General features: G+C 67.3%; 48 protein-coding genes, 2 pseudogenes and 1 riboswitch (1 of these 51 running past the window's edge). Of the genes and pseudogenes, 24 read left to right on the top strand and 26 right to left on the bottom strand.

Annotated features, from left to right (window positions below):
• From TFC3_RS03425 to TFC3_RS40310, 7 genes and pseudogenes are all read left to right on the top strand, one after another.
• Positions 1-1263 (top strand): RHS repeat-associated core domain-containing protein (locus TFC3_RS03425; protein ID WP_161952526.1); only part of this gene is annotated, 1263 nt, incomplete at its 5' end.
• A gap of 355 nt (positions 1264-1618) precedes the next feature.
• A pseudogene (locus tag TFC3_RS03420) lies at positions 1619-2361 on the top strand (IS3 family transposase); the annotation flags it as partial.
• A gap of 315 nt (positions 2362-2676) precedes the next feature.
• The gene (locus tag TFC3_RS36700) at positions 2677-2919 is read left to right on the top strand and encodes a hypothetical protein (protein ID WP_153040083.1); all 243 of its coding nucleotides are present in this window, start codon (positions 2677-2679) and stop codon (positions 2917-2919) included.
• Positions 2920-3473: 554 nt separating this feature from the next.
• Positions 3474-3731: pseudogene (locus tag TFC3_RS40315) on the top strand (transposase); the annotation flags it as partial.
• A 59-nt stretch (positions 3732-3790) separates the two neighbouring features.
• The gene (locus tag TFC3_RS39005) at positions 3791-4225 is read left to right on the top strand and encodes an IS3 family transposase (protein ID WP_236717965.1); all 435 of its coding nucleotides are present in this window, start codon (positions 3791-3793) and stop codon (positions 4223-4225) included.
• Between the two features lie 5 nt (positions 4226-4230).
• The gene (locus TFC3_RS36695; protein ID WP_067495455.1) at positions 4231-4470 is read left to right on the top strand and encodes a hypothetical protein; all 240 of its coding nucleotides are present in this window, start codon (positions 4231-4233) and stop codon (positions 4468-4470) included.
• Positions 4471-4482: 12 nt separating this feature from the next.
• Positions 4483-4812 (top strand): IS3 family transposase, encoded by a 330-nt coding sequence (locus TFC3_RS40310; protein WP_082772355.1) that lies wholly within the window; start codon positions 4483-4485, stop codon positions 4810-4812.
• A gap of 26 nt (positions 4813-4838) precedes the next feature.
• Here TFC3_RS40310 and TFC3_RS39000 read toward each other — a convergent pair whose 3' ends face one another.
• The 5 genes from TFC3_RS39000 to fucP form a co-directional block, all read right to left on the bottom strand.
• Positions 4839-6095, bottom strand: a complete 1257-nt coding sequence (locus TFC3_RS39000) for a ricin-type beta-trefoil lectin domain protein (protein WP_067495452.1) — start codon at positions 6093-6095, stop codon at positions 4839-4841.
• 1279 nt (positions 6096-7374) lie between these two features.
• Positions 7375-7836 (bottom strand): phage tail protein, encoded by a 462-nt coding sequence (locus tag TFC3_RS03395; RefSeq protein ID WP_067495450.1) that lies wholly within the window; start codon positions 7834-7836, stop codon positions 7375-7377.
• Positions 7837-7911: 75 nt separating this feature from the next.
• Positions 7912-8274 carry a nucleotide pyrophosphohydrolase gene (locus tag TFC3_RS03390; protein WP_153040081.1) on the bottom strand — a complete coding sequence of 121 codons (363 nt, stop codon included), beginning with the start codon at positions 8272-8274 and terminating at the stop codon, positions 7912-7914.
• 213 nt (positions 8275-8487) lie between these two features.
• Positions 8488-9744, bottom strand: a complete 1257-nt coding sequence (locus TFC3_RS03385; protein ID WP_067495444.1) for an ABC transporter substrate-binding protein — start codon at positions 9742-9744, stop codon at positions 8488-8490.
• On the bottom strand, positions 9741-11066 hold the full coding sequence (gene fucP / locus TFC3_RS03380; RefSeq protein WP_067495442.1) for an L-fucose:H+ symporter permease: 1326 nt from the start codon (positions 11064-11066) through the stop codon (positions 9741-9743). The genes TFC3_RS03385 and fucP overlap by 4 nt, the downstream gene beginning before the upstream one ends.
• 146 nt (positions 11067-11212) lie before the next feature.
• Here fucP and TFC3_RS03375 point away from each other — a divergent pair, with 146 nt between their 5' ends.
• On the top strand, positions 11213-12061 hold the full coding sequence (locus tag TFC3_RS03375) for an NAD(P)-dependent oxidoreductase (protein ID WP_067495437.1): 849 nt from the start codon (positions 11213-11215) through the stop codon (positions 12059-12061).
• A gap of 2 nt (positions 12062-12063) precedes the next feature.
• Positions 12064-12699: an SGNH/GDSL hydrolase family protein gene (locus tag TFC3_RS03370; protein ID WP_067495434.1), complete on the top strand. Its 636-nt coding sequence runs from the start codon at positions 12064-12066 to the stop codon at positions 12697-12699.
• Positions 12700-12862: 163 nt separating this feature from the next.
• On the opposite strand, the gene TFC3_RS03365 is transcribed toward TFC3_RS03370, so the two are convergent.
• The 3 genes from TFC3_RS03365 to TFC3_RS03355 all read right to left on the bottom strand — a co-directional run bounded on the left by TFC3_RS03365 (position 12863) and on the right by TFC3_RS03355 (position 16775).
• Complete coding sequence (locus TFC3_RS03365) at positions 12863-13564, bottom strand: hypothetical protein (protein WP_067495432.1); 702 nt, start codon at positions 13562-13564, stop codon at positions 12863-12865.
• Positions 13565-13664: 100 nt separating this feature from the next.
• On the bottom strand, positions 13665-14813 hold the full coding sequence (locus TFC3_RS03360) for a Gfo/Idh/MocA family protein (RefSeq protein ID WP_067495429.1): 1149 nt from the start codon (positions 14811-14813) through the stop codon (positions 13665-13667).
• Positions 14814-14822: 9 nt separating this feature from the next.
• Positions 14823-16775 (bottom strand): glycosyl hydrolase family 28-related protein, encoded by a 1953-nt coding sequence (locus TFC3_RS03355; protein ID WP_067495427.1) that lies wholly within the window; start codon positions 16773-16775, stop codon positions 14823-14825.
• Between the two features lie 212 nt (positions 16776-16987).
• Between TFC3_RS03355 and TFC3_RS03350 the strand changes: the two genes are divergently transcribed.
• A complete protein-coding gene (locus tag TFC3_RS03350; protein WP_067505893.1) occupies positions 16988-17557 on the top strand; it encodes an NADPH-dependent FMN reductase in 570 nt (189 codons plus the stop codon).
• Here the strand turns inward: TFC3_RS03350 and TFC3_RS03345 are convergent.
• Positions 17554-18018: a hypothetical protein gene (locus TFC3_RS03345; protein WP_153040080.1), complete on the bottom strand. Its 465-nt coding sequence runs from the start codon at positions 18016-18018 to the stop codon at positions 17554-17556. The two genes, TFC3_RS03350 and TFC3_RS03345, sit on opposite strands and share 4 nt — an antisense overlap.
• A 42-nt stretch (positions 18019-18060) precedes the next feature.
• On the opposite strand from TFC3_RS03345, the gene TFC3_RS03340 reads away from it, so the two are divergent.
• Entirely contained in the window at positions 18061-19332 is a 1272-nt protein-coding gene (locus TFC3_RS03340) for a BTAD domain-containing putative transcriptional regulator (protein ID WP_067495424.1), read from the top strand.
• 1 nt (position 19333) lies between these two features.
• Here the strand turns inward: TFC3_RS03340 and TFC3_RS03335 are convergent, their stop codons facing one another.
• Both TFC3_RS03335 and TFC3_RS03330 read right to left on the bottom strand, forming a co-directional pair.
• Positions 19334-20299 carry a hypothetical protein gene (locus TFC3_RS03335; RefSeq protein ID WP_153040079.1) on the bottom strand — a complete coding sequence of 322 codons (966 nt, stop codon included), beginning with the start codon at positions 20297-20299 and terminating at the stop codon, positions 19334-19336.
• Complete coding sequence (locus tag TFC3_RS03330) at positions 20277-20897, bottom strand: L-threonylcarbamoyladenylate synthase (RefSeq protein WP_067495417.1); 621 nt, start codon at positions 20895-20897, stop codon at positions 20277-20279. Before TFC3_RS03330 ends, TFC3_RS03335 begins: the two co-directional genes overlap by 23 nt.
• A 50-nt stretch (positions 20898-20947) precedes the next feature.
• Between TFC3_RS03330 and TFC3_RS03325 the strand changes: the two genes are divergently transcribed.
• Both TFC3_RS03325 and TFC3_RS03320 read left to right on the top strand, forming a co-directional pair.
• Positions 20948-21445 carry a hypothetical protein gene (locus TFC3_RS03325; RefSeq protein ID WP_236717964.1) on the top strand — a complete coding sequence of 166 codons (498 nt, stop codon included), beginning with the start codon at positions 20948-20950 and terminating at the stop codon, positions 21443-21445.
• Complete coding sequence (locus TFC3_RS03320) at positions 21442-22524, top strand: MAB_1171c family putative transporter (protein WP_067495415.1); 1083 nt, start codon at positions 21442-21444, stop codon at positions 22522-22524. Before TFC3_RS03325 ends, TFC3_RS03320 begins: the two co-directional genes overlap by 4 nt.
• Here the strand turns inward: TFC3_RS03320 and TFC3_RS03315 are convergent.
• Complete coding sequence (locus TFC3_RS03315) at positions 22506-22919, bottom strand: helix-turn-helix domain-containing protein (protein ID WP_067495411.1); 414 nt, start codon at positions 22917-22919, stop codon at positions 22506-22508. The two genes, TFC3_RS03320 and TFC3_RS03315, sit on opposite strands and share 19 nt — an antisense overlap.
• Positions 22920-23114: 195 nt before the next feature.
• Here TFC3_RS03315 and TFC3_RS03310 point away from each other — a divergent pair, with 195 nt between their 5' ends.
• Both TFC3_RS03310 and TFC3_RS03305 read left to right on the top strand, forming a co-directional pair.
• On the top strand, positions 23115-24323 hold the full coding sequence (locus tag TFC3_RS03310; RefSeq protein WP_082771837.1) for a cytochrome P450: 1209 nt from the start codon (positions 23115-23117) through the stop codon (positions 24321-24323).
• A 43-nt stretch (positions 24324-24366) separates the two neighbouring features.
• Positions 24367-26730 carry an excinuclease ABC subunit UvrA gene (locus TFC3_RS03305; protein ID WP_067505882.1) on the top strand — a complete coding sequence of 788 codons (2364 nt, stop codon included), beginning with the start codon at positions 24367-24369 and terminating at the stop codon, positions 26728-26730.
• A gap of 102 nt (positions 26731-26832) precedes the next feature.
• On the opposite strand, the gene def is transcribed toward TFC3_RS03305, so the two are convergent.
• Positions 26833-27405 (bottom strand): peptide deformylase, encoded by a 573-nt coding sequence (def, locus tag TFC3_RS03300; protein WP_153040078.1) that lies wholly within the window; start codon positions 27403-27405, stop codon positions 26833-26835.
• Between the two features lie 10 nt (positions 27406-27415).
• Positions 27416-28441, bottom strand: a complete 1026-nt coding sequence (locus tag TFC3_RS03295; RefSeq protein WP_067495408.1) for a M48 family metallopeptidase — start codon at positions 28439-28441, stop codon at positions 27416-27418.
• Between the two features lie 214 nt (positions 28442-28655).
• Here TFC3_RS03295 and TFC3_RS03290 point away from each other — a divergent pair, with 214 nt between their 5' ends.
• Complete coding sequence (locus tag TFC3_RS03290; protein WP_067495403.1) at positions 28656-29486, top strand: TIM barrel protein; 831 nt, start codon at positions 28656-28658, stop codon at positions 29484-29486.
• Here the strand turns inward: TFC3_RS03290 and TFC3_RS03285 are convergent.
• From TFC3_RS03285 to TFC3_RS03275, 3 genes are all read right to left on the bottom strand, one after another.
• Complete coding sequence (locus tag TFC3_RS03285; protein WP_067495400.1) at positions 29483-30661, bottom strand: RNA polymerase sigma factor; 1179 nt, start codon at positions 30659-30661, stop codon at positions 29483-29485. The genes TFC3_RS03290 and TFC3_RS03285 overlap by 4 nt on opposite strands.
• Positions 30658-30987 carry a YciI family protein gene (locus TFC3_RS03280; protein ID WP_067495396.1) on the bottom strand — a complete coding sequence of 110 codons (330 nt, stop codon included), beginning with the start codon at positions 30985-30987 and terminating at the stop codon, positions 30658-30660. Before TFC3_RS03280 ends, TFC3_RS03285 begins: the two co-directional genes overlap by 4 nt.
• Before the next feature lie 62 nt (positions 30988-31049).
• Complete coding sequence (locus TFC3_RS03275; protein WP_236717963.1) at positions 31050-32129, bottom strand: LacI family DNA-binding transcriptional regulator; 1080 nt, start codon at positions 32127-32129, stop codon at positions 31050-31052.
• A gap of 139 nt (positions 32130-32268) precedes the next feature.
• Positions 32269-32349, top strand: a riboswitch (S-adenosyl-L-homocysteine riboswitch).
• 18 nt (positions 32350-32367) lie between these two features.
• On the opposite strand from TFC3_RS03275, the gene ahcY reads away from it, so the two are divergent.
• Complete coding sequence (gene ahcY, locus TFC3_RS03270; protein ID WP_067495393.1) at positions 32368-33828, top strand: adenosylhomocysteinase; 1461 nt, start codon at positions 32368-32370, stop codon at positions 33826-33828.
• Here ahcY and TFC3_RS03265 read toward each other — a convergent pair.
• Together TFC3_RS03265 and TFC3_RS36690 are read right to left on the bottom strand one after the other, a co-directional pair.
• Positions 33822-34592 (bottom strand): alpha/beta hydrolase, encoded by a 771-nt coding sequence (locus TFC3_RS03265; protein WP_161952523.1) that lies wholly within the window; start codon positions 34590-34592, stop codon positions 33822-33824. The two genes, ahcY and TFC3_RS03265, sit on opposite strands and share 7 nt — an antisense overlap.
• Positions 34593-34710: 118 nt before the next feature.
• Positions 34711-34944, bottom strand: a complete 234-nt coding sequence (locus TFC3_RS36690; RefSeq protein WP_153040077.1) for a hypothetical protein — start codon at positions 34942-34944, stop codon at positions 34711-34713.
• Positions 34945-35005: 61 nt separating this feature from the next.
• Here TFC3_RS36690 and TFC3_RS03260 point away from each other — a divergent pair, with 61 nt between their 5' ends.
• The gene (locus TFC3_RS03260; protein ID WP_067495390.1) at positions 35006-35284 is read left to right on the top strand and encodes a hypothetical protein; all 279 of its coding nucleotides are present in this window, start codon (positions 35006-35008) and stop codon (positions 35282-35284) included.
• Here the strand turns inward: TFC3_RS03260 and TFC3_RS03255 are convergent.
• The gene (locus tag TFC3_RS03255; protein ID WP_067495387.1) at positions 35261-37663 is read right to left on the bottom strand and encodes a glycoside hydrolase family 3 C-terminal domain-containing protein; all 2403 of its coding nucleotides are present in this window, start codon (positions 37661-37663) and stop codon (positions 35261-35263) included. The genes TFC3_RS03260 and TFC3_RS03255 overlap by 24 nt on opposite strands.
• A 71-nt stretch (positions 37664-37734) precedes the next feature.
• Here TFC3_RS03255 and TFC3_RS03250 point away from each other — a divergent pair, with 71 nt between their 5' ends.
• The 6 genes from TFC3_RS03250 (at position 37735) to TFC3_RS03225 (ending at position 47740) form a co-directional block, all read left to right on the top strand.
• A complete protein-coding gene (locus TFC3_RS03250) occupies positions 37735-39375 on the top strand; it encodes a Na+/H+ antiporter (RefSeq protein ID WP_201787116.1) in 1641 nt (546 codons plus the stop codon).
• Positions 39375-41783, top strand: coding sequence for a DUF4118 domain-containing protein (locus TFC3_RS03245; protein WP_067495382.1), 2409 nt, complete (start codon positions 39375-39377; stop codon positions 41781-41783). The genes TFC3_RS03250 and TFC3_RS03245 overlap by 1 nt, the downstream gene beginning before the upstream one ends.
• Positions 41784-41905: 122 nt before the next feature.
• Positions 41906-44557 (top strand): NACHT domain-containing NTPase, encoded by a 2652-nt coding sequence (locus TFC3_RS03240; RefSeq protein WP_067495379.1) that lies wholly within the window; start codon positions 41906-41908, stop codon positions 44555-44557.
• A 43-nt stretch (positions 44558-44600) separates the two neighbouring features.
• The gene (locus TFC3_RS03235) at positions 44601-45236 is read left to right on the top strand and encodes a TetR/AcrR family transcriptional regulator (RefSeq protein WP_067495376.1); all 636 of its coding nucleotides are present in this window, start codon (positions 44601-44603) and stop codon (positions 45234-45236) included.
• A gap of 12 nt (positions 45237-45248) precedes the next feature.
• Positions 45249-46145, top strand: coding sequence for an ABC transporter ATP-binding protein (locus TFC3_RS03230; protein WP_067495374.1), 897 nt, complete (start codon positions 45249-45251; stop codon positions 46143-46145).
• Positions 46142-47740, top strand: coding sequence for an ABC transporter permease (locus TFC3_RS03225; RefSeq protein WP_067495372.1), 1599 nt, complete (start codon positions 46142-46144; stop codon positions 47738-47740). Before TFC3_RS03230 ends, TFC3_RS03225 begins: the two co-directional genes overlap by 4 nt.
• 81 nt (positions 47741-47821) lie before the next feature.
• On the opposite strand, the gene TFC3_RS03220 is transcribed toward TFC3_RS03225, so the two are convergent.
• The 6 genes from TFC3_RS03220 to TFC3_RS03195 all read right to left on the bottom strand — a co-directional run.
• Entirely contained in the window at positions 47822-48682 is an 861-nt protein-coding gene (locus TFC3_RS03220) for an aldo/keto reductase (protein WP_067505871.1), read from the bottom strand.
• A gap of 61 nt (positions 48683-48743) precedes the next feature.
• Positions 48744-49091 carry an STAS domain-containing protein gene (locus TFC3_RS03215; RefSeq protein ID WP_153040076.1) on the bottom strand — a complete coding sequence of 116 codons (348 nt, stop codon included), beginning with the start codon at positions 49089-49091 and terminating at the stop codon, positions 48744-48746.
• A gap of 87 nt (positions 49092-49178) precedes the next feature.
• Entirely contained in the window at positions 49179-49766 is a 588-nt protein-coding gene (locus TFC3_RS03210; RefSeq protein WP_067495368.1) for an LUD domain-containing protein, read from the bottom strand.
• The gene (locus TFC3_RS03205; RefSeq protein WP_067495365.1) at positions 49763-51160 is read right to left on the bottom strand and encodes a LutB/LldF family L-lactate oxidation iron-sulfur protein; all 1398 of its coding nucleotides are present in this window, start codon (positions 51158-51160) and stop codon (positions 49763-49765) included. Before TFC3_RS03205 ends, TFC3_RS03210 begins: the two co-directional genes overlap by 4 nt.
• 11 nt (positions 51161-51171) lie before the next feature.
• Positions 51172-51942 (bottom strand): (Fe-S)-binding protein, encoded by a 771-nt coding sequence (locus TFC3_RS03200; protein ID WP_067495364.1) that lies wholly within the window; start codon positions 51940-51942, stop codon positions 51172-51174.
• A gap of 1 nt (position 51943) precedes the next feature.
• Positions 51944-53192 carry the 3' portion of a rhamnulokinase family protein gene (locus TFC3_RS03195; RefSeq protein WP_236717962.1) on the bottom strand. Its footprint extends 359 nt past the window's final position, so 1249 of the gene's 1608 nt are visible here — the last part of the coding sequence; the start codon falls outside the window, past its right edge; the stop codon is at positions 51944-51946.

Genomic DNA, 53192 nt, shown 5'->3' with positions numbered 1-53192 from the left:
GCCGGCGGCACCCGCTACAACTTCCAGTACGACAAGAGCGGCAACCGCACCCACCAATACTTCGCCACCAACGACACCAACAGCACATGGGCGCTGCACACCGAAACCACATACGACAAGTCCGACCGGCCGTTGCGCATCACATCAACGCGAAACTCCGCCGCCCCGGTCAAGGTCTTTGACACCACCTACTGCTATGCGAAATACGTCTCCGGACAGTCCTGCTCCACGGACAAAGACAAAGACACCGGTCTGCGCCAGTGGCAGAAAGACGAGATCGCCGGCAAGGTCAGCGAATACAGCCACGACAAGAGCAACCGCCTGACCAAGGCCACGAACTTCAACGGCAAGACTTATGATTACGACTACGACACCAACGGCAACCGCAAGAGCGTCAAGGTCGACGGCACCACCACTCAAACATTGGCCTACAACTCGGCCAACCAGGTCACTACCACCAATAACGTCTACGAAAACCGCGGCAACCAGACCAAGGTCAGCACACCAGTCATCGGCACCCTCAGCTACAACGCCGCTAACCAGATGACCAGCGCCTACGGCCCCGGCGGCCAGGCCAACTACACCTACGCCGGCACCGACCAGGTTGAACTGACCCAGGCCGGCGCGATCAAGCTCGACTACGGCCGCGACGACCAGTACGGCATGGCCTGGCTGCAGTCCTGGACCAACGACACCGCCACGACAGCCTACGTTGAACGCGACGGACTCGGCACCCCGCTTGGGCTGCGGATTGGCACCACCGATTACGCCTACGTCCTCGACGGGCTCGGTTCGGTCGTGGCCATCGTCAGTAGCAACAACACTGTGGCCGCCACCTACCAGTACGACCCGTACGGCACAGCCACCGCAACCAGCGAAAGTGGTCTCGGGCAGCCCAACCTCATTGGCTACGCCGGCGGAATTTACGACAAGGCAACCACGCTGACCAGATTCGGGCAACGGTGGTTCAACCCGAACCAGGGCCGCTTTACCCAGCAGGACAGTTTGAGCTTCATCGGCGATCCCGCTCGTGGAAACCGCTACGCCTATGCCGTCGACAACCCCATCAACTACACCGACCCGACGGGCATGTACGACTGGAACGCTATGGTCAACACGTGGGCCAAGGACACCGTCATGGGGCTGGTCGGGGGATGCCTCGCGACTCTGTTCGAAGGATGCGCGGGGGGCGCGGCTGCTGGCGGGGTCGGAGGCTTCGTCACGGGTGCGATCGATGGCATCAACGAAGGCTTCGAAGACTAAGTACATTGGAAGGAATCTCGTGCGACGAACCTCAACCGGTATTCGATCCGTCATAGTCGGTCTTTGCGTCGCTGTGGCGTTGATAATCGGCATGAGCCTCACTGCCAGTCCGTGGCTGCGTTCAGTCGCCTTGGCATGTGTCGGTGGACTCGTCGCAGCGGTTTTGTACCACCTGAGCAACCGAAACAACAGCTGAATCCTCAACAGGAGCTAACAGGAGCTCGCTGAGCAGATGACGGTTGGCCGCGAGGGCCTGAGTTCGGCATCCAGCCGGGCTCAGGCCCTCAGGATCGGAAGGCGCCGACGAGTGTGGAGGCACTAACCCAATCTCGGCGACGAATCACCGGCCGCCGTCGAGGACGGTGTCAAGCCGGGTGTGACCAGCGGCGAGTCAGCCGAGCTGCGGGAACTGCGGCGCCGGAACAAAGTTGCTGGAGCAGGAAAACGAGATCCTGCGCCGCGCCGCCGCTTATCTGTCGCAGGCGAACCTGCCGGGAAAAGGCTCTACCCGCTCGTGAGCGAGTTGGCCGTCGACGGGATTCCCGTCGCGGTGACGTGCCGGGTACTTTCCATCGCTCGCCAACCGTATTACCGGTGGCTGGCGCGTCCGGTCACCGATGCCGAGCTGTCACAGGGGTATCGAGCGCCTTCGGCAAGAAGAAGCGGCGGGGCAAGGGCCGTAAGATCGGGCTGCCGGTGCACGACGACCTCGTGAAACGCGACTTCACCGCTGGCGGGCCGAACGAGCTGTGGTTGGCCGACATCACCGAGCACCGCACCGGTGAGGGAAAGCTGTATCTGTGCGCGATCAAGGACGTGTGGTCGAACCGGATCGTCGGCTACTCCATCGACACGCCGATAAAGTCCCGGCTGGCCGTGGCCGCACTGCACAACGCCGCCGCCCGACGCTCCGGCGTGGCCGGGTGCGTGCTGCACACCGACCGCGGATCGCAATTTCGCAGCAGAAGATTCGTCCGTGCCCTGCACCACCACAACATGGTCGGGTCGATGGGCAGAGTCGGTGCGGCCGGCGATAACGCCGCGATGGAATCGTTCTTCGGCCTGCTGCAGAACAACGTCCTCGACCGCCGGACCTGGGCTCGACAAAGGTCACCTCTGCAGACGGGACGCAAGTCGGATTTTCCTATGCAACGGATACGCGGACAGGATCTATGCCTCCGCGAACCGCGCGGGCTGTGGGGAGCTCAGGTCATCATGGTGGGTGTGGAGAAGTTGGATGTGCTATTCAATTCGAGGAAGCGGGCATCCCTCTTGAAAGATCGACATTTCAGTCGGTGAGGATTGGTGGGGGCGGCAGAGGTAACGCCTACCCGCTCGAGGATGACGGCAGCCTGGTTGGTCCGTGCCCAGCCTGCAGCGATTCTTGCCCCTCATAGGTGGAAGGGGTAGGCGATGTCTCTTCCGCCAGAGCTGCGGGCAGCGCTACAGAGCTTGCGCCAGATCCGGTCCGAAAAGCCGGTTGGCGATTACACGCTAGAATCCTATGCCGTCTGGCGAGACAGCATCGCAGATGCCCTGGAATCGCTGTCCGCTGTTCTGTTGTATGATGAAGATCGCCGCAAAGCCGTTGCTGAATCGATAGCAGCGCGCAATGAGGCGGCGAGTATTCGTGCCGAGCTGAATAAACCCACCTAACGTGTAGAATATTTATGGTGAGTCGTCGTTTCGGACTCATCAAACGCAAGTCAGGGCGATTACGTATGGTTGCGAGCGGCTGTCCCGGGATGCCTCCGTGTGCCCGGGTTGCCGTCACGAGCTCGTAACAGACGTGTCTATCGATGACGATTGCGCACGACTGGAGCGCTGCCGGGCAGGACTTCCTGTGTCGGGCCGCGTAGCGGAGCGGCGTCGATCGCCGGAGGTGCCTCGTTGGCTGCCTGGTTCGGCGATTATCGCGGCTTCCACCCGGTGGATTAGTTTCTGCTCTGGTCGCTGCTTCTGTATTGGTGGGCGTGCGGGGCGGGCCGTAGGCCGCCCGCGCAGCCCGATCGACCGGGGCCGGGCCGTTTCTGGTCCTGTAGAGCAGTTTGAGCCAGTCGGAGGTTGGTCCGGCTGACTTACTGCTTCGGTACGTGGTTGCGGCTGCTGCAGGCACGCTTGACGAGTAGCGGGGAGTACATGTCAGGCCCTGTGGGCCTGCCCCGTTTTGACGGACATCCGAGATCAGGAGCCGGTAGGGCTCCGGGAGGATGTCAAGCATCATGGAGAGCGTGGTAAAGAAGCGATCGAGGCCGAGGCGGGCGTTCACGCCCGAGTTCAAGGCTGAGATCGTCGAGCTGTGTCAGCGCGGTGACCGCACGGTCGGCCAGGTCGCGAAGGATTTCGATCTGACCGAGACCGCGGTGCGGCAGAGGGTCAAACAGGCTGAACTTGATGCCGGCACCCGTAACGACGGGCGGACCTCCGACGAGCGGGCCGAGCTGGCCCGGCTGCACGCCGAGAACCGCCGATTGCAGCAGGACGTCGACATCTTGAAGTGGACGGCTTTCTTCATATGGGAGACCCGGTGGATGTGTATCCGTTCATTGAGGCGGAGCAGGCCGGCAAACACAGCGTCAAAAGCGCGTGTGAGTTGCTCGAGGTCTCCCGGTCCGCCTACTACACCCGCAACCGGCAAAGCACCCGAGCCCGCGTCGACGCCCCGCTGACCGACAGGATCCTGCAAGTGCATACGGCGTCGAAGGGGACCTACGGGGCGCTGCGGATCCACGCTGAGCTCGCCGACGCCGGCCATCGTCACGGCCGTAAACGCATCGCCCGCCGGATGCGTGATGCTGGCATCGCAGGCAAGAATCCGCGTCGCTGGCAGGTCACCACGATTGCCGATCTGAACGCGGGCAACCGGCCGGACCTCATCCGGCGGGACTTCACCGTCAACCCGACAGCGGTTGATACCCGTTGGTGCGGGGACATCACCTACATCAACACGTGGGAAGGCTGACTGTATTGGCCACCGTCATCGACCTGACCTCACGCCGGGTCGTGGGCTGGGCCATCGCCGACCACCTCAAAACCGACCTAGTCGACGCCGCCTTGCGCCGCCGCCGGCCCGCCGAGGGACTCGGTTTCATTCCGATCGTGGCTGTCAATACACCAGCGCCCAACACGCCCGCCTCGCCAAACAACACCGTCCGGCTCTCGGTCGGCCGGCGCGGCCAGTGCTGGGACAACGCCGTCGCCGAATAGTTTTCCGCAACCATCAAAACCGAACTCCTCCACCGGCAGGCCTGGCCCACTCGCACCGCCGCCCGGCAAGAGATATCCGAGTACATCGAGGGCTGGTACAACACCCGCCGCCGGCACTCCAGCCTCGGCTACCAAAGCCCAGCCGCCTACAGACCGGTATCGACGTCCGGCTGCTACCAGCTCTCAAGGCAGCTTGACGATCATCACATCGACCTCGTCCGTCAAATCGGGTCAGGCCCACACCGTGGTGTGCCGGTCGAAGCGCGACGGACAAACCAGGCGTGGATCGTATCCGGAAACGAGCGGGAAGGTAGCGGGAGCGTGTCCGCTCCCGCTACTTGACCGTCAGCGTGCCCCTCGGCCGGCCGTCACGCGGCCTTCACGAAGTACTGTGCGGTCGATCCGTTGCAGTCCCAGATCTGCAATCGGGTTCCGTTCGCTGTGGCGCCTGATGGCGAATCGATGCACCTGTTGCTCTGGGGATTGCGCATCCGATTGCCTTCCTGCACCCAGTTCTGCGCCCCGCTGCCGTTGCAGTCCCAGAGTTGAAGCTTGGCGCCATTGGCTGTGCTGCCGTCCTGGACGTCGAGGCAGCGGCCGAGGGTGCGGAGCGTCTGCCCGTTCCACGTCCACTGCTGGTCGATCGCCGCCGTGCCCTGGCAGTCCCACAACTGCACAGCCGCGCCGTTGCCACCCGTGTTGTCACCCGCCACGTCGACGCACTTGCCGCCGGGCCCGTTGATCTGCGTTGCGGGCCCCCCGGCGGGAGGCGGCGTCGTACCCCCGCCGTCCTGGTAGTAGCGCACGTAGTCGATCGATGCGGTGAGCGGGAACTGGCTCTGCACGGGGTTCTGTCCGGGGTACGTGCCGCCCAGCGCCAGATTGAAGACGAGGTGGAACGGCTTGCGGAACTCCTCCAAGGTCGCCGGCGTCGTGTCGATCACGTGCGTCTGCACACCGTCGATGTACCAGCGGATCTGCGCGGCCGTCCACTCGATCGCATAGATATGGAAGGCCGCGGCATTGTTGACGGCGGGGTTCGCGACGTAGTTGGCGTTCTGACCCGCTGTCCACGGGAACACGCCGGTGCGAAGATCCCAGAAGATGTTGTTCGTCACGGTCGCATTCGCGTTCGCGTGTTCCATGATGTCGACCTCGCCGCAACTGGCCCAGTTGGTGGGCAGACGGTCGTAATAGGTCTGCGCCGGGTTGTAGGCGCTCGTGGACGTCTCGTCGCACGCGTCACCGAGCATCCAGAAAGCCGGCCACGAGCCGGTGGCGGTCGGGAGCGCCATGCGCGCCTCGATGCGGCCGTACTGGAAGGACCTCTTCGTGTCCGTCGTCATGCGACACGACGTCTGGTAGAAGTTGCGGCCGTTGACCGTGATGGGCGTCGTGAGCCAGTTGGCGCGCATCACGAGGTTCCCGCCGGACTGCGTGCAGTTCTCGGGGCGGTACCACTCCCACTCGCCATTGCCCCAGCCGTCGAAAGCATTGAGGCCGGGGTTGAGGCCGTTGCCGACGTTGTAGTTCCAGTTGGCGCTGCTGGGCGCGCCGGACCCGTTGAATTCGTCGGCCCAAACGAGGTTCCACGCGGCGTGTGCGGGCTGCTGCTGGATGACCACGCTGCCGACGAGTGCAGTAACAGCCGCGGTGAGGAGGACGAAGAGGCGCCGGCAACTGCGGGACAGCGCTCGGCCCGGGGAACCTGCATACATTTTCACGGAGAACGTCCTCTCGTACGGAGTGGTCGATCTTCTGCGAGGTATTACACGAGTATTACGTAAACATTGCTAACTGTCGATGCGGCGGAACGGTACTTGCCGACCGAGTCCGAGTAGGTACGTGGCGAACAGTTCCGTTTTGTCGCATCTTCGCCTTACGAAGAGCAAGCTGTGGCGTGTGACCGCTCCGCCGCTGGGGGTCGTTCGTCAAGGCTGCGGCCTTGCGCGATAACTGGTGCGACCGTCGAGCTTTCGCGAATTGGGCGAATCACCCGGCAGAGGCCGCGCGCACTCTCATGGCCGCGATCCGGTCGCTACGCCGCACAACGATGCGCTGCGGTGGCCAGCTCACGGACATGGCCGATGAGAGTGCGCTCGATTAACCAGGCTTCCAAGAGGAAATTGCTTTCGCGGGCGTCCAAAGACGCTGGCTTCGGAACCCGACCGGCGAATTCAGCTTCCGTCCGGACCTTCACGGAGGAACTGATGGAAGGCCAGAAAAATGGCGGACGTAGCGGCGAACGTGCTCGCGCCGACCATTATCGCGCCCGGCTAAGCGTGGCTCCCCAGCCACGCAAGGGCGCCCCGAAAAATCCAGCCAGACCAGGCGCAGATGGCTCTCGGCCTGGGCGCCCGCGACAAAATACCGCCATCAATAGTCGAACCTTGCCGAGGACCTTGGAGTCGCCCATCACTCCTACATTGACTGCAACGACGCAGCCGCCTGCGCCGACCAACCCAAAAACTGTACAAAGAACGCCTATCTCGCCCGCAATAGCCGTCACTGACCCACCGCCGGCGAGCCATGAAAATTCAGATAAACAGCATACATAGCTAAAGGACTTAGGTTAGCGGCGTCACTTTTCGGCGCACCTGACGCTCTTGTCGATCTAAGAATTCCACGTGTAGGTGGCGTAAGCGACAAAGACGCCAACCTTTACTTTCATACCTGCGCCTACCGTGGTATCCAGTTCCTGAGGCCGCCTCGGACCAGACGACGCCAAGCTTCCCGAGTCCTTCGCGCAGATTGTCGACGACGTCGTCGTCTTCCCAGACCCTGCTCTGGCGTCCGAAGTCGCGAGTCAAGCCGTTTGGACTGCCCGAGCGCAAGCTGGAACGGGTGGTTACCCACTGGTCGAGTGCGGCCGGCGTCGTTCCTACCCTCGCGGTACGACTGGGGTCAGTGCTCCTTTTTGATGACGAAGTAGGAGCCGCGAATGGTTCCGGCGAGCTTTGACTTCTGGCGGGCGAACTTGAAGGATTCGAGTTCTTCGGGGACGTCCATGCCGTCGGAGAGTTTGAAGCCGACTGCGCGCTTTCCGCCGTCGTCGATCGTGTACATGACGTTGATGGACAGGCCGTTCTCGTAGAAGACGTACGCCATCCGGATGTTCTCAACCTGGAATGCAGTTGCCTCAAGTGGCCGGGCAGCGATAACGATGCCCCGCTCCTCCTCAAGAATGCCGCTCACCCAGGCGATGGTTGCCTCCGCCTCATTGGCGGGCTCAACCGTGAAGGTGTGGTCGTACTTGTTCTTGAAGTATCGAGCCTCGTTGGCCCGCAAGCCGGCCAGCGCCTCGGCGACCGGCGACGACTCCAAGCCGACTGTCGAAACGGTGCTGAAGTCCACCGCATGGGACATAACAGTTCTCCCGCGAATAAGCGCGAATGAGTACGACCAGGCCCAGCGTAGTCATTGCGGCCATACCCAGAGGTGTTATCCGGAGGGTGATGATCGGATCTTGGCTGCTGAGCTGTGCGCGGCCTCGACCGTGTACCGGCGGCTCGCCTCCTCAAGCTTGTCGGTGGCCGCCTCCACCAGGTCAACACCCAGGACGTCGGCCAGGCGTACGAGGTAGATCATCACGTCGCCGATCTCTGCTCGTACCCGTGGGCCTGAGTCCTTGTCCTCCATGACCTCAGCCGATTGTCCCGGGGTGAGCCACTGCAATTCGGCCAGCAGTTCGCCCACTTCGCCTGCCAAAGCCATCGACAGGTTTTTCGGCGTGTGGAACTGTTCCCAGTGACGTTCCCGCGCGAAAACCCGGACGCGCGCGACCAGCTCTTCAAGAGAAGACAACGGTATCCGTTCGATTAAAGACAGAGAAGGTAAGGGAAGCGATCCTGATGGTACGCGCGACCCCACCTCACCCGGCGCTCAACGCCTCCGTAGGTGGCAGCCGCCCCCGCAGAGCCGGATGAAGCCCAGCCACACCCCACCGAGATGATCATGGTGTTGGCTACGTCGAGGCCGATCAGCTCGGCCCGCTGGGCGGTGGAGCCTCGGAGCCGGTCAGCGTTGCGGGATCCGGTCGTTGGCCACGGCGTTGAGCAGATCATCGGCGAAGGCATCGGGATTCCGGGTACGAACATAAGTCGACACAGCGTCGTAGAAGCCCTCCTGGAACGTGGGATTCATCGCCTCTCCATGGGCCACCGAGAGCAGCACCTGCGAGGACCACAAGGTCTGCGACGTCTGCTGTTGATAGGCCGACAGCGTGCTGACCTCAACGGATCTGCGCACCGGCACGGAGCCCTTCGCCTTGGTGAAGGCCGCGTTCGTCGCGGGGTCGCTGATGCCGCGCAGGAACTCGAGCGCGTTCTTGGCGTTGGCGGCCTTGGTCGCGGCCACGAACACGTCCACGACGGCGAGGAAACTGTCGTTGGTGCCCGGGAAGGCCAGGTATCCGAAGTCTTTCGCCGCGCCGGTGGTCAGCAGTTCGCCGTACGCCGAGTCGTTCATTGATTCGAAAGCGCAGCCGCCCGAGGCCAATTTTCTGGTCGCCGCATCCCAGGTGAGGCCGTTCGCTTCGGGGTCGGCGTAGGCGAGCAGGTTACCGAACGAGGTCAGCGCCGATCGCACCTTGGTGCCGCGCCAATCCAGGTTGTCGTCGGCCATGGCTTTCCAGCCGTCCGCACCGATCGTGCTCAGCAACGTGTTCTCGAACAATTCGGCGGTGGTGAACGGATCCTTGCCGCCCAGGCACAGCCCGGTCGCGCCGGATTCCTGCAAGCGTCGCAAGTCGTCGAGGAACTGGGCGAGGGTGTAGCCGGCCGAGGGCGGGGTGACACCGGCTTTCTGCAGCACACCCAGGTTGAAGAACAGCATGTTGCTGCGGTGCGCGCCGGTCGGGATGCCGTACACCTTCCCGTCGCGTTTCAACGACTGCGAGATAGTGGGCTGTACGTCCGCGGGAGCCACCGACGAGACATCGCGAACGGTTCCCCGCTCGGCGTAGCCCTGCACCGATTTCCCGCTGAACGTCTGCCACACATCGGGTGGGTTGCCCGCTTGCAGCCGCTTGGCCAGCGCGACGATGGCCTGCGATCCAGCGCCGCCCGCAACCGCGGCATTGATCGCGTTCACACCCGGATGAGCCTGGCGGTAAGCCGTCAGCAGAGTGTTCAATGCGGCGGCCTCGGAACCGGAGGTCCACCACGACACAACTTCTAGATTCTGGGTGTCTTTGGAGGCGCTGGTCGGCTCTTGGCCGCAGGCCCCGAGCGCCATGGCGAGGATCAAGGCAACGGCGGCTGCGGCGCGTTTCATGCTGTCCTCACAGAGGGGCGGGCGGTCAGGTCGTACAGGGCGTAGAGGCCGACAACCGCGAAACACACGGCGGGCACGATGAACGAAGCGGCGGCGCTTGTGGAATCGACAAGCTTGCCCTGTATCAACGGCATGATGGCGCCGCCGACAATGGCCATCACCAGGCCGGCCGCCCCGAACTTGGTCGCCGGTCCGAGGCCCTTGAGCGCTACGCCATAAATGGTGGGGAACATCAGCGACAGGCAGAACGACACGGCGACCAGCGCGTAGACACCTGCCTTGTTCGGGCTGATCATCGCGAAAACACACAGCAGCACGGCGAAAGTGGCCAGCACGGTCAGCACCTTGGTGGCCCGCACCCGGCCGATGACCCAGGTCATCACGAACCGGGAGACCAGGAAAATGAGCAGGCTGACCTGGAGGTATTGGCCGCCCTTCTGCAGGCTGCCGCCGAGGGCCTGCTGAACGTACTGGATCAGATAGGTCCAGGTGCAGGTCTGCGCGGCGACGTTGAAGAATTGGGCGATCACGCCGTACCGGTATCTGCGGCTCTGCCAGAGCACCCGGAACAAGCCCTCCCGGCCGCCGTCACCATCGTCGGTATCGGGGAATTCCTCAACGATCGGCGGCGCTTTCTGGCTGGCAATGGCAACAGCGATCAGGATCAGCACAAACCCGAGTCCCAGGTACGGACCCATCACCGCACCGAGCTCGCCGGCCCGGATGGCCTGCACCTGCGGGGGTGTCAGCGAGCCGATGTCCACGGGGTCGGCCAGCTTGGGAAGAATGAGCGTGGAAGCCAGCAGCACGCCGATGTTCGTGCCCACCGGATTGAACGCCTGCGCGAAATTGAGCCGCCGGGTGGCGGTTTCCTCCGGTCCCAGCGACAGCACATACGGGTTCGCGGAGGTCTCCAGAATCGAGCAGCCGGCGGCAATCGCGAACAACGCCACGAGAAACGCCTCATACGTCATGATCCGGCTGGCCGGATAGAACGCGAAAGCCCCGAGCGCCGCGAGGGCGAGGCCGGTGAGAATGCCCGTCTTGTAGCCGAAACGCTGGTTGATGAAGGCCGCGGGCAGCGCCAGCAGGAAGTACGCGCCGAAATAGGCGAGCTGGACCAGGGAGGCCTGGAACGTGCTCATGTCGAAGATCCGCTTGAAGCCGGCCACCATCGGCGTGGTCAGATCCGCGGCCACGCCCCAGGCCGTGAAGCAGCCGATCAGCGCGATGAACAGGGTGAGCATTCCGCGGCCGATCAGCCGGTGCTGACCGGCCTGCCCGGCCTCGTCCGCAGCGGACGTCGTGGCGACGCTTGCCATGAGGCTCCTTCGTGGAAGCCCCGCCCAAAAGTGATGCATGTCGATGCCCTGGAGCGGCGTCCCGCCCCTTTCCGAGGCTACGCCTGCGGGCATCGACAAAGGAACAGCTCGGTTTGCCAGCGTGTACGACGGGCAGTGACATCACCATGCCTCGAGTAGTGGTGACCGGCGGTGCCGGCAAATTGGGCCGGGCCGTCGTGACGGAGCTGAGCGCGTACGGATGGGATGTCGTCGTCTTTGATCGGGTTCGCCCCGCACATCCGGAAGCGGTTTTCGTGCCGGTCGACCTGACCGATTACGGGCAGGTGCTCGACGCGATGCACGGCATGGAGGAACGATACGAGCGCGTCGATGCCGTGGTGCACCTGGCGGCTGTTCCGGCGCCGGGGATCGTGGCGGATCAGGCGACGTTCAGCAACAACATGAACGCCACCTACCACGTGTGGACGGCGGCTCGCCGGGTCGGCGTGCGCACCATCGTGTGGGCGTCGAGCGAAACGGTGCTCGGGCTGCCCTTCGACACGCCGCCGCCCTACATCCCGGTTGACGAAAATTACCCGCCGCGGCCCGAGTCGACGTATTCGTTGGTCAAGACGCTGGAAGAGCGGATGGCCGCCGAACTGTGCCGCTGGGATCCGTCGCTGACGATGATCGGGCTGCGGTTCTCCAACGTGATGGAACCTGACGACTATGCCGAGTTCCCGTCCTTCGACGCCGACGCCCGGCTGCGGAAATGGAATCTGTGGGGCTACATCGACGCGCGGGACGGGGCCCAGGCGGTGCGGTTGGCGCTCGGCAGCACGATGACCGGCATGCACCTTTACATCATTGCGAACGCGGACACGGTGATGTCGCGGCCGAACGCCGAACTGGTCGCCGAGGTGTTCCCGGGCGTGGAGGTTCGCGGCGATCTCGGCGAGCACGACACGTTATTGTCGATCAACAAGGCACGGACCGAGTTGGGGTACGAGCCGCACCACAGCTGGCGGGGTTGAGCATGCTGTTCGAGCAGGGTCAGCGCATTGTTGTCATCGGCGACAGCATCACCGATTGCGGGCGCCGCGACGTCAACGCGCCCTACGGCGACGGTTATGTGGACCTGATTCGCAGCCTGGTTACCGCCCGTTATCCCGAGCTCGGGCTGACCTGGGTGAACCGGGGAATTGGCGGCGACACCGTGCGCGACCTGGCCGCCCGCTGGGAGGCCGACGCGATCGGTGAACGGCCTGATTGGCTGTCCGTCATGATTGGCATCAACGACGTCTGGCACGGTTTCGGCAGCCAGCCGCACCGGGCCGTCCCGCTCGACGAATACGCCGCAACGCTGCGGTCCCTGCTGAGCACGACAGTCGATCGCACCGGATGCCGGCTCATTGTGGCCGAGCCGTACATCATCGAACCGGACTTGAGCGAAGCGCAGCGCGCCAAGAGCGATCAGTACCGCGCGGCCGCCCGGGATATAGCGCAGGAATGCCACGCCGTTATCGTGCCCACGCAGGACGCCTTCGATCAGGTATTGCGGTCCACCACGCCTGCGGATTGGGCCGACGACCGCATTCACCCGAACCATCCCGGGCACGCCGTCATCGCTCAGGCCTTTTTACGCGAACTGGGATTCACGCTGACGAGCTGATACTTTCGCCGAGTTCTGCCGGTTATGTCAATGCGATCGTGGCATGCGTTGGGCGGCTGGGCGCTACGCGTCGAAGGCTTCGAAGTGCAGGCGTACGGCGTTGAGGGCTTCAGGGTCTGTTGCGCAGGGACGGCCGGACTGCGGCGGGCCCTGCGAAAAGACCTCAATCCAGGCTGGGCAGCTTGGCCGGGCCGTTGTCGACGAAGGCGTAGGTCGTGCGCAGCGGTGAGTCGCCCAGTTCCTCGGCGATCAGCCCGGCGTCCGAGGGGATCTGCAGGAAAGCGCCCTCGCTGCTGATCGCGTACGTGGGCCGGCCGTTCTGGTCTTTTTTCTCCTTGGTGATGGTGAAGCGCTGACCGGAGCGGCTGGCATCACACGCGGTCGCCACGACGGTGAGCGGATTGCTGCCGCTGGCCTTGATGCCCATGCAGTCCGCCTCGCCGCTCTTGTTGGCCTTGGCGGTTTTGATCGAGTACTTGTCGCCGTTGGGCACGAGCACGAACAGGTTGTGCTCGGAGTCGCCGTCGGTGGCGTTGAGCCGGCCCTTGTCGTCGACCGCGAGGATTGATTCGCTGGCCTGCACCGGGCGGATGACGACCTGGCGCTTGCCCGCGAGGATGTCGCCGGCCTTTGCCTCCGAGGGGGATTCCTCCGGCGTCTTCGAGTCGGACGAGTTCGGCTCCTTCGAGTCGGACTTGCCCGGCGCCGTGGAGCCGGACATATCCGGCGCCGCTGTTGTGGCGGGCGCGGTGGTCGCCGCGGGTGGTGCAGCCTCGTCTTTGGTGGGCGCACAGGCTTGCTGGGTGAGCATGACTCCGGCAGCCAGCACGCCCGCGGCGAGCGCGGTGGATCGATGGTTGCGCATGGGAGCTCCTCCAGATGGTGTGGCCTCGACCCCTCTCATGTTGTCGATCGATGCATTGCTTAAACGTGATCCCCGCACACAGTGGCACGAATGGTGGAGATCAGAGCGTGATCCACCCGCCCGAGACCACCGAGGCCGACATCGCGTCGAGGATCTGCGCAGCGTGGACAGCGTCCGCAAGGGTGGCGCCGGTGGCCGCACCCGAGCCGATTGAGCGCAGGAAGTGGCCGGCTTCGATCACCTTGAGGTCGTCGTAGCTCATCGGGTTGGCCGAGCCGGGCTGGAAGGCCCCGTAGTCACCGGCCGGCGGACCGACGAAGATCGTGCTGGTGGGCTGATCCTGGTAGGCGTCGCCCACGCTGAGCACCAGCTCGCCCATCCGGCGGTAATCCCAGGCCACTGCTCCGCGCGTACCGTGAATCTCGAAGCCGTAGTTGTTCTGGTCCCCCACCGAGACCCGGCTGGCCTCCAGCGACACCCGCGCCCCAGAAGCCAGCCTGAGCTGCGCCGACACCCAATCCTCGTTCTCCACCGGACCGAGCTCACCACCCGTTGCGCGCACGTGACCCGAGGTCGCCGCGGAAGGACGAGCCCTTTGGGGTACGAACACAGCGGTATCGGCCACCACCGAGGACACCTCCCCAAGCAGGTGTCGCACCAAATCGGCGCCGTGCGAGGCAAGGTCGCCCAGCACCCCGGCCCCGCCGCGCTCCCGCGAGAACCGCCACGTCAACGCGCCCTCCGGATGCGCGGCGTAATCGCTGAGGAAACGGAACCGGGCATGGGTGATCGTCCCGAGCTGACCCTGCGTGATTGCTCGCCGGGCCGCGGCCACCGCCGGAGCATTGCGATAGTTGAAGCCCACGGTGCTCCGGACGCCCGCGGAGTCGACGGCTGCCGCCACGGCTTGGGCATCGGCTGAGGAAAGGCCCACCGGCTTTTCGATCCAGATGTGTTTCCCGGCCGCGGCGAAGGCCTCACCGAGGGTGCGGTGCAGGAAATTGGGCGCGGTGATGCTGACGGCCTGGATGGCGGGGTTCGTCAGCAGTTCCCGCCAATCGGTGGTTGCCGAGGCGAAACCGTATTGTTCGGCTGCTGCTGAGGCGCGCCCGGGAACGTCGTCGGCTACGGCGAGGAGCTGGGGTCGTACCGGTAGATCGGCGAAGTGCTGCCCGGCCCGCAGATAGGCCTGGGTGTGCACCCGGCCCATCCACCCGAACCCCGCGACCGCCACCCCGATTGTTTCCATTCGCCGAGCTTAGGACCAGGGCCCGGGCGCCGGCGGCGGGACCACCGCCGGATGATCATCACAGGTGAGGGCATTCGGGACGTACGGTGATAGCCAGCCACCATCGTTGCCGCCACGATCGGTCACAGTGAATTCGGAGCCCGCCGCGGTGAAGTGGAACGAGCCGCAATTGTTGACCCCCACAGCTCCGACATTGCGGGCGTCAACGTTCTCGAAGGACGCCGATCCCGCTGCCCGGGCGCTGACCACCGACGTACCGGTGCCGTCGATGTGCATGTTCTTGAAGGCGACGTTGTCGATGCGGTAGAGGTCCTTCACCGGCCAGTCGCTGACGAACATGATCGCGTTGTAGGTGCTGTCAAGGTAATGGTCGCCGGTGATAGTGACGGCCGCGTCGATGCTGCGATCCAACGCGTAGAACCAGATGGCGCCGAGGCCGATGTTCCAGTTGAGGTCGTACGTGCCGGCTCGGGCCACGGAATTGTTGTTAAAGGTCAACGCGCCGGTGAAGGGTTCGGCGCCGAAGCGGGATCCCACGTGCAGTCCGCTGCCCTCGCGAACAGGGTCGGCGACCAGGTTGCCCGCCACCGTGTTGTCAGCGCCGCCGTAGATCGCAATCCCGTTGGCCAGCGTTGGCGTCTGCACGGTGTTGCGCTCGAAAACGTTACCGGAATCCGCCGTTGTCTCCGACCACATGGCCAGCCCATCGTCGCCGGTATTGCGGATGAAGTTGTTTCGTACCACCGAGTTGGTCACGCCGGTGTGGAAGTTGAGCCCGTCGGCGATCTGGTCGACAATGATGTTGTTCCGCACCGTGAGGTTGTTCATCGGGCCGTCGAACCACAGACCGACCTTGGTGTGCCGGATGTGCAGCCCCTCGATGGTGGAATCGCTCAGCGCCCCACCCACGCCGTTTACCTGGTCGGTGTCGATACGCTCGCGGACGTCCCCCTCGATGGCGAAGTTCCGCAGGTGCACGTTGCGGCTGCCACCGTTCTTGCCATAGAAGCCGACCCCCGTGTGGGCCGCTGCTTTACCTGTCCGCACCACCGTGTACCAGTTGCCGGCACCCTCAATGGTGATGTCGTCAACGATGATGTGCCGATTGACCTGGTACGTACCTGGCGGGATGTACACCTTCAGCTTCGCTCTCTTGCCGAAAGCGATCGCCCGATCGAAGGCGTCAGCGGAATCCCGCCGCCCGGTGGGGTCCGCGCCGAACGCCAGGACGTTGGAGGCGAGTTCAAAATGCGGCGCTGCAACAAGTTCCGAGTCGAGAAGGTCGATAACCGTCCACGGTGATCCGGCGGTTGCGGTCAGCCGGATCCGCTCCCCCGCCCGGTAGGTGCGCCCCAGCAGAAGCCGCTGCTCGTCATAGAAGTGCATGGGCCGGAACGGCTTGTCGATGACCGGAGCCGGCGAGGTGGCGGCCGGAACACAGGAGCATTCGGTAATCCACCAATCCGGATGCAACAACTCACCCCGCGGGTCATTGCTGAACGGATACTGGTTGTACAAGTACGAGTACCTCGACGTCAGCGTCATCGCCCGCCCGTTGACAGACAGCGGCGCTTCGATCCCCCCACCACCCGGCGCATCGGGCAACGCGTAGCGCACAGTGATCGCATTAGCGGCGGCGGGTAGGACGAACTCGACGTACTGGCCGGGGGTCAGCTTGACCGCCTGCCGCCCGGAGGCCTCCGCGGGCAGCGTGTAGGCGTGCCGATCGGGGCCGATGAGGGTGCCGGTGTGGCGGACGTTCTCGGCTTCCTGCTCGGCAAAGTGCACGGAGGCACCTCGGCCGGCGACGAGCGCGGGATCGAGGGCGGCCCGGGTGACAACGGGCTGCGGGGACGCGGCGGCTGAGATGACAACGGGGTTCGCCGGCGCCGAGGCCGGGACAACGGCCGGGGAAAGCCCCAAGACAGTGAGAGGGACGACGGCAAGGACCACCGAGCGCATCGCGGGCTCATTTCTGCAAGAGAGGACGTGACGCGACCATAGAGCGCTTGTGACGAAAACCACAAGGAGTTGTCTCAATTTTCCAGCATCTCGTCCAGATATTTCAGACCGCAGTGCCTGCGTCGTACCCACAAAAGGCCAAGCCATCTCGCAGCAGGTCGTGGCCAGGCTCACCGAGGATGGCAGGCACCCACCCGCCTAACATGGCGATCATGGCTATTCTCCAGGTGATCGTCGCCAGCACCCGTCCCGGCCGCATCGGGCTCCCGATTGCGACCTGGTTCGCGCGTGCCGCGGCCGAGCATGGCGGGTTCGATGTCGAGCTGGTCGACCTTGCCGACTACAACTTGCCGCTGTTCGATGAGCCCAGCCACCCGCGCCTGCGGCAGTACACCAAGGAGCACACGCGCCGCTGGAGCGAGACGATCGAGCGCGGGGACGCGTACGTGGTCGTGCACCCCGAGTACAACTACAGCTTCAACGCGGCGATCAAGAACGCGTTCGACTTCTTGCACCAGGAGTGGGCCGACAAGCCCGTCAGCTTCGTCAGCTACGGCGGCGTGTCGGCCGGCACCCGGGCCACGCAGGCGCTCAAGCAGGTCGTCACGACGCTGCGCATGGTTCCGACGTTCGAGCAGGTGCCGATCCCGTTCGCGCCGCAGTTCCTCAACGAGGAGGGCGACTTCGTGCCCAACGAGCTGGTCGCGGCCGGCGTCGGCCCGGTGGTGAACGAGCTGGCCCGCCTGAACGGCGCCCTCAGCAGCCTGAGAAAGTCACGCTAAGAGACCAAGGGACACAGATTTCGCGTGCTGCCCCGGACCATGGTCAGTTCCTTGTGCCCGTCCGGGGCCAGCACCAGGCGGAACACCCCGTCGATGAGGTACAGCCCGCGCGGCAGCGAACCGGCTCCTTCCCGGTAGCCGATCAGCACCGGCCCGGCGACGTACCAGGTCTGCGTACCGTCCGCTGCGGTCTGCACGTAGGCCGTACCGCTCGCATCTGCGTCCGTGTATCTGCCGGTGCCGGTATTTGTCACCCGCTCCACCAGCTTCCCTTTGTAGATCGTGCCGCCCGGGACGTCCTTGCTGACCACCTCGTCGACGGCCGCCTCGACATGGATGGGCACATCGCACAGCACGCCGGCCGGGCGGTCGAAGCTTTCCTGCGGCGCGGGCACCCAGCCACCCGGCAGCAGGCTTGCGGTCAGGGCAACAGCCATCATGTTCATGAAAGTCAGGATCACGACAAGACCTGACCGGATTCTGACCGTACGCTCGCAAGTGCCATGCAGTTCCGCCTGCTCGGCCCGTTCGAGGCGAGCACCGAGGCCGGAGCCGTCACCGTCGGGCGCCGACAGGAACGGCTGATCCTCACCGTGCTCCTGCTGGCCCGCGAACGCCAAGTGGTCCCGGCGCAGCGCCTGATCGACAAGCTCTGGCCGGGCGAGCAACGCGGCCGCGGCACGTTGCACACCTACATCGGACGGTTGCGGGCGGCGCTGGGTCCGTACGGCATCGGTATTGAACGGCTTGGCAGTGGTTATCGGATGGCCGACCCGGGGACGTACGAGCTGGACGTGCGCACCTTCCGCGAGCTGGCCGCGGCTCGCAGTCCGGATCCCGCTGAGCAGGCGGAGCTGTGCCGGCGGGCGTTGGCGTTGTGGCGCGGTGACACCGACGATCCCGAGCTGAGCGAGCTGCGGCTGGACGTGGCCGAGCGTTATGCCCGGCTGTTGCTCGACTCCGGGCAGCACGAGGACGCGGCCGAGCTGGTGAGCGTGGCCGGGGCGGGACGGGAGCAGCTGTGTACGTACGTGATGACTGCTCTGCACCGATGCGGGCGCCGCGCGGAGGCCCTCGATCTCTACGAGCGCAACCGGCGCGTTCTTGCTGATCTCGGTCTGGCGCCGGGGCCGCAGCTGACTGCCGTGCGGGAGCGTGTCGAGCGTGGTGATCCCGAGCTGCTGCGTCCGCCGGCGCCGCGTTACGCCGTGCGTGTGCGCGATCAGTGGCTGCCGTGGCAGACCGCCGGACATCCTGCGCTGGAGTTCTGCAACACGTTCGCGGGGTGGGGACGACCGCCGACGCCGCACTCGGATTGGCTTCGCGGTTATCCCACGCTGGCGGTGTGGGCCGGGCATGTTGGTCTGGCCGAGGAGTGGGTGGTGACGCGCCTGCTGACCGCGGCCGAGCGCGATCCGGCCGGGGCCGCGCGAGCCCTGGCGCAGGCCCGGGAGCTGCGGCGACAGCTCTACGCGAGCTGCACAGACCCGGCCGATGCGGTCGCGTTCAAGGCCGTTGCGGCGCTCGCCGAGGCGGCCATGCGGGCAAGTCGTTTCGTACGCTCGGACGACGGTCTCGGCGGCTGGCGAGTGGCCCCGGGGATCGGGTTGCGACTGCCCGTTCTCGCCGCCGCCCGCAGCGCCGCCGACCTGCTCGCCGATCCCCGGCGCTTCCAGATCCGGGTATGCCCCGGAGAAGCGTGCGGCTGGCTGTTCCTCGACGAACACGGCCGGCGCCGCTGGTGCAGCCTCGGCACCTGCGCCGGCCGATGCTGACTTACCTCAGGTACGTGGAGAAGCCGCTGATCAGCAGCAACGTGTCACCCGACCCGGCCGCCGCCACCGGCTCGGCGGGCGCCCGCAGCTCACGCCACGACCGGCCGTCGCGCGACTCCCACACCTTGCCGGCTGCAGCCACCAGACGACCTCGCACCACAGTCAGCGACCGCAGGCCCGTCGGCGTCGCCCGGCCGAAGCTGCCCAGCTCCCGCCACACTCCGTCCCGCCAGAGCCAGGTTACGTACGAGGTGCCGCGAACGCCGGCCAGGACGAGCTGCCCCCGCCAGGCGACCACCCGCTGCACCTCATCGGCATCGCAAGCCGAGGGAACCCAGGCCCGGCCGTCGGACGATGACCACGCTGTCGAGCCGCCAACCACCAACCACCGGTCGTCCAGCACGATGCCGTCGCGCGCCAGCGGGCCCCGCTCGCCGACCTGGACACGGGTGAAGCCGGCGCCGTGCGGGGACAGCCAAGCGGCCGGTCCGGTGGTCCGGTTGCCGGTGATGAGAAAGCCGCGCGAGCCGCCCGCTATCCGGCTTGCGTCCACGGCCTCGTCCCCGCCGTACAGCTCGAAGGGCGCGGCGACCTCAGCGAGCACAGTGTCCGAACGCTGGAACCAGGTACTGGTGCGCGGGTTGCCATGCGCGCCACCGGCCTGAGCGCCGATCGCCGCGATCCGGCCGTTCGCGCAGGCCACGGAGTACAGCACGCTGCGCGGCCCGTAGTAGCTGCCCGGCGACGGCGCCAAAGTCAACGCTGTCCAGGTGCGGGCATCCCGGCTGGCGAAGGCCGCCGGGCTCGTCCCGTGGTAGCTGCCGACGACGTACCACTTGTCACCGCAGTGGGTGACCGCCTTGAGATCGGCCGGTACGGTGGCGTGCTGCCAGCCGGGTTTCGGTGCGGTGCAGGCTGACAGGGCCAGCACCACGGCGAGGGCGCTACTCGAAGCGCGTCGGGTCACCGGCGCCTACCCGCAGGATTTCCGGGGTGCCCTCGGACAGGTCCACGACCGTGGTTGGGACTGTGCCACATTCTCCGGAGTCGATCACCGCGTCGACCACGTGGTCGAGTTCCTCTTTGATCTCCCAGCCCTGCGTGGCCGGCTCTTCCTGACCGGGCAGCAGCAGGGTGCTGGAGAGCAGCGGCTCGCCCAGTTCGGCCAGGAGCGCCTGGGTGACGGCGTGCTCGGGGATGCGTACCCCCACTGTCTTCTTCTTGGGGTGCAGCAGGCGCCTCGGCACCTCGCGGGTGGCCGGCAGGATGAACGTGTAGCTGCCCGGCGTCGACGCTTTGACCAGGCGGAACACCGCGTTGCTGATCTGCACGAACTGGCCCAGCTGGGCGAAGTCGCGGCACACCAGGGTGAAGTGGTGGGCGTTGCCCAGGTGCCGGATCTCGCGGATGCGCTCGAGCCCGCCGGCGTTGCCGATCCGGCAGCCGAGCGCGTAGCAGCTATCGGTCGGGTAGGCGATCAGCGCGTCGTCGCGCAACAGCCCCACGATCTGCCCGATCGCCCGGGGTTGCGGATTGTCCGGATGCACGTCGAAGTACTTGGCCACGCCTCACCTTAGGAGGTGCGGGTAGCCTTGCTGGTTCGGAGGGGAGATCTGTGAGACGGCTGCGCCGGCGGTGCGAGCAACGCCTCGCGGGCTTGGTGATCCCCCACCCGTTCGATCTGGACGCTTTTGCGGCTGTTGTCGCTGCTCATCGGGGCCGTCCGCTGACCCTGCGGCCGATGCCCGGGCTCGGCACCGGAGCCCCATGCGGGTTGTGGTTGTCGCTCGCCAGCGCTGACTACGTCTTCTACGACCCTGGCACCTCGCGGCTGCACGCCGAGCACATCGTGCTGCACGAGCTGGCCCACATGCTCAGCGGCCACCGCACCGGGCTGGACGTGAGCGGCGGGGCGCTGGCCCGGCTCGCCCCCGACCTGGACCCGCGGACCGTCGAGCGGATCCTGGGCCGGGTCAGCTACACGACCGCCCAGGAGCGCGAGGCGGAAATGATGGCCTCGCTGATCCGGGCTCGCGCGGCCCGCCCAGCGCCGCGCACGCTCGGTGGTGGCTCGCTGGGCCGGCTCGCCGACGTGCTGAAGTTCCGCCTGTGAACGGCCCGCTCAACCAGCTTCTGCTCGTGCTGCTGTGGGGCACGGTCGCCATCCGCTTCCCTACCCTGTGGCGCGACGCCCAGCAGCGGGCGCTGTGGGCCACGTTGTTGCTGCTCGCGCTGGTGAAGACCGTTGCCACCCCGGCGGTCAACGAGGAACTCGGTGAGCTGATCGCGCACCCGGAGAAGCTGCCGCACCTGCTCGGCGTGCTGGTCGGCTTCTTCCTGCTGCGCTTCATCTGCCTGGTCACCGACCGTCCCCGGGGGCGCGGCCAGTTCATCCTCGCGGTGGCCGTGGTGGTGACCCTGGTGCTGCTGCGCAGCGGGGAGGCCGGCTACTGGGTCGTGCTCAACGGCTACCTCGGCACGGTGCTGACCATCGCGGCAACGATTTTCTGGCAGGCCTCCTGCAAGGCGCCCGCCGGATTGCTGCGGCACGGGTTGCGCGCGATCGGCGTCGGCGTCGGCGTCAGCGCCGTCTACGCGCTGGTCAAGACCAGCCTGATCGTGGCCGAGGCGCTGCATGCCCCGGTGTCGTTCGAGGCCGTCCAGCCGCAGGCCGACACGGTGCGGGCGCTGGGCACGATCCTGGCCGTGGTCGGCGCGGCGGTGCCGGCGGGCAACCGGCTGCGGACGGTCGTCGGTGCTTACCGGGCGCTGTGGGAGCTTCGCCCGCTGTGGCAGGTGATGCGCCGGACGTTCCCCGAGGTCATTCTCTTCTCCCGGCGGCGCGCGCTGTTGGAGCTCAGCGGGGTCGAAGAGGTGCAGCTGCGGCTGTACCGGCGGGTCATCGAGATCCGGGACGGGATGCTGACGCTGCGGGCGTACCTTCCGGGTGGTGCTCTGCGGGACGCCTCGGCGTTCCTGGAAGAGGAAGCCACGCCCGAGCTGGTGGAAGCGTGCGGCATTGCCCTGGCGTTGGAACGCCATCGCACCGGCAGCGAGGCGTCGGAGCAGGCACAGTGGACCGACACCGGCGAGGACAGCGAGCTGGGCACGGAAATCGCCTGGCTGAGCCGGGTCAGCGCGTCCTTCCGCCGGCCCGAGCCGCGACGTTTCGCTCAGTCCGTCCTGCGCTGACGCTCCAGCTCCCACACCTGGCGGACCAGCTCGCCGATGGTGTCCCGGCTGCTGGGTGACACGTCGGCCGCGCGCAACGCGATCTCGGTGACCTGCGCGTCTCGCAGGGTCCGGAGCAACTCCAGCTGACCGTCGATCTTGCGCGCCTCGTCGTCATCCAGAAAATACGCCACCGGTACGCCGAAAAAGGCGGCCAGCCCCCGCAGATGCTGGATGGTCGGGTTGTCGCGGCGGCCGGTGCGCAGCTGCCAGATGTAGGTGTGCGAGATGGCGATGCCGTGCTCCCGGCGGATCGCGTCAGCCACGGCCATGTAGCTGACCTCGCTCTGCCCGGCGCCGCGGACCTGGTGGAACAGCCGGTCCAGCTTGGCGGCGATGGAGTTCTCGGACGTCACGCGCCCACCCCCGCCCCCGCTGACTGGATCTTGCTTACGTAACACGGCCGCTGCATCGATGTCCATGAGCAACTCACCGGCTGCACATCCCCCGATGTGCACATCGATGAACGACCGTAAACTCAGGTTTATGGAACCCGCGGTGAGCGTAAACGATGGACGCCCATCACTCAAGCCGCCGGTACGCTCGCTGACATGACGGACATCGTGGAGAGTGCCGAGGTCTCGACCCTGCTCGACGAGCTGACCCGGATGACCGGGCGCGAAGACCCGTATCCGCGCTATCACCGGCTACGCGAGATCTCCCCGCTGGTGCGCGCGGACGACGGGGTGCTGGTGCTGACCCGGCACGCGGACTGCGCGGCGATCACCCGCAACCCGAAAATCGGCCACATGCCGCAGCACATGTTCGACTTCGTAGTGCCCGGATGGTCCGACCACCCGGCGCTGCGCCTGCTGTTCACCAGCATCCTCAACCTCAACCCGCCGGATCACACCCGCCTGCGCCGGCTGGTCAGCTCGTCGTTCACCCCGCGCCGGGTGCAGGAGCTGCGGCCCAGCATCGAGCGGATGGTCGGCGACCTGCTCGACGCCATGGACGGCGGCACCGACTTCGTGACCGCGTTCGCCTTTCCGCTGCCGGTCAACGTGATCGGCGAGCTGCTGGGCGTACCGGAGGCGGACCGGGCGCAGTTCCAGCAGTTGGTGCGCGACTGGACGCAGGTGCTGGAGCGCATCGACGAGGACGTGCTCGCCACGGCCGACCCGGCTGCCGCGCAGATCCGGTCGTACCTGGCCGACCTGGTGCACGAGCGTCGCCGCCAGCCGACCGATGACCTGCTCAGCGCGCTGGTGGCGGCCGAGGAGGACGGCGACAAGCTGACCGAGGACGAGCTGCTGACCATGGCCGGGCTGCTGTTCGCGGCCGGCTTCGAGACCACCACGAACCTGCTCGCCAACAGCGTGGTCGCGCTGCTGGACAACCCTTCGCAGGTCACCCTGCTGAGGGACAAGCCGGAGATCGCCAAGGACGCGGTCGAGGAGCTTCTGCGGTACGACACCCCGGTGCAACTGCTGGCCCGGGTCACCTGGGACGACGTGCAGGTGGGCGGCGTACCGGTGTCCGGCGGTGAACGGATCGTGGCCTACCTGGGCGCCGGCAACCGCGACCCGCAGCGCTTCGCCGACCCGGACCGGCTGGACCTGACGCGCCCGGACAACGCGCCGCTGTCGTTCGGCGGTGGCATCCACTACTGCCTCGGTGCGCCGCTGGCCCGGCTCGAAGCCGAGATTGCGCTGCCCGCGCTGGTCCGGCGCTTCCCGGGACTGGCCCTGGCCGGCGATCCGGTGCGCCGCGACAGCCTGACCCTGCGCGGCTATACAAGTCTGCCGATCACGTCATGAATCAAGAAGAAAACTGGCCTCAATCGCAGCTAGGGTGCCGGGCATGGAGACAGGACAGCACGCCGCTGACAGCCACGACCTGATCCGCGTGCACGGCGCGCGGGAGAACAACCTCAAGGACGTCAGCGTCGAAATCCCGAAGCGGCGGCTGACGGTGTTCACCGGGGTCTCCGGGTCGGGCAAGAGCTCGCTGGTGTTCGCCACGATCGCCGCGGAGTCACAGCGGATGATCAACGAAACGTACAGCGCGTTCGTGCAGGGCTTCATGCCGGCCCTGGCGCGCCCCGAGGTCGACGTGCTGGAGGGGCTGACCACCGCGATCATCGTGGACCAGGAGCGGATCGGCGCCAACCCGCGCTCCACGCTCGGCACGGTCACCGATGCCAACGCGATGCTGCGGATCCTGTTCAGCCGGTTGGGTCAGCCGCACGTGGGATCGGCGCAGGCGTTCTCGTTCAACGTCGCGTCGCTCAGCGGGGCGGGGGCTGTGTCCGTACAGAAAAACGGACAGACGATCAAGGAGCGCCGGGAATTCAGCATCACCGGCGGCATGTGTCCTCGCTGCGAGGGCATGGGTCGCATCTCCGACATCGACCTCACCCAGCTCTACGACGACAGCAAGTCGCTCAACGAGGGTGCGCTGACCATCCCGGGCTACAGCATGGAGGGCTGGTACGGCCGCATCTTCAACGGCTGCGGCTTCTTCGACGCGGACAAGCCGATTGCCAAGTTCACCAAGCGTGAGCTCAACGATCTGCTCCACAAGGAACCCACGAAGATCAAGGTCGAGGGCATCAACCTGACGTACGAGGGGCTGATCCCCCGCATCCAGAAATCGATGCTCAGCAAGGACGTCGACGCGCTGCAACCGCACATCCGCGCGTTCGTCGAGCGGGTGGTCACCTTTGGCGTCTGCCCGGAGTGCGCGGGGACCCGGCTCAGCGAGGCTGCCCGGTCCTCGAAGATCAAGGGGGTCAGCATCGCCGACGCGTGCGCGATGCAGATCAGCGACCTGGCCGAGTGGGTTCGTACGGTCGACGACGCGTCGGTGGCCCCGCTGATGGGTAAGCTGCAGCACACCCTGGACTCGTTCGTCACCATCGGCCTGGGCTATCTGAGCCTGGACCGCTCGTCGGGGACCCTGTCCGGCGGCGAGGCGCAGCGCACCAAGATGATCCGGCACCTCGGCTCCTCGCTGACCGACGTCACGTACGTGTTCGACGAGCCCACAATCGGCCTGCACCCGCATGACATCCAGCGGATGAACGAACTGCTGCTGCAACTGCGCGACAAAGGCAACACCGTGCTGGTCGTGGAGCACAAGCCGGAGGCCATCGCGATCGCCGACCACGTGGTCGACCTCGGTCCCCGGGCCGGCACAGCGGGCGGCGAGGTGATGTACGAGGGCACCGTCGAGGGTCTGCGGGCCAGCGGCACGCTCACCGGGCGGCATCTGGACGACCGGGCCGCGCTCAAGCCCTCGGTGCGCAAGGCCTCCGGGGTGCTCCAGGTGCGCGGGGCTGCGGAGCACAACTTGCAGAACGTGGACGTGGATATCCCGCTCGGCGTGCTGACGGTGGTGACGGGGGTGGCCGGGTCGGGCAAGAGCTCGCTGATCCACGGCTCGGTGGCCGGTCGCGACGGGGTCATCGCTGTCGACCAGGCGCCGATCAAGGGGTCGCGGCGCAGCAACCCGGCGACGTACACGGGTTTGCTGGAGCCGGTTCGCAAGGCGTTCGCCAAGGCCAACGGCGTCAAGCCCGCCCTGTTCAGCGCGAACTCCGAGGGCGCCTGCCCGACCTGCAACGGCGCCGGGGTGATCTTCACCGACCTGGCGATGATGGCCGGGGTGGCCACCGTGTGCGAGCAGTGCGAGGGCAAGCGGTTCGACGCCTCGGTGCTGGAATACCGCTTCGGCGGCCGCGACATCAGCGAGGTGCTGGCCATGCCGGTCAGCGAGGCCGAGCAGTTCTTCGGCACCGGCGAGGCGAAGACCCCGGCCGCCCACAAGATCCTGACGCACCTGGCCGAGGTCGGGCTGGGCTATCTGAGCCTGGGCCAGCCGCTCACCACGCTGTCCGGCGGTGAACGCCAGCGGCTCAAGCTGGCCACCCACCTGGGCGACAAGGGCGGGGTCTACGTCCTCGACGAGCCGACCACCGGGCTGCACCTGGCCGACGTCGAGCAGTTGCTGGGTCTGCTGGACCGGTTGGTGGACGGGGGCAAGTCGGTGATCGTGATCGAGCATCACCAGGCGGTCATGGCGCACGCGGACTGGATCATCGACCTGGGTCCGGGCGCCGGCCACGACGGCGGGCGAATCGTCTTCGAGGGCACCCCGGCCGTTCTGGTCGCCGCCGGCTCAACCCTGACCGGGGAGCACCTGGCGACCTATGTCGGGAAATAGGAGCGCCGCTGCGAATTCCACGGGGGAAGAACTCGCAACGGCGTCCAGCAAAGAGTATCGACCGGCGCGGTTGTTGTCCATCCGTACCGTCGATCATCAAAATCAATCCGGTCGGCCGGGGCGCCCTGCCTGTTCGGCTACGCCCACCGCCGGCGCATCTGCGCTGCGTGCGAGCAGTTTCTTGCGCTGCTTGGCCGGGAGCCGGTCGACGTAGAGCAGCCCGTCCAGGTGATCTGTCTCATGCTGCAGGCAGCGCGCGAGCAACCCGGTCCCGTCGATGCGGACCGGGTTGCCGTGCAGGTCCACGCCCGTCACGGCCGAGGTGACCGGGCGGCCCACGTCGGCGCGCACGCCGGGCACCGACAAGCAGCCCTCGTCGTCCACATCGAGGTCGCGCGTCCCGGTGCTCTCGGGCAGGTGCAGCACCGGGTTGACGATGTGCGCGATCACGTGGGTGCCGGTCTCGTCCGGGCAGTCGATCACGAAGACCCGGGCGTCCACGCCGATCTGGTTGGCGGCCAGCCCGACCCCGTCGGCGGCGGCCATGCTGGCGAACATGTCGGCGACGAGTTGCTCGAGCGCGTCGTCGAAATCGGTCACCTCGGCGCAGCGCCGATGAAGCACGGGGTTGCCGTAACGGGTGATCGGTCGTGGTGTTCCAGCCCGGGTCTGCACGATGCCAATTCTAGGAGTTGCGGCGGCTTGCCCAGTCGCGTGCCTTACCGCCGAGGTCTGCTGCACCGTCGCCGACCTTGCGGGCGAGCGTGACGAGCGGGTCGGAGGAGGTGCGGAACGTTTCGCGGTAGTGCGACGCGGCCGCCTTGACATCTTCGGTCACCGAGGCGTTGCTGTCGCCGTCGCGGCGGTCGTACTCGCCGGCCACGATGCGTGCGTAGTCGCCGGAGTCGATCCACTTGCGCAACTCGGCGGCCCTGGCCACGGGTACGGGCACGCTGCTCCACGCGGTCAGCCCGATCTTGTGGATGCTGTCGCGCAGGTCCCCGCCGCCCTCGTACTCGGCGGCCTGTTCGAGGAACGCGGTGGTGTCGATCTGGCTGAGGTCGCCGCCACCGGCCAGCTTCATCAGCAGCCGCAGCGACGCCGCCGGATCCTGAGCGGCGAGCAGCCCGGCGCGGTCGGCCGACAGCTCGGCCTTGCGCCACCACTCGTACATGGCAGCGATGATGGCCCGCATGGCGATCACGCCGACCGGGATGAAGCTGATGTTCGCGGCCCAGCGGGTCAGGATCATCATAATTGTCTGGTAGACAGCGTGCCCGCTGCGCACGTGGCCGATCTCGTGCCCGAGCAGCGTGCGCAGCTCCTCGTCGTCCAGCTTCTCGACGGCCGCCGTGGAGATCACGATGAACGGCTTGTCCATGCCGATCGCCTGGCTGTGGATGACCGGGTTCTGGGTGACGAACAGCTCGGGCAGCTCGGCGACGTCCAGCGTCGTGGCGGCCTCGGTGAAGCGCTGGTAGACCCTCGGGTACTGGCGGTGGTCGACGCGCACCGAGCCGGCCAGATACTGCAGCCGGAAGCCGCGCTCGTTCCACATGCCGAAGAAGCCCTTGACGACTTCGTCGAAGCCCCGCAGCTCGCGCAGGGCGGTCAAGGCTCCACGATCCGCGGGGTGCTCCCACGCTCGCGAGCTGATGCCGGTCAGCGTCACGCGCTGCCGGGCGGGCCGGTTGTCATCGGCGTCGGTCATGACTGCTCCGTAAGGACGGGATCGTTGTTCCTGCTGAGCTTGGCCCTCGGGGTCAAATGTGCACATCCGCTCGCAGCCGGAACTCTGCCCGCCCACCTCTGCGACTTTCGGCCGACCGACGGGCCTCTCCTGGCGCTTAAAACCCCTCAGCATGAGGTGTTTTTGAGGTACATGACTGCTTGTTACGATCTCGTTACACGTCCATGCTCGGCGTATGCGGATCGCCGGAGCACCAATCTCGTGGGGCATCAGCGAAGTCCCGGGCTGGGGGCACCAACTCCCCGTCGAGCGGGTCCTGCGGGAAATGCACGACCTGGGCCTCACCGCGACGGAATTCGGTCCGGACGGCTTCCTGCCCGAGGACACCATTCTTTCCCGGTACGGCCTGAGCGCGGTCGGCGGCTTCGTCCCCGTCGTGTTGCACACCTGGACGCCGACTGTCGACTTGGACCGGTTCGTTGCCGCAGGCGCCGACACCGTTGTTCTGGCTGCTGCCACTGGACTTGCTGGCTACGACTCACGCCCTGTGCTCGACGCCGACGACTGGAAACGCCTACTGGCCAACGTGGACCGTCTGGCCTCGGCGGCACGCGATGCCGGGTTGACTGCGGTGCTGCACCCGCACATGGGAACGATGGTTGAGCGGCCGGAGGAAGTACGGCGGGTGCTCGACGGGTCGCAGATCGCGCTCTGCCTCGACACCGGGCACCTGCTGATCGGGGGCACCGATCCCGCCGTGCTGGCTGCGCAGGCCGGGGACCGGATCGCCCACGTGCACGCCAAGGACGTGGACGCCGAGCTGGCGGCTTCGGTTCGCGAGGGCCGGCGTACGTTCACCGAGGCGGTGCGCGCGGGCATGTTCCGGCCGATCGGCGACGGCGATGTCGACTTCGCCGGTGTGGTGACGGCGTTGCAGCGGCACGGATACGACGGCTGGTGGGTGCTGGAACAGGACGCCATCCTCGACGCCGAACCGGCCGGCGAGGGGCCGGCCGCGGACGTACGCCGCAGCATCGAGACGCTGTGCACCCTCGCGGCCGGCTAGGTGTCGGAGGTGAGCTCGGTGGCTCGGCGGAGCAGGGCCTGGGCCTCGGCGGGCGAGTGGGCTGCGGCGGCGGCCTGCTCGAACAGGGCCACGGCGGCTGGGGTGTGGCCGGCTCGGGCGGTCAGGTCGGCTTCGGCGGCGAGGGCGTAGGGGTAGCCGTCCAGCGCGCCTGCGACCCGGGCTTCGGCCAGCATGGTCAGGCCGGTTGCGGGGCTTTGGGCGTACCCGTAAGCGACCGCGCGATTGAGCTGCACCACGGGTGACGGGACGACGGCGGCCAATCGGTCATAAAGGGCCGCGATCTGCGGCCAGTCGGTGGTCTCGCGCGTGTGGCAGGCGGCGATGCGGGCCTGCAGCGCATACGGGCCACCGGGGTCCGGCAGGGCGGCCAGGCCCTCGGCGATCATCGCGTGGTCCCAGCGTGAGCGATCCTGCTCGGCCAGAGTCAGCAGCGCACCCGAATCGTCACGGCGGGCGTGCCGCCGGGAGTGCTGGATCAGGCACAGCGCGAGCAGCCCGGCCACCTCGCTCTGCTCCGGCATCAAGCGGGCCAGCAGCCGGGTCAGCCGGACCGCTTCGTCGGCGAAGCTCGTCTCGCCGCCCGCGCCGTAACCATGGTTGAACAGCAGGTACAGCACGCCCAGCACGCTCGGCAGACGCTCGGTCAGGGCGGCTCCCGACGGCACCCGGTAGGCTATCCCGGCCTGCGCGATCTTGGTCTTGGCCCGGGTGAGCCGGCGCGTCATCGTCGGTTCGGTGACCAGAAAGGCACGCGCAATCGCGGCGGTGGGCAGGCCCGCAATCGTGCGCAAGGTCAGGGCCACCCGGGCCGGCAGCGACAGCGCCGGATGGCAGCACGTGAAGATCAGCCGCAGCCGGTCGTCATGCGCCGGCGACGGCGGGTCCAGCGGCAGATGCGCCAGCTCCGCGACCTTGCGGCGTTCCAGCGAAGCACGCCGCAGCACATCCAGCGCGCGGTTACGAGCCACGGTCAACAGCCAAGCCCCAGGGTTTTCCGGTACGCCCGCAGCAGGCCATTTCTCCAGCGCCACCGCCAACGCGTCCTGGGCACAGTCCTCGGCCAGGTCCCAGTCACCGGTGATCCGGATGAGCGTGGCGACGACCCGGGCGTAGGAGTCCCGGGTCGCCTCCTCGATCGCGGCTCGGACGCTCATTCCTGGTGGAACGGCCGCAGCTCGATGCGCCCGGAATAGGCCATCGGGTGGGTGCGGGCCACCTCGATCGCCTCGTCCAGGTCGGCGCATTCCAGCAGGTCGAAGCCCACGATGACCTCCTTGGTCTCGGCGAACGGGCCGTCGCTGAGCAGCAGCTCGCCGCCGCGCACCCGGACCGTGGTGGCCGAGGACGGCGGGACCAGCTCATTGCCGCTCACCCGGCGGCCGGCCTCATCGTTGTCGGCCACCCACTGAAAGATGTCGGGAATCTGCGACTCGTCGGTCTCAGGCTCGGTGTCGGTGCAGACGAACATCATGTACTGCATGGGGTTCCTTTCCTCGGTTGTCCTGCCATGACGATCGGCCGGACCCGGATCGGACAGCCTGATCAAAATTCTGCCGCGGGGGCGTTGTGCGGAGTGATGACCTGCACGGCGGACGGCTGAGAGCGCGCCGGGCCGGGCAGCGCACCCTGGGCTTGCAGCAGAGCATGGCAGGCCCGGCGCAGATCCTGGCGCAGGTCATGGTGCAGCACCGCGGACAGCCGGCGTTCGCGCAGCAGGGCGGTGTTCTCGCCGTCGAGATCGTGGGCGATGAAGACGTCGTAGCGGCGCTGCTCGGACTCGAAGGCGTCGACCACGGCCGCGTTGCCACCGGCCCCGGCGTACATCGAGTAGACGGCCCGGACCTCGGGGTTGACCGCGAGCACGGCCCGCGTTCCGGTGTGGACGGTTTCCGCGCGATCCTCCTCGTCGACGACTTCGAGCAGCCGCCGTTTCTTGTCGTGGGTGCGCATCTCGGCCCGGAAACCCATCTCCCGCTCGTCTTCGCCGCGAAACGAGCTGTGCCCCCGCACCACGAGCACGTCCCCGCCGCTTGCGCCGAGCCATTGCCGCATCAGGTACGCCGCCGTGGCGCCCGCCGCTCGGTTGTCGATGCCCACGTAGGCGCACCGGGCGCTCGTGGGCAGGTCAGTCACGAAGGTCACTACCGGAATTGCCTGCCGGGTCAGCTTGCCCACGGCGGCAACCAGGCCGGGCAGGTCGGGGGCCTTGAGAATGACGCCGTGCGAGCCGGCCTTTGCCACTTTGTCCAGCACGGTCAGCAGTTCGGCGGGTGAGGCGCTGTCGAAGAAGTGGAACCGGCAACGCAATACGGCTGGGCGTAGAGCTGGTAGTTCGGCTTCCAGCGCGGCTTGTACGGCGGCGGTGAAGCGGGCCGGGGACGCAACGATGACGTCGACCATGAACGTGCGGCCGGCGATGCGAAGTTGGGTGCGCTGTTTGTCCAGGTCGGCGATGGCCTGCTCGACCTCGCGGACCGTGCCCGCCCGGACACCGCCCCGGCGATGCAACACGCGGTCGACCGTGGCCAGGCTCAGGCCCGACTGGGCGGCGATTTCGCGGATCCGATAGGGGTGCTTCGGTCTCGCAAAGGTCGGCGGAGGGTCGATCGGACGAGACTTCACCTCGTACACTCTGAGGGGTTTTTGAGGGGTTTTCAAGGATCTTGGTGGTCTTTGTCATGAGGGTTTCGACCGGCGTTCGAGACGATCTTGGAAGGTCGGCGGTATGCTTGTCGTCGCGTCGGCAACCCGGCGCATCCCCGGAGCCGAGGGGCGCTGCGACGGACCTGGTGGTCCGCCACGCTCGGCTCGGCGGTCACGACGTCAAGGGCGCCCCCTGATGAGGGGGGTGCCCTCTTTCATGTCCGAACGACTGCAGAAGATCAACGGCCTCGACTTCGCCGTTGCTGACCTGAGCCTCGCCACGTTCGGCCGCCACCAGATGCGGCTGGCCGAGCACGAGATGCCGGGCCTCATGAGCATCCGCGAGGAGTTCAAGGCCGCGCAGCCGCTGGCCGGCGCGCGGATCGCGGGCTCGCTGCACATGACCATCCAGACCGCGGTGCTGATCGAGACGCTCACCGCGCTCGGCGCGCAGGTCCGCTGGGTGTCCTGCAACATCTTCTCGACCCAGGACGAGGCCGCCGCGGCCATCGTCGTAGGCCCCGAGGGCACTGTCGAGGCCCCCGCCGGCGTTCCGGTCTTCGCCTGGAAGGGCGAGACGCTGGAGGAGTACTGGTGGTGCACCGAGCAGCTCTTCACGTTCGCTGACGGCCTCGGCCCGAACATGATCCTGGACGACGGCGGCGACGCCACCCTGCTCGTGCACAAGGGCGTGGAGTTCGAGAAGGCCGGCGCGGTCCCCGCGACCACCGCCGAGGACAACCACGAGTACACGATCATTCTCGACACGCTGCGCCGCAGCCTGGCTGCGGACAAGGGGCGGTTCACCAAGATCGCTGCCGAGATCCGCGGCGTCACCGAGGAGACCACCACCGGCGTGGCGCGCCTCTACAAGTTCGCCAAGTCGAACGAGCTGCTCTTCCCGGCGATCAACGTCAACGACTCGGTCACCAAGAGCAAGTTCGACAACAAGTACGGCATCCGCCACTCGCTGGTCGACGGTCTCAACCGCGCCACCGACGTCATGATCGGCGGCAAGCTCGCCATCGTGTGCGGCTACGGCGACGTCGGCAAGGGCTCGGCCGAGACGCTGCGCGGCCAGGGTGCCCGGGTCATCGTCACCGAGATCGACCCGATCTGCGCGCTGCAGGCAGCGATGGACGGCATGCAGGTTGCCCCGATCGAGGACTTCGTCGACCAGGCGGACATCTTCATCACCACCACCGGTGGCACCGACATCATCACGCCGGAGCACATGGCGAGGATGAAGCACAACGCCATCGTCGCCAACGTCGGTCACTTCGACGACGAGATCGACATGGCCGGGCTGGCCAAGGTCCCCGGCATCGAAAAGGTCGAGGTCAAGCCGCAGGTGCACGAGTGGCGCTTCCCGGACGGGCACGCGGTCATCGTGCTCTCCGAGGGTCGCCTGATGAACCTGGGCAACGCCACCGGGCACCCCAGCTTCGTCATGTCGAACTCGTTCACCAACCAGGTGATCGCGCAGATCGAGCTCTGGACCAAGCCGGGCGAGTACGACAAGCAGGTCTACGTGCTGCCCAAGCACTTGGACGAGAAGGTCGCGCGTCTGCACCTCGACGCGCTCGGCGTGAAGCTGACCGAGCTTTCCAAGAAGCAGGCCGAGTACCTCGGCGTTGCGGTTGAGGGCCCGTACAAGCCGGACCACTACCGCTACTGATCCACGCCTGATGGGGTCGCGCTCTTCGGAGTGCGGCCCCATTTTGCTATCCGATCCAGCAAATGCCCGCCGAGCGGGTTGCCATCCTCGAAGATCGCCGTCTGGAAGACGTGGGCCAGGCCCTCGTAGACGTCTACCTCGGCGTCCTCGACCTTCGCCGCGAGACGCAGCGTGTCGTCTTTGAGTGCCTCGGCGCCGCCGACGACCATGCTCAGCGGCGGCAGGCCGGTCAGATCCTGGTGAAGTGGCGAGGCTTCCTCGGCCCTGGTCCCTCCCAGATACTGCCCGATGAGGTGGGTCAGCAATTCCCTCGACACCGGATCGTCCGGCGAGTCATCCACGGACGGCCCCGAGATGGTCAGGTCGGTGACCGCTGACCAGGTGAGGATCCCGGCCGGCAGCTTCTCCCCCGCATCCCGAAGACGCTGCGCGGCGGTCAGCGCGAGGGCCGCCCCGGAGGATTCGGCGATGACGCGCACGTCGCTGTCCCCAGTGCCAGCGGTCAAGCTGCGGTAGGCGTCGAGCACATCGTCGACGGGCGCCGGATACGGGTGCGCGGGCGCGAGCCGGTAGTGCACAACCAGCGTCGGACGGCCGGTGGCCTTGGAGAACAGGTAACCGGCCCGGTTCATCAGCGGGGGGTTGCGATGCTCGAACCCGCCGCCGTGCACGTACAGCAGAAGACCGTTCCCGGGGTTGGCGTTCTCGGCCGTGATCAGCAAGCCGTGCGGCGTGGGCACCGACTCGACCGGGATGTCAAACATCAAGCCCGCGAAGTCCGGAACAGCAGCCGGCCCACCAGGCACGGGAGTTACCGAGACAACCATTCCCCATGATATACCGGCCGGGTTGCCCCGAACGCAATTCATTTATGAATTGCCGTCAGCCGTCGCCATTTCGACTGGCAGCAGTCCACGGACAGCCGATTAGCAGGAAGCCAAGTGGCCGGTCTCCCAAGAAGTAATTCCAGGTCCACTTGGAAGCGATGTTCGTCGGCGGCTTCATGGTGTGGACGTAGCTGGCTTCACCATGGAATGTGGGCGCCACAAAGAGGAATTCCGGCAGGGAGGTACGGTTCTTCCAGCAAGCCATTCCTGGAGGAAGGTTGGTGATCACGGTGCACCCGATCTAGCGACGGCCCCACCCCGGGGCGTCACGGAGCCGATGAGGTGCCCGTATGAGCAGGACCGACAAGACCCGGCCGCAGTGGGTGCAAATGGCGGACACGCCGATGGCGACCAGTGTCCCCGTGCATGACCACCGCTTCGGGGGCTGCACGCTGCCCGCCGAGATCACTCCGGAGAGCACCAAGCCGACCGGCTGCCACTGGGTCGCGACCGCGTTCTACGGCGACTCGCGCGGTGGCAACCGCGAACGCCACTACCTGCTGCGCACCGACCGCCGGCGCAGCCGCCACGAAGCACGCCGCGCGCTACGAGACAGTCACCTGGGCTGACAGCGGCAGAGTTCGCGACGACGAGCCAACCAAAACCGTGTGAGTCCCCTTCGTAGACACCCAGGCGCCGGCCCAGTGCTGGAAGCTGCGTTCGTCCAGCACTGTGGTCACGCGCCGGGACTCACCGGGTTTGAGCGACACCCGAGCAAAACCGCGCAGGTTGCGAGGTGGCTCTCCGGTGGAGGCGGGCTGCTGCACGTAGACCTGGGCCACCTCATCGCCGGCGCGCTGCCCGGTGTTGGTGATCGTGTACGAGACCTCGCGTCCGGAAACCCGCAGGTCGGAGTAGGCGAACGTGGTGTAGGACAACCCATAGCCGAACGGGAACAGGGGCTCGATGCCGCGGGCGTCGTACCAGCGGTAGCCGACCTGCAGACCTTCCGAATACTGCCCGCCGGGCCAGCGAGCCGGAGCTGCGGCCGGTACGTCGGCCAGCGTGCGGGGGAACGTCACGGGGAGTTTGCCCGAGAAGTTGACGTCGCCGAAGAGCAGGGCCGCGAGGGCGTGGCCGTACTCCTGCCCCGGATACCAGGCTTCGATGATTCCCCGTACGCGCGAAGCCCACGGCATGGTCACCGCCGACCCGGAGTTGACCACCACGACCGTGTTGGGGTTGGCCGACGCCACATCCTCGACCAGCTTGTTCTGATCCGCGGGCAGGTCGATGCCCGGCAGGTCGGCGCCTTCTGTGCTGAACCGGCCCACCACCACGACCGCCAGATCCGCTGCCGCCGCCGCTCTCACCGCGTCGTCGTGCAGCTTCTGCCCGGGCAGCGTCCATCCGAGGTTGACCACCGCGTTGCCGCTGAACTGGGCGAACTTGATGGTCACCGGCTCCTGCTGGCCGGCCGTCAGCGTGACGGAAGCCTGCTTCGAGGTCAGCCCTCGCTCGGACCAGCCGTTGTCAATCAGCAGGCGGTCGCCGAGCAGCAGCCGCCCGCCGTCGGTGTTGGTCAGCGAGAACGTATAGGTGCCGGTGACCGGCGCGGTGAGGGTGCCGGTCCAGCGCGCCGACCAGTTCGAGGCGACGCCGGTGCCCGGATCGCCGCCACGCCAGTTGCCGTCCAGCCCGGTGTCCGAGCGCGCGGCGATGGCCGGCCCGCTCAGCGCGGTGTTCGCAAAGATCGAGCCGGTCAGCGGCAGCGAAACGGTGGGCAGAGCGCCATCGGCCCGCGTGTTCCCCGGCTGATAGGTGACCGAGGCCTGAGTGCCGGCGCGCTCCTGCAAACCCCGAAAGGGCGAGATGGCGTACGGCGGATCGACGCGAGCACTCCCGCCGCCCTGGCTGAGCACGCTGGTCCCGGCTCCGCTGCCGAGCACCGCGATCGAGCGGACGCCGGCGTTCACGGGCAGCACCCCGGCATCGTTCTTCAACAGCACGCTGCCCTGCTCAGCGACCTGCCGGGCGACCGTGGCGTGCGAGGTCACCGGTGCTTCGCGGCTGCCGTGCGACCCCTTGCCGACCAGGCCCCGGCGGACCATCGCGGTCAGGATCCGGCGCGCGTTCGCGTCCACGTCGACCCCCGAATCGGTAAGCGGCTGACCATAGAACTCCGCGCCGGGCATTTCCATGTCGAGTCCGTTGGCGATCGAGGCCAAGGTCGAATGGGTGGCATCCCAGTCCGAGGTGACGAAGCCGCGGAACCCGAGTTCGTCACGCAGAATGCGCTGCTGCAGATAGCCGTTCTCGCACGGGAAGACGCCGTTGACCGGGTTGTAGCCGCACATAACCGAGTCGGCCCCGGCTCCGATCGCGTCCTCGAAAGCGGGCAGGTAGATCTCGCGCAGCGTCCGCTCATCGACCGTGGCGTTGCTGTCCCCGGTGTTGCGCGCGGTTTCCTGGTTGTAGACCGCGTAGTGCTTGACCTGCGCCATGGGGCCTTCGGCCTGGATTGCCCGAATCTCCGCTGCGGCCGCCTGGCCGGCCAGGTAGGGATCCTCGCCCAGCGACTCGAACGCCCGCCCCCAGCGCGGGTCCCGGACGATGTTGATCGTGGGCGCGAGCACCACGTCGGTGCCCTTGGCCCATTGCTCCGAGCCCAGCACCTTGCCGTACGCGCTGAGCATGGCGGGATCCCAAACGGCTGCCGCGGCTACGGGTGCCGGGAGCTGGGTCACGCCGGTGAGCCCGCCGCCCACGCCGGTCGGGCCGTCCTGCAGGCGCAGCGGTGGTATGCCCAGCCGGTCGACGCCGTCCACGCAACCGACATATCCGCAGGCCGCGCCGCCGTGCATGAGGGTCAGCTTCTCAGCGCGGGTCATCCGCTGCAGCAGCGACTCGGCGCGCTGAGCGGGAGCCATCTGGTCCTCGGTGCCCCCTGCGACGGCCAGCGCCGTGCAAGCCATCACGAGCGCCAGCGTTGCTCGTACAAGCCGCATCAAGATCCTTTGCTGCCGCGAAAGGGGGCCAGCGTAACGCGAATGCCATGCTCATCCGGGAGAATGGTTCGGTGAGTGTCGAGACGACGTTGCTGTTCATCCTCGCGGGCGTAGCGGTGGTGGTGGCGGTCCGGTGGATCGCCAACCGCACCGGGCTGCCCGCCGCCGCCCTTCTGACCCTCATCGGGATCATGTACGCCGTCCTGCCCGGCCCGAACATCGAGCTCGAACCCGAGATAGTCCTGACCCTGATCCTGCCGCCGCTGCTCTACAACGCGGCGCTGGATTCCTCCCTGCTGGATATCCGGCACAACCTGCGTACCGTGATCAGCCTGTCCGTGGTGCTGGTCCTGGTCACCGCCCTGCTCATCGGCGCGGGCTTCCACTTCTTCGTGGCCGGCGCCACCATGGCCGCTGGGGTCGCCCTGGGCGCTGCGGTCGCCCCGCCCGACCCGGTGGCCGCGCTGGCGGTCGGCAAGAAGGTCGGCCTGCCGCGCAACATCATCACGCTGATCCAGGGCGAGGGGCTGCTCAACGACGCCACCGCCCTGACCCTGCTGAGCGTGGCGGTCTCCGCGGCGATCGGCGGGCACTTCTCGTTCGCCAGCACAGTGGGCGAGTTCGTCATCTCCGCGGCTGGCGGTGTGATCGCTGGTGTCGTGGTCGCCTATGCGGCCCGCGCGTCCCGCCCGATCCAGCGCGACCCGCTGATTGCGAACGCCATCTCGCTGGCCACTCCGTTCGTGGCGTACACGCTCGCCGAGCACGTGTACGTCTCCGGCGTGCTGGCGGTGGTCGTGGCCGGTCTGATCGTCGGGCACGACACCCCGCGGCTCAGCTCGGGCGCCAGCAGGCTGCAGGTCAGCGCCGTGTGGCGGCTGGTCGACTTCCTGCTGGAGGGGCTGGTCTTCCTGCTCATCGGTCAGCAGCTACCGCTGGTGATCGAGGGCCTGTCGGAGTACAAGACGTCGACCATCGTCATCGCGGTGGCGATCTCCGTCGGTGTTGCGCTGCTCCTGCGCCCGCTGTTCCTGATAGTGACCCAGGTACTGCCGAGGTCGATGCATGCCCGGCTCGGTGGGGACCCGGCGGACAGTCCGGGGCGCGCTGACCGGGCTTTGAACGTACGGGAAATCACCGCTTTGAGCTGGGCCGGAACCCGCGGCGTCATCACGCTTGCGGCCGTCTTCACCATCCCCACCCACACCGATGCGGGCCTGCCGTTCCCCGACCGCGACCTGCTGCTGTTCTGTGCCTTTGCGGTCGTGCTCGTCACGCTGGTCGGGCAGGGCTTGTCGTTCGCGCCACTGGTACGCCTGCTGGGCCTGCGCGCGAACGAGACGGACGACGCCCGGGAGCGCAACGAGGCCCGCGCGGCGTCGGTGCGTGCGGCGATGGACCGGCTCGACGAGATCGACCAGGACCCGCACGACGACGTCGAAGACCATGCGATCGAGACGATGCGCAAGCAGTACGGGCACCGGCTGGAGCGCTACCAGCGCCGCATCGACCTGCTCGACGCGGCGGACTCCGACGAGCTGCCGGTTTCCTCGCAGTACGAGGCGGCGCTACGGGTACGCCGCTCGGTGATCGACGCCCAGCGCGACGAGTTGCTGCGGTGGCGCGACGCCGGGCAACTGTCCGACGAGGGTCTGCGGGTGCTGGAGCGCGAGCTGGACCACGAGGAACGGCTGCTCCCGGACCGGCGCTGATGACCCGCGGACAGTTGCGCATCTACCTCGGCGCCGCGCCCGGGGTCGGTAAGACCTACGCGATGCTGCAGGAGGCGCAACGCCGGGCCGCGCGGGGAACGGATGTGGTGGTGGCGGTCGTGGAAACCCACGGCCGCCCGCACACCGCGGCGATGCTCGACGGCCTGGAGCGGGTGGACCTCGACGCGGTGCCGGCCCGCAAGCCGGAACTCGTCGTCGTCGACGAGCTCGCCGGGCACCACCGCGACGTGGAGCGGCTGCTGGCGGCCGGGTTCGACGTGCTCAGCACGGTGAACGTCCAGCATCTGGTGTCGCTGACCGACGTGGTCAGGCAGATCACCGGGGTGGCGCCGCGCGAGACCGTACCCGATGCGGTGGTGCGCGGCGCGGAGCAGGTCGAGCTGGTCGACATGACCCCGGAGGCGTTGCGGCGGCGGCTGGCGCACGGCAACGTCTATCGGCCCGAGGAGGTCGATGCGGCGCTGGGCAACTATTTCCGTACGGGCAACCTCACCGCTCTTCGGGAACTTGCCTTGTTGTGGCTGGCCGACAAGGTGGAGGACCAACTCGGCCGGTACCGCGCGGACAACAAGATCGAGGCGACCTGGGAAACCCGGGAACGCATCGTGGTGGCCCTGACCGGGGGTGCTGAGGGCGAGACCCTGATCCGCCGGGCCGCCCGGATCGCCGCACGCAGCAGGGGCGCGGATCTGCTGGCCGTGCACGTGACCCGCAACGACGGGCTGATCGGCGCCGATCCCGCCCAACTGGCCCGGCAACGGGTGCTGGTCGAGGACCTCGGCGGCTCATACCACCAGGTGGCCGGCGCCGACGTGCCGCAAGCGCTGCTCGACTTCGCGCGGGCGGTCAACGCCACGCAGATCGTGCTCGGAGCCTCCAGCCGGGGCAGGCTCGCGCAGTTGCTCAGTGCAGGCGTGGGCGTGACGACCACCGCGCTGTCCGGCACGATCGACGTGCACCTCGTGCCGCACGAGCGCGCCGCGACGGGCCGGCGCACCCGGATGCCGGCGGCGCTGTCGCGGGGCCGCCGGATCGCCGGCCTGGTCGCCGTCGCCGCTGGGCTACCCGCGCTGACCGGCGCACTCAAGCTCGGTCCGGGGTTGTCGCTGACCAACGACATCCTGGTGTTCCTGGCCGCGGTCGTCGGCATCGCGCTGATCGGCGGACTCTGGTCCGCGCTGCTTGCCGCGGTGGGCGGGTTCCTGCTGCTGAACTGGTTCTTCACCCCGCCGTTCGGGCGCCTGGCCATCGCCGAGGGCAGCAACCTGCTCGCGCTGGCGATCTTCGTGGTGGTCGCGCTCGCGGTGAGCTGGGTGGTCGACACCGCTGCGCGCAGCACCCGGCGGGCGGCGCAGGCCGGAGCCGACGCGCAGACGCTGGCCACCGTTGCGGGCAGCGTCCTGCGGGGCGAGCGGCCGCTGATGGCGTTGCTGGAACGGCTGCGCGAGACCTTCACCCTCGACGCGGTAATCCTGCTCTCCGACGGTGCCGTGGTGGCGAGCGTGGGAAACGCCTCCGGTCCTGTTGGGAGCGAGGTCAAAGTCGACAACGACCTCATCATGCTGCTGTACGGGCGACCGCTCGAAGCCTCCGATCGGCGCATCGTCGAGGCGTTCGCAGCCCAGGCGGCGGTGGCGTTGCGTCAGGAGCGACTGGCTGCCGAGGCGGCTGCGGCCAAGCCGATCGCCGAGGCGGACCGGATGCGGACGGCGCTGCTGGCCGCGGTCAGCCATGATCTGCGCACCCCGCTGGCCTCGGCGAAAGCCTCGGTGGCCAGCCTGCGCAGCGCCGACGTGGACTTCGACGACGAGGACCGGGCCGCGCTGCTCGAAACCGCCGACGAGAGCCTGGACCGGCTGCACCGGCTGGTGAGCAACCTGCTGGACATGAGCCGGTTGCAGGCCGGGGCGCTCGGGGTGACGTTGCTGGCGATCGGGGCGGAGGAGGTCGTACCGCGGGCGCTCGATGATCTGGGACCGCAAGGCCGCACCGTTATCGCTCACATCCCCGACGACCTGCCGGTCCTGCACGCCGACCCGGGGTTGCTGGAACGGGTGCTGGTCAACCTGCTGGGCAACGCACTGCGCTTCAGCCCGCCGGACCGCCCGCCGGTGATCACCGCGAGCGCGCTCGGTCCCAGCGTGCAGATCCGGGTCATCGACCACGGCCCGGGAATCCCGGCGGACCGGTGGGACGACGTGTTCCTGCCCTTCCAGCGCCTCGGCGACCGGGACAACCACATCGGGGTCGGGCTGGGGCTGGCGCTGTCCCGCGGGCTGACCGAGGCGATGGGCGGCACGCTGGTGCCCGAGGAGACGCCGGGCGGCGGACTGACGATGGTGCTGGCGTTGCCGTCGGGCACCATGACGGCGCCATCGCCTCGATGATCGGCGGAAAACCGCGTCCCTTCATCGCACCGGCTGGCGTCGGCCGGGCCAATCAATCCGGTTGGCCCATCAATAGAGTCTTCAGCACCTGGTGAGCCCCGACGTGAAAGTGGGTCGCCGCTGTGGACACCATCCGGACGATAAGCACCACCGTTGCCATCACCCTCGGGGCAGTCGGCATCCTGGCTTACCTCAGACGCCGGGTGCGAGCCGTTACCGGCGAGGTCGTGCGCCGGATAGTGGAACCGATAATTTGGCTCTTCCTGCGGTTCTTCCGGCATTCCATGGCTGACCTGACGAGTTTGCGCTCGTACTGCCGGGTGCAGATCAAGAACCCGGAGACGCGGGTGCTGCACGTTCCGGGCCGGTGGGGCACCAACCTCACCATAAAAACGGTGTACGTACCGCTGACCCTGGAGAGCTCGACCACCAAGGCGGCGCACCACCCGGACGACATCTGGCGTGATGATGTGAGCCGGGTCCGCATTGTCGGCGAACCGGGGTCGGGCAAGTCGACCTTCGTCAAACACCTTTTCCTGCACGCCTGCGAAGAATCGTTTCGCACCAAGAGCGGACGCTTACCGATCATCCTGGAATTGCGTCAGCTCAAACCGCCGCGCCGAATGTCCAGTCCGGACAAGCTCACCGACTGGCTGATGACGGAGCTGCGGACAAAAGTGGAAAGCGTGCACGGCTACGAGATGCACGAGCTGTTCGAGGCAGCCAGCCGCGGCTCGGGTTTGCTCGTCCTGCTCGACGGCCTCGACGAGGTTCCCAGCGAACGTTACCCGGCCATCTCGCTCGCCATCGCCGGTTTGAGCAGACGCCTGATGAACGACAGCGTGAAGAGCCGGCTGCTGCTGACGATGCGCAGCCAGTTCCACGACCAGGTCCGAGCCGACTTCGACGCGCACTTCGAGTCCACGTACCGGGTCAAGCGGTTCAGCTCGGCCGACGTCTACACCTTCCTGACCAAGTGGCCGTTCACCCATGACCCGCTGGCCTCGGCCAACCGCATCTACGGCGACCTCACCGATCGCCCGACCCTGCGGGAGATGTGCAGCAACCCGCTCATCCTGGCGATGTATGTGGCAAACGATCAGGGATCGGGAAGCGGGGCACCGGACACCCGTACCGCTTTCTACAACCATGTCGTCGAGGAGCTGCTGGTCGCGCGCAGAAGCAGGCAACTGGGCATCGCAGCCAAGTCGGCGCTGCAGGCTCAACGCGAGCAAGTCCTCGGGCCGCTGGCCTATGAGAACCTGACCGACCCGAACCAGCCCTCGAACTCCATTCCCTGGTCGCGGGCGATCGAGTTGGCCACCGAGGTGCACGGCTGCTCCACGGCCGAGGCCGCCGAACAGATGCTGCTCGAACTGTGCAAGGAGACCGGCATCATCGCCGTGGAGAAGCCCGGCGAGTCGCTGCGGTTCATCCACCTGACCTTCTGCGAGTTCCTGGCCGCCCGCGAGTGCATCCGGATTCGCGCCGACGGCTGGCAGAAGCTGATGGAGTTGCACGCCAGCTTCGCCGGCCAGCCGACCACCAGCACCCGGCTGGTCGAGGTGATCCCCTTCGCCTTGGGCCTGCTCGCGCCGGTGCAGCAACTGCAGGCCATGGACGACGTGTGGGCCTCCAAGAACCGGGTGCTCGCCGGGTATTGCTTCCTGGAGACCCGCCGGTACGACCACAGTGCCTGGGATGAGTACGCCGACAACGAGGCCGAGGGCCTGCTCAGCGTCGAGTCCTCCGACTGGGACGAGGCGTTCCTGCGCCGCCTTCACCTGTTCAACATCATCCTGGCCGACGAGAACGAGTGGCGGAAAATGTACGGCCAGCCCTGCCGCCTGCCCCTCGAAGAGGTCTTCCGCCGGCTGGTCGGGCGCGACAGGTCCCGGCTGACCGCGATCTTCGGCTCCTATGCGGCGTTCGACGCCCCGGCCGCCTTCCGGCTGGCCCGGACCTGCTCGGTCGACCTGCTGATCGAACACCCCGGCCTGCTCATCGAGAACGCCGCGCTTCCGCCGTTCCTGGCCATGCTGATCGAGCAGATGCATGCCGAGCCGGCGCGGGCCGAGAAGTGGGCAGCCGTGCTGTGCGAAGCAGCTCTGCGGCAACCCGCCGTGGCCACTCTGCTCGTCGACATGGACGCCGACGCGCTCGGGCTGGATCACCGGGTGGACCAGATCAACAAGCGGCGTCGGTGGTTCTTTCCCTGGTCCCAGGGCCTTGGCGTCTTCACCACCCTGTACCGCGATCTCCGGCCCAGCGCGCTGACCTATGCCACGACGGTGGCGACGGCAGCACCCCGGGCAAGCGGCGAAGCTGAGACGTACCCGCATGTCGCGGCCTTGCGTCAGGTGCGCCCCACGCGAGCGCGTTTGCTGCCGGCCACCCCTGTTCAAGCCGTGATCATCAGCTCTGTTCCGCTCATCCTGGGCTACTGCGCCGGTACTTACCTGCTGACCAGGTTGTTCCTCGAAGCGGGCCCGCCATCGCTTGCCACGATGATGCGGGGGATCCTGCTGGTGGTGGTTGGGCTGGGAGCCTCGATCGCCCTCCGGCAGCACTACAACAACGTCATTACCGCCCTGGCGCGAACTCTTAACTGCTCGTCCCTGGCGGATGCGAAGCCTTCGGTCTGGATTCGCTTCTCCGGCCTGGACCTGCTCATCTTCAACCGGGACCTGATCGCGTATCGGCAGCAGGTGCTCGACCTGCTTGTACATCAAGAGCTCTCCGCCATTGGTCAAGAGTCTCCCGGCGAACCCTGACCGCGGGGTTATGAGCTACACAGTTGTGCAGTAACCTACACATGTGAGTAGCCCGCCGGATCTGACCGCCCGCGCCCGCATCCGGGAAGCCGCGATCACGCTCATCGCCGAGCGGGGTGTCAAGGAGACGTCGATCCGCGACATCGCGCAGGCCGCCGAGGTGTCCTCGGGGCTGCTGCGTCACCACTTCGGGTCCAAGGAGGGGCTGCGCGACGCCTGCGACGACTATGTGCTGGCCGAGTTCACCCGGCTGCGCGAGCCGATGATGGCGGCCTCGGCCCAGGTCGATGAGGGCTATCTGCTCGACGTGATGAACGCCGCGCCACTGCGGCTGCAGAACTACGTGGTCCGCTCGACGATGGACGGCTCGCCGACCGGGACCTCGCTGTTCTTCCGGATGATCGACGAGGGCGAGCGCTGGTTGAAGAAGACCGGGCGCAAGTCCGCCGACCCGCGGGCGTACTCCGCGGTGCTGTGCGCCATGAAGCTCGGGATGCTGCTCATGCGCGAACAGATCGCCCAGGCGCTGGACGAGGACCCGGCCTCACCCAACGGGCAGGTCCGCATGCTCAAGGCGTCAGTGGAGATTTTCTCGGCCCCGGTGGTCGCACCGGAGCTGGCCGAACAACTGCAAGCCGCCCTTGATCAGTACGCCACCGGATCAGTTCGTCACGACTGAGGAGGCACCACCATGGCCGAAGCGGTTGACGTCACGGGGCTCAGGAAGAGCTTCGGACGTACCCAAGCCTTGGACGGTCTTGATCTGCACGTCGAAGTGGGTGAGGTGCACGGGTTCCTGGGCCCGAACGGCGCAGGCAAGTCCACCACGATCCGGATCCTGCTCGGGCTGATGCGCGCGAACGGCGGCACCGCCCGGCTGCTGGGCGGCGACCCCTGGTCCCACGCAACCGACCTGCACAAGCGGCTCGCCTATGTGCCCGGTGACGTCACGCTGTGGCCGGCGCTGTCCGGCGGTGAGGTCATCGACCTGCTCGGCCGGCTGCGCGGCGGCATCAACCGCAAGCGCCGCGACGAGCTGCTGGAACGCTTCGACCTCGATCCGCGCAATAAGGCCCGCACCTACTCCAAGGGCAACCGGCAGAAGGTGGCCCTGGTCGCCGCGCTGGCCTCGGACGCCGAGCTGCTGATCCTCGACGAGCCGACCTCGGGGCTCGACCCGCTGATGGAGTCGGTGTTCCGCGACGTCGTGCGGGAGGAACACCGGCGCGGCGGCAAGACCGTGCTGCTGTCCAGCCACATCCTCACCGAGGTCGAGGCGCTGTGCCACCGGCTTACCATCATCCGCGAGGGCCGCACTGTCGAAACCGGCACCCTCGCCGACCTGCGCCACCTCACCCGCACCACCATCGAGGCCGAGCTGATCGGGCTCCCCGACGGCCTCGCCGCCCTGCCCGGCGTGTACGACCTGCAGGCCGACGACCACCGCGTGGTTTTCGATGTGGACACCGACACCTTGGAGCCCGCGCTGCGCAAGCTCGTTGACGTCGGCGTGCGCAGCCTGACCAGCAAGCCCCCGACGCTGGAGGAGCTCTTCCTCCGGCAGTACCGCAAGGAGCCGGTCCGATGACGGGCACCGGCTCGCTGATCCGCCTCATCCTGCGACGCGACCGCTTCCTCCTGCCGCTGTGGGCCGTGCTGCTGCCACTCGTGCCAGTCGGCTACGCCAGCTCCCTGCGGGCCCTGTTCCCCACCGCCGCCGAGCGGGCCGGCTATGCCCGGGTAAGCGCGGACAGCGCCGGTTTCGTCGCGCTGCTCGGCCCCCTTCACGGCAGCAGCCTCGGCGACTTGGTTGCCTGGCGCTCCGGGTTCCTGCTCGTGCTGGCGGGCCTGTTCAGCCTGCTCACGGTCATCCGGCACACCCGCACCGACGAGGAGCTGGGCCGCACCGAGCTGATCGGCGCCGGAGCGGTCAGCCGGCCGGCCGGGCTGGTCGCGGCGCTGCTGGTCGCGCTCGGCGCCAACGTGGTGCTCGCCGTCATCGTGATGGGCGGGTTGATCGGCCTGGGCCTGCCGGTGGCCGGGTCGGTGCTGTTCGGCGTCTCGTTCGGCCTGGCCGGCTGGGCCTTCGCCGCCGTCGGGGCGGTGTCCGCGCAGCTGTCCAGCTCCGCCCGGACCGCCCGGTCGATCGCCATCATCGGGCTCGGCGCCACCTTCGTGCTGCGCATGGCCGGCGATGTGGATGCGCTGGGCGGGGGCGCGCTGTCCTGGCTGACGTGGGTCTCGCCGGTCGGCTGGATCCAGCACGTCTTCCCGTACGGCCCCAGCGCCCTGTTGCCGCTGTTCCTGGCCCTGGCCTTCACCGTCGCAGCGGGGCTGGCGGCGGTCGCGATGGTGTCCCGGCGCGATATCGGTGAGGGCGTGCTCCCGGCCCGGCCCGGCACTCCGACCGCCGGGGCGGCCCTGAGCGGCCCGATCGGGCTGGCGTGGCGGCTGCACCGGGGCATGCTGATCGGCTGGCTCGCCGGGTTCGCGGTGCTGGGGCTGGTGTTCGGTGGGGTCGCGAAGAGCATTGCCGACCTGGCCGACGAGAACAGCAGCCTGAGCGAGATCCTCGGACGCCTCGGTGGCAGCACCGCCGCTGTCGACCAGTATTTCGCCACCGCCCTGGGCATGATGGGCCTGATCGCCGCGGCGTACGCGGTGCAAGCGGCGCTGCGCCTGCACGACGAGGAAGGCACCGGCCATGCCGAGGCCGTGCTCGCCACCCGCACCGGCCGGGTGCGCTGGGCCGCCGGGCACCTCATGTTCTCGCTGTTCGGGCCGGCCGCCGCGCTGCTCGTGGGCGGTGCGGTGTGCGGGCTGGTAGCGGGTCTCGCGCTCGACAACGTAGGCCGCGAGGTGCCCGCGCTGCTCGGTGGGGCGGCGGCGCAGATCCCGGCCGTGTGGGTGCTGGCGACGCTTGCTGTGCTGCTGTTCGGGGTGCTGCCGCGGCAGGCGCCGGCCGCATGGGGGGCCCTGGCGGTGTGCTTCTTCCTGCTGATCGGCGGCGCGATCCTGCAGCTCAACCACTGGATCATGGACCTGTCCCCCTTCACTCACATCCCGCACCTGCCCGGGGCCGCGGCCACCCCGCTGCCGTTCGTGGTGCTCACCGCGCTGGCCGTGGTGCTCGCGGCGGCGGGCCTTACCGCATTCCGCCGCCGCGACGTGCCAGCCATCTAGACAATCGCCAGCCGTATGGACGGCTGGCGATCGGCTCAGAGGTAGCTTCCACTCGGCCCTTGGGGAGGAGTCAAGTCGGGCTCAGACGGCGTTGGCCAGCGCCTCGAACTCCTCGTCGGTGAGTTCGAGATCGGCCGCCCCCAGGTTCTCCTCGAGGTGGGCGACCGACGAGGTGCCCGGGATGGGCACGATCACCGGCGAGCGGCGCAGCAGCCAGGCGAGCGCGAGCTGGCTGGTGGTGGCGCCGGGGTGGTTTTCCAGCACCTTGTCCAGCGGGCCGCCGGGCTGGGCGAGCGAACCGGCGTCGACCGGTGCCCACGGGATGAACGCGATGCCCTGCTCGGTGCAGAAGTCGAGCAGTTCCTCCGCGCGCCGGTCGCCGAGGTTGTAGCGGTTCTGCACCGAGGCAACCGGGATGCCGGCGGCCTGGGCGGCGCGGACATCCGCGACGTCGACCTCGGACAGGCCGACCTGCTTGGCCAGCCCCTCGTCGAGGAACGACTTGACTTCGGCGAACTGCTCGTCGCGCGAGGTTCGTTCGTCGATGCGGTGCAGCTGCCACAGGTCGATCTGCTCCACGCCGAGGCGGCGCAGCGACATGAGGATGCACTGGCGCAGGTATTCCTTGCGGCCCAGCGGCGGCCACACGTTCGGGCCGGTGCGGGTCAGGCCGCCCTTGGTGGCGATGACAACATCGCCGTAGCCGCTGCCGTCGTGCAGGGCCTCGCGGATCAGGTCCTCGGCGACATACGGTCCGTACGAGTCGGCGGTGTCGATGAACGTGACGCCGAGCTCGACCGAGCGGCGCAGCACCCGGATCGCCTCGTCGTGGTCGCGCGGCGGACCCCAGATGCCGGGCCCGGTGAGCCGCATCGCGCCGAAGCCCAGCCGGTGCACGCTCCGGCCGCCGAGGTCAATGGTTCCGCTGTTAACTACAGGCATGATTCCCACCGTAGCGCCTGTTTCACCAGCAGAATTCGCGAACGGTACGGCGGGCCGTCCCTCAGTCCTGGCTCAGGAAGAACCGGGTCAGGCCGGTGATCTCGAACAGCCGCCGGATGTCGAGGGGCACGTCGGCCAGGACCAGCTCGTACGCGTCGGAGCGGTGCCGGACCAGCATGTTGATGCCCGACGAGTCGAGAAAGGTGACCTGCGACAGGTCGACCTCGACGCGCCAGCACCCGGCACGGGCCGACTCGATCGCCTCGCCGAGCAACGCTGCGGTGGACGCGTCGATCTCCCCGGAGCAGAAAATCCGGACACGTCCCGCGGCCGGTTCGCCGGTGGTGACGCTGAGCTCGGTCTCCGGGGAGAGGACCGGCTCACCCGCTGAACCGCGGCGTTCGATCATCAGGGCCTCCACTTTGCGCGGACAGTCACCACCTTAACCGTATGAAGTCATACCGGGGAGAAGGTAGTCGGTGAGTAATCCGGCCAGTCAGAAAGCCCGTGCGGGCGCCGGGGGCAGCAGAACGACATGCAGGTTGCGCGGCCCGTGCACCCCTTCGACCCGGTTGAGCTCGATGTCGCTGGTCGCGGACGGACCGCTGATCCAGGTCAACGGGCGGCGCGGGTCAAGCCGGGCGATCGCGTCGGGCACCGAGGCCACCACCTGATCCTGGCGCACCACGCAGATGTGCAGGTCGGGCAGGAGTGACAGGCGCCGGCGACCTTGGTCGGGAGATCCGTCGAGCACGATCGTGCCGGTTTCGGCGATGGCCACGGTAGCGGCGGTCAGCACGGCGTCGGCATCGTGCTCGTCCTCGACGATCGTGGCATCGGCGGGAATCCACGATCGGTCAATTCCCGGAGGTACGACCAGACGACCCGGTTCGAGCGACGTGACCACGCCGGCCACGTCCTGCTCCCGGTGCACCACCGCCTTGTAGTCGACCAGCCGATCAACAAGAAGGACAATGTCGGCTTCATCCGTACCGGCTGATCGGTAAGCGCGTGGCACCTCGGACGCTGCGGCATCCCGCAGAGCGGCTCTGACCCGGCCGAGGATGAGGTCGCGGCTGCTCATCGCTTGGCCCACCAATCCCGGAAGGTCTCGGCCGGCGGTTCCGGCAGGTCGCGCGACGCCGTCCAGCCGTTGAGCGGGGGCGGCAGACGCTTCGCGTGTTTACTGAGCTTGGCGGCATGTTGCGCTCGGGTGTAGAGCGCCGGGTGGTCCATCGTGTACGCCGCCGCGGCCATCGCCACCCTTTCCGAACGCGGGTGCGGCACCTCGTTGCGCAGGTGCACGAGCAGCGACGGAATGTCGATTTTGACCGGGCACGCATCGAGGCAGGCCCCGCAAAGCGACGACGCGTACGGCAGCGAGGCGTTGTCCGCGACCCCGGTGAGCTGCGGCGACAGCACCGCCCCGATGGGACCGGGATAGACCGAGCCGTACGCGTGACCGCCGGTTCGCTCGTACACCGGGCACACGTTCAGGCACGCTGAGCAGCGGATGCAGTGCAATGCTTGGCGGCCTGCTTCGTCGGCGAGCACCGCCGTGCGTCCGTTGTCGAGCAGCACAAGGTGGAAGTTCTGCGGCCCGTCGCCCGGCGTCACCCCGGTCCACATGGACGTGTAGGGGTTCATCCGCTCGCCTGTCGACGCGCGGGGCAGGAGCTGCAGGAACACCTCAAGGTCGCGCCACGTGGGCACCAGTTTCTCGATGCCCATGACCGTGATCAGCGTGTCCGGCAAGGTCAGGCACATCCGGCCATTGCCCTCGGACTCCAGCACCGCCAGCGTGCCCGTCTCCGCCACCGCGAAGTTGGCCCCCGACACCGCGACCTTGGTGCTGAGGAAGGTCTCCCGCAGGTACCGCCGCGCGGCTGCGGCAAGCTCGGTCGGCTCATCGGTGAGCGCCGGGTCAACCCCGGGCATCTCGCGCAAGAAGATGTCGCGGATCTCCGAACGGTTCCGGTGGATCGCGGGAACCAGAATGTGGCTCGGCTTGTCGTGTCCCAGTTGCACGATCAGCTCGGCGAGGTCCGTCTCCACGGCCTTGATCCCGGCTGCCTGGAGCGCCTCGTTGAGCCCGATCTCCTGGGTGGCCATCGACTTGACCTTGGTGACCCGCTCATGCCCGGTGGCCCGCACCAGGCCGGTCACGATCCGGTTGGCTTCGTTGGCATCGGCCGCCCAATGCACGACGCCCCCGGCCGCGGTTACCTTCGCTTCAAGCTGTTCGAGCAGCTCCGGCAGCCGGGCCATGGTGGCCGCCTTCAACGCCGAACCTGCGTCGCGCAGCTCCTGCCAGTCGGGAAGCTCGCTGATGACCGCGCCGGATTTACCGCGGATCGTTGTGGTGGCGTGGCTCAGGTTGCGTCTGAGCTGGGCGTTTGCCAGCGCTTTGTGGGCCGCTGCTGGGAACGGCTCCTCCCCGCGGAGGTTCCCCACGCCCCGAGGTGCGGTCGCCGGCATACCGAGAAACGTCACGCTGACCCCTCACTCGCCCGGCCCGGCATGTCCGTCGCTGCTTCGGTGGAGGCCAGGATTTCGGCGAGGTGGACTGTTTGGATGCCGGCGTCGAGGCGGGACAAGCCGCCGCCGATGTGCATCAGGCAGGACGAGTCGCCGGCCGTGCAGATTTCTGCCTTGGTTTCGAGGATGTGGCCCATTTTATCGGCCAGCATCGCCGTTGACGTGTCGGCGTTCTTCAGCGCGAAGGTGCCACCGAACCCGCAACATTGCTCGCCGGCGGGCAAATCGACCAGGTCGATGCCGCGAACGTTCCGCAGCAGTCGCAGCGGCTTGTCGCCTACTCGCAGCATCCGCAGCGAATGGCAGGTCGGGTGGTAGGTAACCCGGTGCGGGTAAGACGCTCCGACATCCTCGATGCCCAGGACATCAACCAGCAATTCGGATAGCTCGTACGTCCGCCGGCCCACCTCCTCCGCCCGCACGGCTAGCCTCTCGTCGCCGGCGTTGCGGGCCACCATCGCGTGCTGATGGCGAACCGAGCCCACACAGGAACCGGAGGGCGCCACGATGACGTCGTAGGGGGCGAAATTCCGGACATGCCGGCGTACGAGGGGAAGCGCTTGACTCTGATATCCGGTGTTGACGTGCATCTGGCCGCAGCAGGTCTGGCCCGGCGGGAAGACGACCTCGTGCCCGAGGCGCTCAAGGAGTTCGACGGTGGCCTTCGCCGCCGCCGGGAACAGGGTGTCAGCCAGGCACGTGACAAAAAGGGCGATACGCACGTCAGCCTCCCCACCGGCGCTCGACCGCTTGCCACGCGGCCTCATCGCCGCGCGGCTCGTAACGCACGATCTGTTGAGTGTCGCGCACAAGCGACCGAAGCGCGCGCAAGTCACCCTTGATCGTTCCAGCCGCCCGAGCCTGAACGAGCACATTGCCGAGCGCCGTAGCTTCGACCGGCCCGGCGAGCACGGGCAGGCCAGTGGCGTCGGCAGTGAGCTGGCAGAGCAGTTCGTTCCGCGCGCCGCCGCCGACGATGTGGATGATGTCGATCCGCTTTCCCGAAAGCTGTTGGGCTTGCCGGATTGTTTTGCGGTGCGCGAGCGCGAGGCTGTCCATGATGCACCTGACGACTTCGCCCGGCGTCAAAACTTGTCCGACTTGTCGGACGATTCTACTTTCCATGTCACCGGGCGAGAGGTAAATCGGATCGTCGAGATCGACGACATGCTCTCTTGCCGGAAGATCTGCCGCCTGTCCCAGCAAGTCGGAAATGTCGATGGCGCTAAGGGTGGCCGCTGGGGGGTCGACTTCGTCCGCTTGTTCCGAGCCGCCGCTGGACAGCGGGCTGATGCTAACGAGGTCCGGGGCGACGCGGGTGTCGAGAGATGCGGACCAGGCGCGCATGCACTCCTGCAAGGGCCACAGTCCCATGACGTTCCGCAGGTATCGGATGGTTCCGTCGACGCCGCCCTCGTTGGTGAAGTTGGCGAGCCGCGACTCCTCGGACAGCACCGGCGCGTTCAGCTCCACCCCGACCAGCGACCACGTGCCGCAGGAGATGTAGGCGAAGTTCTCGTCCTGAGCCGGTACGCCAACGACTGCTGATGCCGTGTCATGCGAGCCGACGGCGATCACGTTCGGTGTTCCGGTGCCCAACTCGGCACCTAGCGACGGCGATAGTGGCCCGATGACAGAGCCGGGCTGGCGTAACGGCGGGAGCAGGTCGCGGCGGATTCCTAGCTCATCGAGCAGCTTCATGTCCCAGGTGCCGGTGTGGACGTCGAGTAGCTGCGTTGTTGAGGCGTTTGTGTATTCGGCGCCCGGCGAACCGGTCAGCCAGTAGGCGATCAGGTCGGGGATGAGCAGCAGGTGGCGCGCGGCCTCCAGTTGTGGGGTACCCGAGGCCGCTACGAGCTGGTAGATCGTATTGAAGGGCAATTTCTGGATGCCGGTACGTCCATAGAGTTCACCCTCCGAGACGACAGCAGCAACCTTGGCCGCAGTCCCGTCCGTCCGGGCGTCGCGATAG

This window comes from Actinoplanes sp. TFC3 (assembly GCF_001553785.1).
GTDB lineage: Bacteria > Actinomycetota > Actinomycetes > Mycobacteriales > Micromonosporaceae > Actinoplanes.
Note: the sequence above shows the minus strand (reverse complement) of the source record. Positions and strands in the feature narration are given on the sequence as shown.

Bases quoted from the DNA above. Each gene is read 5' to 3' on its own strand.
- TFC3_RS03360 (WP_067495429.1), bottom strand. From the start codon at position 14,813: ATGGAAACAATCGGGGTGGCGGTCGCGGGGTTCGGGTGGATGGGCCGG.
- TFC3_RS03350 (WP_067505893.1), top strand. From the start codon at position 16,988: ATGGCTATTCTCCAGGTGATCGTCGCCAGCACCCGTCCCGGCCGCATC.
- TFC3_RS03395 (WP_067495450.1), bottom strand. From the start codon at position 7,836: ATGTCCCATGCGGTGGACTTCAGCACCGTTTCGACAGTCGGCTTGGAG.
- TFC3_RS03215 (WP_153040076.1), bottom strand. From the start codon at position 49,091: ATGATCGAACGCCGCGGTTCAGCGGGTGAGCCGGTCCTCTCCCCGGAG.
- TFC3_RS03225 (WP_067495372.1), top strand. From the start codon at position 46,142: ATGACGGGCACCGGCTCGCTGATCCGCCTCATCCTGCGACGCGACCGC.
- TFC3_RS03280 (WP_067495396.1), bottom strand. From the start codon at position 30,987: ATGCAGTACATGATGTTCGTCTGCACCGACACCGAGCCTGAGACCGAC.
- TFC3_RS03295 (WP_067495408.1), bottom strand. From the start codon at position 28,441: ATGACCGACGCCGATGACAACCGGCCCGCCCGGCAGCGCGTGACGCTG.
- TFC3_RS03370 (WP_067495434.1), top strand. From the start codon at position 12,064: ATGCTGTTCGAGCAGGGTCAGCGCATTGTTGTCATCGGCGACAGCATC.
- TFC3_RS03310 (WP_082771837.1), top strand. From the start codon at position 23,115: ATGACGGACATCGTGGAGAGTGCCGAGGTCTCGACCCTGCTCGACGAG.
- TFC3_RS03220 (WP_067505871.1), bottom strand. From the start codon at position 48,682: ATGCCTGTAGTTAACAGCGGAACCATTGACCTCGGCGGCCGGAGCGTG.
- TFC3_RS36700 (WP_153040083.1), top strand. From the start codon at position 2,677: ATGTCTCTTCCGCCAGAGCTGCGGGCAGCGCTACAGAGCTTGCGCCAG.
- TFC3_RS03355 (WP_067495427.1), bottom strand. From the start codon at position 16,775: ATGCGCTCGGTGGTCCTTGCCGTCGTCCCTCTCACTGTCTTGGGGCTT.
- TFC3_RS03255 (WP_067495387.1), bottom strand. From the start codon at position 37,663: ATGCGGCTTGTACGAGCAACGCTGGCGCTCGTGATGGCTTGCACGGCG.
- TFC3_RS03375 (WP_067495437.1), top strand. From the start codon at position 11,213: ATGCCTCGAGTAGTGGTGACCGGCGGTGCCGGCAAATTGGGCCGGGCC.
- ahcY (WP_067495393.1), top strand. From the start codon at position 32,368: ATGTCCGAACGACTGCAGAAGATCAACGGCCTCGACTTCGCCGTTGCT.
- TFC3_RS03210 (WP_067495368.1), bottom strand. From the start codon at position 49,766: ATGAGCAGCCGCGACCTCATCCTCGGCCGGGTCAGAGCCGCTCTGCGG.
- TFC3_RS03245 (WP_067495382.1), top strand. From the start codon at position 39,375: ATGACCCGCGGACAGTTGCGCATCTACCTCGGCGCCGCGCCCGGGGTC.
- TFC3_RS03385 (WP_067495444.1), bottom strand. From the start codon at position 9,744: ATGAAACGCGCCGCAGCCGCCGTTGCCTTGATCCTCGCCATGGCGCTC.
- TFC3_RS03290 (WP_067495403.1), top strand. From the start codon at position 28,656: ATGCGGATCGCCGGAGCACCAATCTCGTGGGGCATCAGCGAAGTCCCG.
- TFC3_RS03205 (WP_067495365.1), bottom strand. From the start codon at position 51,160: ATGCCGGCGACCGCACCTCGGGGCGTGGGGAACCTCCGCGGGGAGGAG.
- TFC3_RS03265 (WP_161952523.1), bottom strand. From the start codon at position 34,592: ATGTTTGACATCCCGGTCGAGTCGGTGCCCACGCCGCACGGCTTGCTG.
- TFC3_RS03305 (WP_067505882.1), top strand. From the start codon at position 24,367: ATGGAGACAGGACAGCACGCCGCTGACAGCCACGACCTGATCCGCGTG.
- TFC3_RS03285 (WP_067495400.1), bottom strand. From the start codon at position 30,661: ATGAGCGTCCGAGCCGCGATCGAGGAGGCGACCCGGGACTCCTACGCC.
- TFC3_RS03260 (WP_067495390.1), top strand. From the start codon at position 35,006: ATGAGCAGGACCGACAAGACCCGGCCGCAGTGGGTGCAAATGGCGGAC.
- TFC3_RS03340 (WP_067495424.1), top strand. From the start codon at position 18,061: ATGCAGTTCCGCCTGCTCGGCCCGTTCGAGGCGAGCACCGAGGCCGGA.
- TFC3_RS03230 (WP_067495374.1), top strand. From the start codon at position 45,249: ATGGCCGAAGCGGTTGACGTCACGGGGCTCAGGAAGAGCTTCGGACGT.
- fucP (WP_067495442.1), bottom strand. From the start codon at position 11,066: ATGGCAAGCGTCGCCACGACGTCCGCTGCGGACGAGGCCGGGCAGGCC.
- TFC3_RS03365 (WP_067495432.1), bottom strand. From the start codon at position 13,564: ATGCGCAACCATCGATCCACCGCGCTCGCCGCGGGCGTGCTGGCTGCC.